Origin of the sequence: Bernardetia sp. MNP-M8 (assembly GCF_037126285.1) — a bacterium.
In the GTDB taxonomy this organism is placed as follows: Bacteria; Bacteroidota; Bacteroidia; order Cytophagales; family Bernardetiaceae; genus Bernardetia.
Map to the genome: position 1 here is coordinate 3,052,741 of NZ_CP147012.1, position 49,760 is coordinate 3,102,500.

Consider the following 49,760-nt stretch of genomic DNA (forward strand, 5'->3'; position numbering starts at 1 on the left):
ACTTCTATCTTTTCAATTTTATCTAATCTAGAAATAATTTGTTTATTTTTAGAAGAGCAAGAAAACAGAAAAAAGGACAGAAGTACGACAATAATGGATTTCATAGTTTTTTTAGAAAATGAATATGTTTTTGATTGGATATTTTGTGGATGTGCATTTTTTACCAATTAAATCAAGTAGAAATAGTTAGGATAGGCTATTATTGATACTATAAACAACCAGTTTATGCTGTGTTTTAGTGTAGTTTATTTTTCTATAAAGTAGGATTTATAAAACCCTACTTTATAAAAAAAAGGTCTTTATTGGTGCTTTAACATGCCAGTAAACAATTATATCAATTACTTACTACTTAAAAAGACTTAGCAATCTCTACAAAATCTCTTGATGCTAGTGCAGCACCTCCAATAAGTCCACCATCTACATCAGGACAAGCAAAAAGTTCTTTTGCATTACTTGGTTTGCAACTTCCACCATATAAAATTGGGGTTTTGTCAGCAATTTCTTTTCCGTATTTTGTCGAAATATGTTTTCTTATTTCTGCGTGAATTTCTTGTGCTTGTTCACTAGAAGCAGTCTTGCCTGTTCCGATTGCCCAAATAGGCTCATAAGCAACTACTACCTTTTCAAAATCAGAAGACGATAAATGGAAAAGACTTTCTGAAATTTGTTTTTTTATAAAATCAATATGATTTCCTTCTTCTCTAAGTTCTAGTGTTTCACCACAACAAAAAATTGGAAGCATTTTATTAGAAAAAATTAAATCAATTTTTTGAGCAATTTCTTGATTTGTTTCTTTAAAATATTGTCTTCTTTCGCTATGTCCGATAATTACATATTCCACTTGATAGGAAGAAAGCATAGTAGCCGAAACTTCTCCTGTATAAGCTCCATTTTCTTGAGAAGCTACATTTTGCGCTCCCAAATGGATGTTTTTTGAGTTTTTGAAAAGAGACTTTATAGTAGAAATATGGATAAAAGGAGGACAAAGAATAAGTTTTACATCTTTTTGATTTGTTCCTAGCTCGTCATTACTCATCCCTACAATTTCAGAAGTAAGACTTTGTGCCTCTTCTTTAGTAAGATTCATTTTCCAGTTTCCTGCCACAATTTTTTGACGCATAATAATTTGAATTAAGTTTGGTGTATGTTTTGAATATAAAATTATTTTCTGCTTTTTTGTTAAAAAAGGTCAATAAATACTAATTAAATAATCTGATTTTTTGTGTCAAACACATTACAGTTTAGAAATTATGTATTTTTGCAAAAATAAGAAAACTAAATTTCCCTTCTTACTACTCACAAAATAAATACGTATGATTGTTATACTTTCGCCTTCCAAAACACAAGAATTTGAAAATGAAAATCGGACTGATATGCAGACTCAGCCTGAGTTTATGTTAGATACCAAGGAACTTTTAGATGCGATTAAACAAAAGGAAATTGATGAATTACAGGAGGTAATGCAAGTCAGTGAAAGACTAGCTTTTTTAAACTATAATCGTTTTCAAGATATACAATTTCCATTTGATCCAAAGTATGATAGGCAGGCAATTGTGGCATTTCGTGGAGATGTCTATTCAGGCTTAGATTCGGATACACTTACAGATGAAGAGTTGCATTTTGCACAAGATAATTTGCGTATCCTTTCAGGTTTCTATGGGATTTTGCGTCCTTTTGATTTGATTCAACCTTACCGTTTGGAAATGAAAACGCCTTTGAAGACACCAAGAGGAAAAAACTTATATGAGTTTTGGGGAAAATTTTTGACAGATTATTTCAATACTCGTTATCCAGATGAGGTTATGATTAATTTGGCTTCTCAAGAATACGCTAAAGCAATTATCAATAGACATTTTAAACTAAAAACTATAACACCTATTTTTAAAGAAGAAAAGGATGGAGAGTTAAAAACAGTGGCTATCTATGCCAAGAAAGCAAGAGGAACAATGGCTCGTTATATTATTCAAAACAAAATCAAACAACCTAGCAAATTAAAATTATATAATGAAGACGGGTATAAATTTGATGCAGAAATATCTACGGATAAAGAATGGGTTTTTACTAGACCAAAACCAAAAAAAATAGTAGAAACAGAAACTAAAGTAGCAAAAAAAAGAGGTAGAAAACCAAAAAATACAGCTTCTGAAACAGAAGAAGAATAAGTACAAGTAGAGCAAATTATACAAACCAAGATTTGAGTAATAAAAAAGTGTTCAGAATTTAACCTATTAAATTTCTTTGTTTTAGATTTCTTTTTTGAAAACAAACATAAAATTGCTATTTTGGTATCTTAGATTACATCTTACTTTGTTTCATTATATTTAGTAATAAGAATATAATTATTTGTTTTTTATTTTGTACTAATACAAGTCTTTTTAAATATCTCTGCTATGATTCATCACGTAAATAACGAATTTGGTTCTGTTTGTCTAACCGTAGAATATGACGAAAAATCACAATGGGTTTTTTATCAATGGAAAGGTTTTATTCGTATGCAAGACATCAAGCTAGGATATAATAAAATTATTGAACAAGTAGCAGAAAATAATGCCATTGCTGTGTTGGCAGATCATAGTCAGATTGTAGGACCTTGGAATGAAGCAAATGACTGGCTTACTAATGACTGGACTCCTCGTGCAATAGAAGCAGGAGTGTTTTACTGGGCAATCAATACAGGAAATGACCTTTTTTCAAATATTTCTCTAGAAATGTTTTTGAATAAAAATAGCCAAGGGCAATATAAAGTACAAGTTTTTGAACAATTATCAGATGCAAGTAAATGGTTGGCAAATAGAGTAATGTTAGACCCAACTCCTAAAAAGGTCTCTCAAATGCAGAATTCTGTAAAAAAAGAATTGCCTAATCTAGCAAAACAAATAGAAGCTAAAAAAGAAAAAGCAGTTATGGATACAAAAACCAGTGGAAAAAGATTATAAAATAAATACAATTAAAAAACCTTCTCAAAATCACTTATCAAAAAATGAAATTAGGAAGGTTTATTTTTTATAAAATTTGAAGCAATCAAAATCTCTTTTGTATAGCTGTTTTTCATAGAATTTTAGAGAAATGGTTTAGGCATGTTGTAAAAATGGTTTCCAATTTTCATCTCCCATTCTAGAAAACTCACGTAAGAACATCACAAACGTAGGTCTGAAAGGCTTATAAGGCAATGTCATACCTACATCTTCAAGACTAAAATCGCTTTTCTTTGAATTACAATGCTGACAAGCACTTACTAGATTTGTCCAAGATGTTTTACCTCCTTGTGAGCGTGGAACAACGTGGTCTAAAGTAAGGTTTTTTGTGCTTTTGCAATACACACATTGATTTGCGTCTCGTTTGAAGATATTTTGGCGTGTAAGCATCACTCCTCTGTAAGGAATATTAACGTAAGAATTCAGACGAATAACAGAAGGAGCTGCAAAAGATTTGTTTACTGTTTGGATAAAACCATCAGGGACAGAGTTTACCATTTCAGCTTTTTGTAGATAAACAAGCAAAAATGCTTTGGCTACACTACAAACAGAAATTGCACGATAATCTGCATTCAATATTAATACTTTCCGACCAATCATGATTTTAGAGTTTTGGATTAATGGACAATAAATAAAAGAAAAATCTAATACTACAACTTAAATTGTGTTTATTAAATTTTGTATATGCCAAAATTATGCAAATTAAGTTTGCTATAATATTAATTTCACGTAAAATTAATATTAATAATTCGTATTATGCATAATTTTTATTATATACTTACCCAAAACCAAAAACTCAATAATAAAGTTCAAAATTCAATTACAAATTACGCAATGAATATTCAGCGCAGCTAATTAAAAATTATTTAAGCAATTCAATTCGTAATTTGTAATTGAAAATTCGTAATTACTCAACTACTTCTCCATTAAAACGAAGTACAACAGGCTCATTATCTCCAGCCATTGTAACGGTTACCGTTTTGCTGAAAGCTCCAATTTTGGCAGCATTGAAAGTTGCCTTTATGTTGCTTGATTGTCCTGCTGGAATAGCTTCTTTCGAAAATTCTACGCCTGTACAACCACAAGAACCTTTTGCAGATTGAATGACAATTGGCGTTTTACCTGTATTGACAAACTCATAGGTTGCTGTTACAGGCTTGTTATGTTGAATTTTTCCAAACTCAATACTGGTTTGTTTCCAATTGATAGAATTGTAAGGAGGAGAAAAAGCGAATAAAAAAGAAAGTGTAACTAATGTAAAAAGAAAACCAAAAAATTGCTTTTGCATAATTTTTAAAAATTTAAAGTGTAAATAACGATTTGATAAAATTAAGTCGTCGTTGCAACAAGAACTTATACAAATGTACGTCAAAACACCTTTGCTCGCTGTTAATGACTTTCAAAGGTTTGTTAATGGGATGTTAATGGAATAAATTTAGATTTTAGAAGTCAGAATTTAGAAGTAAATTCAAAATAAAAAGGAACTAAAAATGTGTTTTATTTTCTCTTTTATCTCTTTATTTCTCTGTGCTTAAAATGTATTCTCTATGAACAAACGAACAATTACCCTCCTTCTAGTTTTTGCTTTACTTTCTATTTTTGGAATTATCTCTATTCAAATATATTGGGTACGACGAGCATTTGATGCAAATAGAAAACAAAACGAACAAAAAATACAGGTTGCTTTACAAAATATAGCCGAAAAAATTGCTGATTATAGCAAAACTACTTTGCCTTCTCAAAGTCCTATCAATCAGCTTTCTAGTGATTACTATACAGTTAGTGTAAACTGTGAAATTGATGCAGCAATTTTAGAGTATTTTCTCAAAAGTGAGTTTTCAAAGCGAAATATTCAAACAGATTTTGAATATGGTATTTATGATTGTGATAGCGAAAAAATGGTATATGGAAGTTATATTTCATTAAATCAAAAAAATAATGCCTCTAAAAATATCAAAAAAGAACTTCCAAAATGGGAAGGACAGAATTATTATTTTGGGGTTCGTTTTCCTTCTGTTTCCTCTCAGCTTGTTTCAGAAATGGATATTTGGATATTTTTATCTATCATTTTGCTATTAGTAATTTTCTTTTTAGTCTATGGAATGTTTTTTATTATTACACAAAGACAGTTTTCACAAGCTCAAAAACAGTTTATCAATAATATTACTCATGAGTTGAAAACTCCCATTTCTATTTTGGGAATTGCTGCAAAGGTTTTGATAAATAATGAATTAGAAAATAACAAGTTAGAAAAAAAACAAAACCAAGAAAGAAAAAATCAATATGCCATTATTGTAAAAGAACAAACAGAAAGATTGAATTCTCAAGTAGAAAAACTTGTTGAGCTTTTGATGTTAGAACGAAGTAGTTATGTTCCTCTATCTTTAGAAAAAATCAATCTTCAAAAAACTATTCAAGAAACAATACAGAGTTTTGAATTAGAAATTTTGGCAAAACAGGATTTTCAACATCCAACATTCAAAATTCAATTTGAAGATATAGAAAATGAAATTTTTATAAAAGCCGATAAGGTTCATTTTCAGAACATGATACATAACCTTTTAGAAAATGCTTTTAAATACAATCAAAAACAACCTTTTATAAATATTTCTATTTTAAAACTATCAAAAAACAAACTCATTCTTTCCATAAAAGATAACGGAGTAGGAATTGATAAAAAATTCCAAAAACGTGTTTTTGATAAGTTTTTTAGAATCCAAAGTAATGATATTCATACAACAAAAGGGTTTGGATTAGGACTCAGTTATATTGAGCAAGTAATAAAAGCGCATAATTGGAAGATAAATCTGGAAAGCAAAGTAAATGAAGGTTCAACTTTTTCTATTCATATCCTCTATTCTTAAAATTTTGTTTTAAGAACACTAAAAAAAGCCTAAGTTAAAATTGAATATTTCAATCTTACTTAGGCTTTATCTTTCTTTATTTTATTCTAAAAAATTAGCTTCTTAAACGAAATCTTCTTGAATAATGTCAGCGTGATCTACTTTTTTACGGTCAGACATAGGAACAAAAGCTCTTTCGTTTTCGCCAATATAAATCTGACGAGGACGACCAATAGGATGTTTCATTTCTAACATTTCTTTCCATTGAGCAATCCAACCTGGTAAACGTCCCATAGCAAACATCACCGTAAACATATCTGTCGGTAAGTTCATGGCACGATAAATAATTCCAGAATAAAAATCTACATTAGGATACAATTTTCTTTCAATAAAGAACTCATCTTCTAATGCAATTTTTTCTAATTGTTTAGCAATATCTAACAATGGATCTTCAATACCCATTTTAGATAAAATATCATCACATGCTTTTTTCAAGATTTTAGCTCGTGGATCAAAGTTTTTATATACACGGTGTCCGAATCCCATCAAACGCATTTCACGATTTTTTACTTTGGTCATAAACTCTTCAATCGTTGCTCCACTGCTATGGATAGCTTCTAACATTTCGATAACTTCTTGATTTGCTCCACCATGAAGAGGACCACTCAAAGCATTTGTTGCAGAAGCAACAGAAGCGTAAATATTAGCTAATGAAGAACCTACAATACGAATTGTTGATGTAGAACAGTTTTGCTCATGGTCTGCATGAAGAATCAAAATCTTGTTCAATGCACTTACCATTACAGGGTCAATTTCATATTCTTGTGTAGGCAAAGCAAACATCATTTTCAAGAAACGTGCTCCATAATTCAAGCTATTGTCTGGATAATTAACAGGGTGTCCCATTTCGTTTTTGTAAGACCAAGCTGCAATAGTTGGAACTTTAGCAATCAAACGAACGATAGACATATATACTTCTTCTGGAGAACGATTAGATTTCATCGACTCAGGATAGAATGTACTCAAAACCGAGATAAGTGAAGACAACACAACCATCGGGTGCGAAGTAGTTGGGAAGCCATCAAATATTTTACGCATATCTTCATGGATAAGCGTATGATTAGTAACATCATTTTGAAATTTTGTAAGCGAAGCTTGGTCTGGAAGCTCTCCAAAGATAATAAGATAAGCTACTTCCAAAAAACTTGCTTTCTCTGCTAGTTCTTCTATATTATAACCACGATAACGCAAAATTCCTTTTTCGCCATCTAAAAATGTAATTGCGCTCGTTGTTGAACCTGTATTTTTATAACCAGGGTCAAGTGTAACAAGTCCTGTTGTAGCTCTTAATGTTCCGATATCTATACCTACTTCTCCTTCTGTTCCTTCCACAAGAGGGAGTTCATATTCTTTTCCTTCGTAGTTAATTGTAATTGTCTTTCCGTTCTGTGACATACGTAATATAGGGTTTGTTCTGAAAGTTGTGTTCTAAAATATTCTTACTTATTAGAAGGTGTATTATAATAAAATGCCTTTACTAATATAAGATGAAATAAGTTGTTTTTACAGTTCTGTGAATAAGTTCACAATTTAACCAAAAAAAAGGCACAAAAACAAGTTTGAATGGTTTTTGTAGCTAAAAAATAATAACTAATTAGACAATAAAAATAAATCATGGTAGGTGATAGAGCAGTAAAACAACTTTTTAATTAAAAATGTTTTCTTTTTTTATAAATAGATTATACAATAAATGAAACAGATTTTTACTGAAAATAAATTGGGTTTTAAGCCAAAAAACATCTTCTTATCTTTGGAGTTCTGAATAAAAAGTGATAAGTTTGCACTCTATTTGTAATTTAAACAAAGTTTATCTCATGTACGCAATCGTAGAAATAGCCGGACAACAGTTCAAGGTTGAAAAAGATCGTTTTATCTATACACACCGTCTTCAAGGAAATGAAGGTGACGAAGTAACTTTTGACAAAGTTCTTTTGGTAGAAGATAACGGCACTGTTAGTATTGGCGAGCCTCAATTATCTGGGGCTTCAGTGAGTGGAGAAGTTCTTGCTCAAGTAAAAGGCGACAAAGTAATCGTTTTTAAGAAAAAACGTCGTAAAGGCTATAAAACAAAAAACGGACACCGTCAGCAATTCACTAAAGTCTTGATTAAAGACATTCTAATTTAGTTTTAATTTATTTATTTACAATTTTTTTATTTTATCTAGTTCGTTTTTTAGAATAAGCGTATAAAAGAAAAAATAAAATCCAAACTTTAAAACAATACAGATATGGCTCACAAGAAAGGTGTCGGTAGTTCACGAAATGGACGAGATTCGGAAAGTAAACGTCTAGGTGTAAAAATTTGGGGAGGGCAAGTAGCCAAACCAGGTAGCATCATCGTACGTCAACGTGGAACAAAATTTCATGTAGGTGAAAATGTAGGAATTGGTAAAGACCATACTATTTTTTCTCTTATTGATGGCGAAGTAACGTTTCACAAAGGATACAAAAAACGTTCTTTCGTTTCAGTAGTTGCTAAATCAGAAACTGCCGAAGCATAAATTTATTTTGTGTTATCTTGTTGGTAAGAATACCAACAACAAGAAGATTAACATACAAAAAAACCTATACTAGAAATGGTATAGGTTTTTTTAGCTGTTATAATTTGTAAAACTACTGAAAATCTTTTTCCAATTAGTCTTTCAAAATTTTGATTGTTCCTTGGTAATTTTGTCCTTCTACTTTTATGATATACATCCCTTTAGGCACAAGAGGAAAGCCAATTTCTTTTTTGCTTGTAGTTAAGACATCAGTCAAAATCAATTTTCCTTGTAGATTATATATTTGAAGATTTAATGTTTGATTAGAGACAAATAATGTTTCATCTACTTCTATATTCAAACTATTTGCTACTGGGTTAGGAAAAACACGAATTTGAGATTCTTTACTCGTTAAATCTTCATTTTCTTCTCCTAGAATAATTTCAATTTGACTTAATCTTTGAAAGTTAGGAATACCATAACCATATTCTTCGGTTGGATTAGAGTAACTATCCCCAGCTCGGCGAATAGCAAACATGATTTGTTTTTGAGTAAAATTAGGATTTTTCTGCATAAAACCTGCTACTAGACCTGCTAATAATGGAGCTGCATAAGAAGTTCCATTACCAGAAGTAAGTTCATCATTGGTATTCCAAAGTACAGTTCCTTGTCCCATTGCCATTACATCAGGTTTTATTCTTCCATCTGCAGAATTTCCTAATGCTGAAAAATTAGCTCTTTCTTCATTTCTATCTACTGCACCAACAGCTAATACAGAAGGTGCGTCAGAAGGAAAAGATATTTTTTGCCAAGGGGCATTTCCTGTGTTGCCTGCACTTGTGACAACTACAATTCCTTTTTGAGTTGCTATTTCTGCAGCTCTAGAAATAAGAGCTGTTTGTCCGTCTAAGTCTTCATGGGTATAATTATAACCTGCATCATCAAAATCATAATATCCTAGAGAAGATTGAATGATATCTACCCCCAAACTATCTGCTTTTTCTGCACCAACAGCCCAAAATGCTTCTTCAATAGGTCTTTCAGGAATTAATTCTTCTGTTAGAAATAGATAATAAGTAGCCTCTGGAGCAGTTCCTATAATTTGACCTTCTTTTTTTGAGAGCATTGTAGAAAGAACTTTAGTTCCGTGATCAGAAGTACGATATACATTTCTGCCATTTCCAACTACATCATAAACAAAAGGAATATCAGCATGAGAGAAAGCAGAAAGTGTATTTGCATTAATAAAGCCACCATCTAAGACAGCGATATGAATTCCTTGCCCCAAATATCCTTGTTCGTGCATCTTATCTACACCTAACATCTGAATTTGAGCTAAAGAATTACCGTAATCAAAATTTTCTTCTGTGTCTTTTATTTCTGCTATTTTATTTACTTCAAATTCTTGACAAATCTCTTCTTCTGTGGCTTGTACTTCACAAGTTGCCGAAATTCTAACTCTTCGATTTGGGTCATTATGAAGAACTATCTTATTTACTTTTTCTACAAAAGCTAAGTTTTCTATTTCTGTGAAGGTATCTTCATCTGCCGTTACGATAGCTGCATTAAACCATTTTATGCCATGACTTACAGTTGCCCCCAAATTATTTATCTGATTGATATAATCAATATTGACAGGTAAATCTTGCTCTGTGATAGAAATTCCTTGTTTAGTTCTTCTATCAATTGCCTTTTGAGTAAGAAATTCTAAAGGACGGCTAATTGAAAAAGATGTTCCATTTTTATCTTTAAAATAAACTAATCTTTCTTCACTGGTTTGAGAAAAAACGGTATGAAAAAATCCTGTACCAAAGAAAATAACAGTGATTAATTGTACAAATAGTAATTGTTTTAGTTTCATATATAATATGTCGTTAGTTTGAGCTACTTTTTTTAAGTATAAATAATATTCGGAAGAATATAGTATTTACCAAAGGCTAAATTGCATAATTACAAATATAGCATTTATTTATTTTTAAATAACTCAAATCCCTTCTAACATCTTCTTTATTGCCGTCTTTGTCTGATTTATTTTAGACTATTTAACCTTTATTTGGGGAAAAGATAATTTTTTAGGTTCTTAATAGATTTTGGACTGCTTACAATGAAATTGTTTAAGAATAGGTTTTGTGCATGTATTTGTTGGTGTCGCTACGCTAAAACACCAATAAAGGCTGTAATAATGAGTTTTTGTCGAAACTTTAAAGAAAGCTATAAACACAAAACAGCTAACCTTTCCTAGAAAAATTAGCTGCTTGTTATTAGATTTTAATTTCTAAATTATTGTACAGGAGTGAGTGTATAACCAGCATCTTTCAGAAGTTGAATGACACCTTTTTTGCCTCCTAAGTGTCCTGCTCCAACAGCAAAAAATGTAGATTTTTCTTCTGCCATTTCCTTCATTACAGGTATCCAATTTTCGTTTCTTGTAATCAAAAGATCTTGCTCAAAATTTTTGTATTCTTCTGAACCCTCTTTTATCATTGCGTATGTATCATCTACACTTTGTGATTTATAAGCAGCCATAAGTTTGTTAAATACTTCCTTTCCTTCATCAAATTTGGCAATGCCATCATAAAGCATTTTTGCCTGCTCTTTGAAAGAGGTTTTGTCAAAGGCATCAAATTGGTCTTTAATAGTTTCTACTCCCACCACTTCTTTTTTCATCTCAGTAGCTTTTGTTACTATTTCTGTTTCATACGTTTTAGTTGTAGAACAAGTAATAACTTTTTGGATAGTCATAGAAGAAAGTATCATAGGTTTTATTACTCCCATCATTTCAAACTGCTGCTTAGGAATACCTAAAGAATCTATAAAAAATTGAGCTACTGTATTGTATTCTTCTTCTGTCAAAAGTTGCTTTAGGTGCATTCCAGTTGGCATTACAGAAAGTTGTTGCATACTTGTCATTAGATTAGGGTCATCCATGTCTATTTCTAAAGCAATTTGTTGTGCTTCTTGCAGTGCTTCCTCAAATCCTTTTGGGATAAAATAGTCCTCTTCACAGATTATATGAATAGTACCAAATAAATAAGATGACTTTTGTAGCCCATTACCCGATATTTTCCAAAGTAAAGTATTAGGTTCTTTTTTTACATTTTCAACAGAATTAGTAAAGCTAGAAAGTGCAAAAATAAGTACTAGGAAAGTAAAAGTGATTGCACTAAAAATGACTTTGAAACTGCTTTTTTGAGCGATTGAAATTGTTGAATTTTGATTTTTCATTTTTTTGATTGAGTTAATTGATAAATAAATTGAATTTGTAAAATTGATTGAGAACAGTTGTTTGTAGAGGAAATGTTTATTCTGAAAGTTGAGCTTTCAGGACATTTAACTTTTCTAGATACTTTCCGTAATTTTCTTTGACATACCAAAGAATTGCCTTTTTGATAAAAAAAGTTATACAAACAGCTAAAACTATTGCTACACTGATATAAATAGAAAGTTTGGTATAATTTTCATTCTGAATTAATTCTTCAAAATAAAGAAGTAAATTTTTGTCTTTTGTGAATTGAATTCCTGCCAAAAATCCAATAAGCGTACAAGGAGCAGCTAGGATGATATTTGATTTGATATAAATTTTAATAAACTTTTTAGCTATTTTAATTTGTTCTTCTAATGAATTATCTAAACTAGATTCTATCTTCTTCGGAGTAGGAAATTTGTATAATACATTGACAAGCCATATTGAATTTACTATATAAATTAGAAGCATGATAGCCCATAGAAGTGGTGAACTATTTTGGGTTGTAAGCACCAAAACTCCAAAGAAAATAGTGAATGCTATAGATAAAATAGCTTCTTTCCAAAGCAATTTTCTGAAACGCTGACTAATTTGGTTTGAATCTTTCTTTAGTATTTCTTCTAGCTGACTTTTAGTATGTGTTTCATCATTTTCAGAAATATTCTTAAAAGCACTCCAACCTTTTTTTAAATTATCTAAATCTGAATTCATGAGGGTATAGGGTTTAGACGTTTACGAAGCAAATTACGAACTCGGCTGAGTTTAGCACCTACATTAGAAACACTAATTCCCAATATTTCACTAATCTCTTCATAACTTTTGTCTTCTAAATAAAGAATGACTAGGGCTTTTTCGATTTTATTGAGTTGAGCAATCGCCTTATAAAGACTTTCTATTTGTTCTTTTTCTTCTTCATTCTCTTCTGATTTTATTTGTAATATCATAGAAATTGAAAGAGAGTTTTTCTCTACCCTTCGTTTGTCTTTTTTAAGATAAGTAATTGCTGTATTGAGAGCCACTCTATACAACCATGTTGAGAACTTAGAATCTCCCCGAAAACGTCCGAATGCTTTCCACGCCTGCAAAACTATTTCTTGAAAGAGGTCTTCCTGAAATACAACATCATCTTCATACAGTTTACAGATTCTGTAAATGATGCCACGATTGGATTCTATACTTTCTAAAAAGATTTGTTGTTTCTGGACTGCCATAGTATTATTTAACTAATTTTGACCCATAGGTACGAAGGCAGAATATTTCCTTACAGTCTTAACGATTATTAACTTTTGATAGATTAGACTCTCTTTCTATTGTATTTCCTCATAAAGCTCCAAAATCTTTTTCGCTAGATTTTCCCACGAATATTTTTCTTTAAAATCTCTTAGATTTTCTCCGTAATCAATATCTTTTTTATTTTTAAAAAGCTCTTCTATGGCATTTTGGATAGCCTTTGGAGTGGCGTTTTCGGCTATTGTTCCTGCATTATAAGGCTCTATCAAATCACGAAGTCCACCCACATCAGTAACCACAGAAGGGACTTCAAAATGAAAGGCAATTGCTGAAACTCCACTTTGAGTAGCGTGTCTATATGGCAAAACATTGGCATCAGCAGCCGAAAAAAGTAGATTTACTTCACTATCTGAAACATAACGCAAACGAGTATCGATATTTTGTTTTTTAGGATGATTATCTAAAATAGTTTGAAGTTCTTTATTTTCACTATCTGATAAGTAGGATTCTCCTGCAATAATCAAAAAGTAACTATCATCAAGATTTTCAAAGGCTTCTAAAAGCAAATCTAATCCTTTATATTTTCTTACAAATCCAAAGTAAAGCAGTATTTTCTTGTTCTCAATTCCTTCAATTTTTGAGAGTTCTAATTTTTGTAGAGCTTCTTTTCTAGCTATTTTTTCTCCAAAATGCTCATAAATTGGATGTGGGTGGAAAATATATTTTGCATTTGGTTTTCGTTCTAAAAGGTCTTTTTCAACAGACTTACTCATGACGATATAGGCATCAGTATTTTTTAAAAAATACTTTGTAAAGGCTTCATCAAAAAAACGCTTTTCGTGAGGAATCATATTATCTACAATGACAATAGATTTTGTTCCTTGTTTCTTTAATTTTTTTGCAACTGTTCCTAAAGCAGGCGCAAAAAAAGGCAACCAGTAGCGCATCAAAAGTAGAGTAGGCTCTTCTTTTGACATTTTGGAAGCCGTTTGCAGATATGAAATAGGATTTATGCTACTAATTGTTCGCTGTGTCGGAATTTGGTCTGCATTGTCTTCCGAAGTAGAATATTGAGTCTGACCTGGAAAAAGAAATTCAGGATATTGTGTAGTAAAATTATAGGCAGAAACAGGAATATCAAGTTTTTCGAAACTACGATATAAAAGAGCATTGAACTGTGCAATTCCACCACGGAACGGATAAAAAGTAGATAAATAAGCTATTTTCATTGTACATTATTTTGTTGGTCTCGCTTCGCCAAAATACCAAACAAGGCATTTTTTTTAGTTTGCGAAATGTAATAAAAACAAAAACCATCAACTAGAAAATGCTAATTGATGGTTCAAAGGACGGTATTTTTTATTTTAAAGTAAAGTTTTATTCGTATTATTTGTTCTCTTTATTTTTCTATGATTATATTATAGGGCAGGTAAAAAATGAGGTACTTCTGTGCGATTAGATGGAGTTAATTTAGCCTTGCTTGTTGTAGCATTTGGATATTTTGAGCTTTGTTTGTCTGTGTTATATTGCAAACGCATCATTACAAAAGCCATAACTATCAGTAACATTAATGCCCCAATCGTGACATTCTCTTTTTGCTGTAGAAAGATGTATTTTTTCATTAGGCTGTAAGTTGTTTAAAATAAAGTAGTTAATAGTGATATTAGATTGTTAGTTTTTTTTCAAGTTTATAACTATAAAAATTTTACTGTAGCACTTTGTTGTACGAAAATAAAAAATAGTTGTTGCTGCAATTGTCTGTTTTTTTAAAATTTATCTTTAAAAAAATATAAAACAATCTTATTTATCTTTATTCTTCTACAAAATAACATCCTAATGATTACTCATAAGTTACATTACTTAGGCAGATTGATTAAGTTATTGATTTACTAGTCTATGAGTGGAAATTTCACCATTTTTCTAACTCAAACCTTCTACATATCCATCTTTTATATCTATTTGTAATGCTTGTGGCTCTTTTGGTAACCCTGGCATTCTCATAATTGTACCCGAAACAGCTACGATAAAACCAGCTCCACTGTTGATAACTAAATCTTCAATATTTAAGGTAAAATCCTTAGCAACTCCTAACTTATGAGCATCATCAGAGAATGAATATTGAGTTTTGGCAATACAAACAGGAAAGTTTGAGAAACCTAGATTATTTATCTTAGAAATCATTTTTTGAGCTTTATCAGAAAGTGAAATGCCATTTGCACCATAAGTTTTTTGAGCCACTTTTTTGATTTTAATTTCTATATTGTCTTCATTTTCATAGGTAAACTCTAAGGGTTTTGATGGATTATTCTGACACACTTCTACCACCGTTTTAGCTAACTCTTCTGCTCCTTTTCCTCCTTCTAAAAACCCATTATTGATAGCAAATTTTACATTTTTAGAATTACAAAATTCTTTTAGGAACTCAATTTCTTCATCAGTATCAAAATCATATTTATTAAAAGCAACTACTACAGACTGACCAAAAGACTGCATATTTTCGATATGTTTTTCTAAGTTTTTTGTTCCTGCTTTAATTCCTTCTAAGTTTGGCTTCTTGATTTCTGATTCTGCAACATTACCATGAAGTTTTAAAGCCTGAGAAGTAGCTACAATAACTGTAATCTTTGGAGATAATCCAGATTTACGACACTTAATATTCATAAATTTTTCTGCTCCCAAATCTGCCCCAAACCCTGCTTCTGTAACTACATAATCAGCAAAATGAAGAGCCATTTTTGTAGCCAAAACAGAATTACAACCATGAGCAATATTTGCAAAAGGACCTCCATGAATAATGGAAGCTGTATTTTCAGTTGTCTGAACCAAGTTGGGTTGAATAGCATCCTTCAAAAGCACTGTAATTGCACCTTCAAAACCCAAATCTTTTACAAAAACAGGTTCTTGACCTACTCTATATCCTAAAAGAATGTTTCCTATTCTCGTTTTCAAATCTTCTAAATCATTTGCCAAACACAAAATAGCCATAATTTCGGAAGCAGGTGTAATGTCAAAACCCGTTTCGGTTGGAATTCCATTGCTAATGCTTCCCAATCCTGTAACTACATTTCTAAGTGAACGATCATTGACATCCAAAACTCGTTTCCAAAGAATTTGACGAAGCTGATTTTCAGAACCTCTATTTTGAAATTGATAATTATCTAATAAGGCTGCAATCATGTTATTTGCTGAAGTAATCGCATGAAAATCGCCAGTAAAATGCAAATTGATATTTTCCATCGGCAAAACCTGTGCATAACCACCTCCTGCTGCACCTCCTTTCATGCCAAAACAAGGACCTAAAGAAGGCTCACGAAGTGCTACAATAGCTTTTTTTCCAATCTGTGCTAATCCTAGTCCCAAACCTACTGAAGTTGTGGTTTTTCCTACTCCTGCTTTTGTAGGTGTAATGGCTGTCACTAAAATTAAGTTTGATTCTTTTTTATCAGAGTTATTTTTGAAATCAAGTAAATCTAAAGGCAACTTGGCAATGTATTTTCCGTAGGGAATTAATTCTTCTGTCGGAATATCTACCTTTTTAGCTATTTCAGAAATAGGTAAAAGATTGCTTTGACGAGAGATTTCGATATCTGATTTCATAGAAGGTATTTTTTTGTGTTATGTAAAATCTAAAGAGAAGTCAAGGAATAAAAAATATATTTAATTGGAAACTTTTAAATCATTTTTGAGTAATTTTGAAACAAAAATATTAAAAAAAATGTCAAACTCTCCTTTTTCTACTCAAAACGAAGAATTAAAAAATAGTATTCAAACATTGATTCTTTTACATGTTTCTCAAAGCAAAATTTCTGATTTGATAGCAGAAGCCTATAAAAATACACCCAAAAAATGGCAGGAAGAAATATTTTATTTACTCAATAATAAGCTACAAGACGAAGAAAATAGAAAAGAATATTTAGTAGAAGAATTAAATCTTGATTTTTTAGAAAGCATATATGATAGTCAGATTTGGCAAAAAATAAATCAACTTTCTTTTGAAGACAAACTACCTTATTTATTGCATCATATTTTGGGTTGGAACAATGAAAAAATAGCTCTTTTACTTGATATTTCTATTTCAGAAGTAGAAATTTTATTAGTCAGTGTTTTGAAAAAACTAAGTGAGTGAGATATTTCTTAATACTGGTCATTTCTTATACTAAAAGAAGTATTTAAAATTGCTGTAAACTGAGTTTGTTCAGTAACAGGCAAAATAACAAACTCTAAAGTAGGTTCTTTCCCATATTTTTGCTGAGTCTGTCCTGCTAATATAGAAACAGAATATAAACCATTAGAAATTTCAATTTGTGCTTTTCTAAAGACTAATAACCTTTCAATAGTTTCTAAATTAAATTTATGTAAATAAGGAATAGTGAAAAGACAAATTTTTCCTTGTGTTACTTCTAATAAATATCCGTCTTGACGTATTTGTATATTGTTTTCAGCCTTTTCTAATTCAATATTTTTACCTGTTAAATTGAAACAAATCGTATAAGGATAATTTTGGATTCTAGCAAGCGCAATCATTTTACCTTTTTCAACTACTTTATCTCCAAAATCTGTAGTCGTAAAATTAGAAATTAAATTATCAGGCAAATTATTTTCTTTTTTATAATCTAAGAGTGTAAACGGATCAGCTAAAATAAAATAATCTCGTAAATCATTTAATTCTTCGACAAATTTATATGTATTCATAATTTTTAGTTACTTCATTTTAGCTCGTTTTATCAGATAAGGTAAAAGGATTCTATCCATTGGCTGACGAATATCTACTTCTACAAAATCAATTTTATATTGTCCACTTTTGAGTTTTAGAGCTTGTTCTTTGGCTTTGGTTTGTTCACGATAATATTCTCTAACTTGAGCAGGTTGAAGTTTTATTTTTTCGCCTGTTTCTACATCTGTAAAAATATAAGGACGGTCTTCAAAATCAAATTCAGTTTCTGTTTTTGAATCTTTTACATGAAATAATAAAACTTCATGGTGACGGTGTTTTAAGTGTTGAAGAGCTGCAAAAAGCTCATCAGTATCGTTCATATTGTCTAGCATATCACTAAAAATAATGACTAACGAACGTTTGTGTAATCGCTCTGCTATTTCGTGCAACACTTTTGCTGTCGATGTTTTTTTATTGTTGGGAGCTGGAGCATCTAAAAGTCGCTGAAACTCCAAAAAAAGTGTGTGAATATGTTTTGAAGTCGCTTTTATAGGCGTTTGAAGCTCTAATTTATCCGAAAAAGTGGTCGCACCGATAGCATCACGCTGTTTTTGAAGCATATAAGCGATAGAGGCAGCAGCCATAATTGAAAAAGTGATTTTGCCATTTTCGTACTTGCCTTCTCGTGGATAATACATAGAAGGCGAAACATCAATCAAAAGCTGTGCTCTCAAATTGGTTTCTTCTTCATAGCGTTTTACAAAAAGTTTGTCGGTTCGTGCATAGACTTTCCAATCAATATGACGAGTGCTTTCTCCAGTATTATAAAGACGGTGTTCGGCAAACTCTACTGAAAAACCGTGATAAGGTGATTTATGAAGTCCTGAAATAAATCCTTCTACTACTTGGCGAGCCAAAAACTCTATATTTCCGAACTGACGAATGGCTTGTATATCTAATTCTTGCATAATTTTTTTTGTGTTTCATCAAAAATACAAACAAGTTGCTAACTTTATTCAACTTACTCAAAAAATGACTTATAAAAAATCTCAAAAAACATTCTTTTTAGGATAATCTTCTACTAATGAAATCTACTTTTTACAGAAATTACGAAACGTACAAAAATCTATACTTCCTACTTTCTATTCTTTTAATCAGCTTACTAAGTTCATTTTTAAGAGGTTATGCGCTTTTTCAAACCGATTTTGCAAACGGTTGGGATGGTTATTTTTATTTGGTACAAATGCAGTCTTTAGCCGAAACAGGAAATGCACATACAAATGATCCTTCTATTATTTATTGGTATTTGACAGGATTTTATTTTTTATTTCAAGATTATGTGGTGGCTTATAAAGTTGGAATTTCTGTGTTGGTAGGAGTTTTTACATTTTTAGTTATTGTTTTGATTCAAAAATATTCTACTAAAAAAATGGCTCTTTTTGTAGGAATTATGATTTTATGTAGTCCTCATCTGACCTATTTTGTATCTCAATATCCTAAAAATCTGTTGGGAATTATTAGTTTGATTTTGTTTTGGCTAGTTTTTCCTAAAGAATTTTCATCAAAACACAGAAATCTAATTTATCAAATTATACTTTTAGTATTTGTTCTGATTCTCAATTATTTCTCTCACAAACTCACTTTCTTTATTACTTTTCTTTGGTTTGGAGTCTTTTTTTTAGCTAAAATCAATCAAATCAAACTCATTTTTATAGGAATTTTGATTTTAATTGTAATAAGTTTTTTAAAAATAGATTTGACAGAATATTGGTCGCAATGGCGAAGAATACACGATGCTTTGGGTGGATTTTCATTTGTGCCATATAAGTTTTGGGAGAGTTTTGGAAATGAACGAATTTCTGTTTTTTGGAGAATAGAAATTATAATTTCAATTTTTGTAGTGCTTTTTTGTTTAGTTACACTTCTTTTTGATAGAAATAAAATAACTCTATTTCACAAAGTAACTGCAATTATACTTTCATTACTTCTTTTGCCTGTCTTGAAATGGGATTTGGAAGGAGTTAGTTTTAGATTGTTTATGCTTTTTGGTGTTTTGTGGGTGGTTTTGATTCCTGTTTTGGTAGAACAGGCATCTTGCCTGTTCAGTAAATTAAACTACAATATTATTTTTTTACACAGACTGGAAGTCTGTGCTACTTTATTTTTAATTATCCTCTCTTTTTTCTCTTCACAATCTTACAAACCAACTCTTCACGAACCAACAAATCAAACCTATAAAGTTATAACAGATAATTTTGAAAAACAAAGTTATGGATTAGAGTCAAAAGTCAAATTGTTGATTTTACACAAATCGTTTGCTGAATATTTTACTTTCAGAACTAAAATTGATGCATTACCTTGGCTTCCAGAGCCTACATTAAAAGAGGAGATTTCAGAAGGAAGTCTGTATCGTTTGGCTACGCACATCAGAAAAGAAGAATTTGAGTATTATCTAAAGGATACTGAAAAAGTAAAACGTTTGGGTTTGAATTATTTTTTGCTCAAAGAAATAGATTATCAAAGAATGCTTTTATCTGTCAAAAATGAAAATGATACAGTATTGATAGAACGAATGACCAATCATAATTATAATCCTTCTCGTGTTCGTCCTTTGTTTTTATTGGAACAAAAAGAAAAATAAAATCTCAAACCTTCCTCAAATTTCTAAATCAAAAATGGTTTTTGTTTCTTTGTAAAAAATTAGAATAAACTACACATTCAAAACCAATAGAGAAACACTATGGCAACAATGACAGAAACATCTTCGATACAAAATGTATTGAACGAATTAGGAATAAAAGAACACAATGCTTGTTATTCAACAGGCTTAAATTGGGCTTCTACTGGCTCAAGAGAAACTAGAAAAATATATTCTCCTGCTGACGGAAAACTTATCGCTTCAGTTGATATGGCAACAAAAGAAGATTATGATACAGTAATCAAAACGGCACAAGAAGGATTCAAAAAATGGCGTACACTTCCAGCTCCTGCTCGTGGTGAAATTGTTCGTCAAATAGGAGAGGCTCTTCGTAAGCACAAAGATAATTTAGGCAAATTGGTAAGTTATGAAATGGGTAAAATCTATCAAGAAGGCTTGGGCGAAGTTCAAGAAATGATTGATATTTGTGATTTTGCTGTCGGGCTTTCTCGCCAACTTCACGGCTTTACAATGCACTCTGAACGTCCGAAACACCGTATGTATGACCAATATCACCCACTTGGTGTAGTTGGAATTATTTCAGCATTCAATTTTCCTGTTGCTGTTTGGGCTTGGAATTCGATGTTGGCAGCTACTTGTGGCGATGCTTCAGTTTGGAAACCATCTGAAAAAACTCCATTTACAGCTCTTGCTTGTCAGAATATCATTACAGATGTTTTGAAAGCGAATGATGTTCCAGAAGGAATTTTCTCTGTAATTATTGGTGATGCAACTATCGGAAAAGCAATGGCAGAAGATGAGCGTGTACCTTTGGTTTCGGCAACAGGTTCTACTCGTATGGGTAAATCAGTTGGCGCAGCAGTAGGACAGCGTTTGGGTCGTTCTTTATTGGAATTAGGTGGAAACAATGCAATTATTGTTACTCCAGAAGCTGATTTGGAAATGGCAATTCGTGCTATTATTTTTGGTTCTGTTGGAACGTGTGGACAGCGTTGTACATCTACTCGTCGTTTGATTTTGCATGATTCTGTTTATGATACAATCAAAGAACGTTTAGTTAATGCGTATGCAAAACTTCCTATCGGAAATCCATTAGAACAAGGAACTTTAGTAGGACCACTTATCGACAAAGATGCCGTTAAAGGTTTTGAAAATGCTCTTAAAGAAGTTCAAGCAGAAGGTGGAAAACTTATCTGTGGTGGTGAAGTTTTAGAAGGCGAAAAATATTCTTCTGGAACGTATGTAACTCCTGCCATCGTAGAAGCCAAAAATGAATACAAAATGGTACAAGAAGAAACGTTTGCACCAATTTTATATTTATTGAAATATTCAGGCGATGTAGAAAATGCAGTTGCTATGCAAAATGATGTTCGTCAAGGACTTTCTTCTTCTATCTTTACTAAAAATATGTTAGAAGCAGAAGGATTTTTAGCGCATTGGGGTTCTGATTGTGGAATTGCAAACGTAAATATCGGAACATCAGGTGCAGAAATTGGTGGTGCTTTCGGTGGTGAAAAAGATACTGGTGGAGGACGTGAGTCAGGTTCTGATGCTTGGAAAGTATATATGCGTCGCCAAACAAATACAATCAATTATGGAACAGAACTTCCTTTAGCTCAAGGAATTAAATTTGATATATAAAGTATAAATAATGTCGTCGGTGGGGACACCAGCAAAGTTTTTTCCAAACCTATAAGGATTTCAGAATCCTTATAGGTTTTTTGTTTTGAGGTTAAATAGGAAGCAAACATTAAAAAAGCGATATTTTAATGTTTGCTCATTTAAGCGCATCATTTTTAATGTCATAATACTAACCATACCTTAAAAAAACAATTTTTTGATGTATACTCTCTCAATTACATCAACTTTGACGTAAAATACTGACCAAACATTAAAATATTGCTTTTTTAATGTTTACTTCAAAAAAAAACGTACCTTTGAGGTAAATATTTTACCAAACATTAAAAATCAGTTATTTTAATGCCAGAATTACTTTATTCTATAAACCCAGATAGAAATATACCTTGGAATGATTTACCACCATTACCAATTAAAGAGGAATTGTACAAAACTATCGAAATTCTTGAAAAGTTAGGAAATGCTAAAGCTGCTCTAGCAAGACTTCACGGAAGAAGTGCTGTTATACCTAATCAGGGCTTGCTTATCAATACGATAAGTTTGCAAGAGGCAAAAACTTCTACTGCTATTGAAAATATTTTTACTACTGATGATGAATTATATAAAGCATATAGTGAAAAAAATAGCGAATCAAATACCAAATCAGCACCTAAAGAAGTATTGAGATATAGAGAAGCTCTATGGTCTGGATATAATTATTTACAAAAAGAAAATTTATTTACACGAAAGTATTTTATTCAAGTGTATCAACAAATAAAACAGACTACAGATGAAATAAGATTACCTTTTTCAAATACAGTAATCAAACAAGGAGGAACTGGTGCAAATGCTGGTAAGGTAGTTTACACTCCTCCTCGTGGAAAAGGAGTAATTGAGAGTAAATTAGACAATTTGATTGATTTTGTTAATGATGATGAAAAATATAAAATAGACCACTTATTAAAAATGGCTATAGCTCATTTTCAGTTTGAAGCAATTCATCCATTTACTGATGGAAATGGTAGAACAGGACGAATTTTTAATATTCACTACTTAACTAATAAGGGTTTACTTGACTTCCCTATATTATATTTAAGTAAATATATTCTTGCACACAAAGACGATTATTATGAAAATATAATGGGTGTTTCACAGCGAGGGAATTGGAAAAACTGGCTACTTTTTATGTTGAAGGCAATAGAAGTAACTTCAAATAATACTTTTGATATGATAAATGATATTGTACTATCTAAAAATTCGATTTTAGAGTATATAAGTAGCGAGGGCAAGTTTAAAGATGTAGAAAAACTTTCAGAATTTCTATTTATGCAACCCTTTATTAAGGTATCACATTTGGTAGGTGGGGGACTCTATGCTGAAGGTACTGCAAGAAAATACCTAAATACCTTATCAGATTTACGAGTATTAGAAAAGAAAAACATAGGAGGTAAACAGTATTATCTAAACAATGAATTATATAGAATTTTGTCTAAATAGATTTGACGCTTGCTAAGATCGGATTACTGACTGTTATCAACGTCTTTTTGAAATCGCATTTTTAAACCTATAAGGATTAGCTTTGCTCTTGTCAGTTCTGAAATCCTTATAGGTTTTTTGTTTAGAGCATTTTACACTTTCTGACTTTATATTTTGAGGTCAAATAGCAGGCAAACATTAAAATATCTATATTTTAATGTTTGGGCTGTTTTTTACATCAATTTTAAGGTTGAAATAATTTACATTCCTTTAAATCCTTTCTCTTTAAGAAAATTTTTTACTTTGTCTAATAGTTCGCCTTGAATTATTATTTCTCCATCTTTTGCAGAACCACCCACGCCACAATGATTTTTGAGTTGTTTGGCTAATTCTTTTAAATCTTCTTCTTTTCCTTCAAAATTTTCTATCAAAACAACCGTTTTACCTTTTCGTCTTTTACGGTCTAGACTTACTTTTAGTCTTTGCTCTTCGTTTGGAAGTGTTTCTATTTCCTCTTGTTCTTGAAATTCAAAATCTGGATTTGTGGAAAATACCATTCCACCACCACTTCCATCTGTTGAAATTCTTTTTTTCTTTTTATCTCTTGCCATAATTATTGATTTTGAATTTATGTTTTATCTAGCAAAAATTACAGTACTGGACATGAGTTAAATTTTTGACAAAGAAAGGACAGAAAGAGTTAATTTAGAAGTGTGAAAACCAAAAAGCTCTATTCCGTCCTGTTGAACAAATATACAAAGGAATTTTCAGATATTCCTATTCATCATGTTCATACTACTTTGTTGCTTATTAGCTGTATTCTGATAAAAGAAACAGTTAATTTAAACAAGTTAAAAAACCAAGTAGGTATTTTTTTAAATTCTCCTACTGTTCAAATTAATTCTCATTATAAGCGTCTTACTCGCTATTTTTTGGATGTTTATGTCCAAAAAACACTTTGGAAGTTGATTTTAGTTTTTAGTATAGGTTCTTTTTTAAATAGGAAGAAGGTAAAAAAAGAAATTTTCTATCTAGCTATGGATGGTAGTGTTTGGCAGTTAGGCGAATATACGTATCACGTTTTGGTATTAAGTGTTATTTATAGAAAAATGGCTATTCCTATTTTTTGGATAAATTTAGAACGAAAAGGCAGTTCTACTTTGGCTCATCGTAAAAGTTTATTAGCATCAGCTTTACTGTTATATCCTTTTTTGAAAAGATTTACAATTTTAGCTGATAGAGAATACAAAGGTAGAGTTTGGTTTAGGTATTTAGAAGAACAAGGATATACTTATATTATTCGGCTTTGTAAAGGAGATTATCAATTAGAGGTTAAAAAGTACCACAGTTTGCTTAAAAAAGCTAAATTAGGCAAATTAGTAAGTCAAGAATTTGAAACTGACTTTGCAAAAAAACTAAAAATAGTTATTTCTTATAATGGGCAAGCAGCAAAAGAAAGTGAAAAATTTGTCATTTTATTAACCAACAAATATCGTTTAACAAAAGAAAAGATTAGTGCTATCTATTATTTAAGATGGAAAATAGAGTGTTTATTTAAACATTTGAAAACAAATGGATTTCATTTAGAGGAGGTAGGAATGGTAAATCCAAGAAAAATTCGTGTTTTAATGGCATTAGTAATTGCATCTTTTTTACTCTGTATCTTAGAAGGAGTAAAAACAAAACAGAGAGTAAAAAAAGACAATGAATCTTTTTATGAATCTGTATTTAGAATGGGGTACGGAAAAGTAGTATTTTACGCTACTTCCATAGACCAAATAATAAAAAAAATAGTTCAATTATCGAAAAACTACAAAATTCAAAATACAACCTAAATTAAACCATGTCCAGTACTGTAAGCAAAAATAGTAGATTTAAAGTTACTAAGACCAATTTATCATTTTTATTAAAAAAAGCCAATTTTACAACTTTAAAAAGATAATTCATAGTAACTAGCGTTACTTAACGATTAAACAAGAAAGTATAAATAAAGACATAAGATATATCTCAATCTTTGTGGTTTCTCAGAGTTTTGAACGATTATATAAATTTGATTGGCAAGTGATTTTTATTAAAACAAAACTATCTTTTAAGAGTTTTTGTAAAAAAATAAAGTCAAAATTGTGTTTTTAGGTACAGTAATGGTAAATTACTTTATCAGACAATAATAAAAGGGGAAAATCAAAAGCATATAAATTTTGTTTTTGAGTATAATTAGATAATTCAAAACAATACTTTTAATCATTTTTTTTTAGCTTAATTCAGTTTACATTATGAAAAATAATATTTTATTTCTTCCTCTTATCCTCCTTTTTATGTTCGGATTTACATTTTCAAACTCTTCTACTATTGAAGAAACTATCAATACTACAAATAAAGTAAATCAGACAATTGTTTCCTCTATTACTTTCAAAATCAAAAATGCAGGAATTGGCGTTGATGGAAGTTTTAAAGGTTTTCAAGGAACAGTTGACTTTAACCCTGACAATCTTGAAGCGAGTAAATTTGATGTGAGTGTTGATGCAAAAACCATTGATACAGATAATGGAACACGAGATAACCACTTGAGAGAAGAAGAATATTTTGGTGTAGAAAAACATCCGAAAATTTCGATGAAATCAACAAAAGTAGAAAAAATAAGTGATGGAAAATACAAAGCAACATTTAATCTTACTTTAAAAGGAACAACAAAAGCAGTTTCATTTCCTTTTTCGTATAGCAAAACAAGTACAGGCTATAAACTAAATGGTTCTTTTGAAATAGATAGAAGAGATTTCAAAGTAGGAGGTTCTAGCTGGATTCTATCTGATGATGTAAAAGTATTTATTGATTTGGAAGTAAAAAACTAATTCCAATAATTAAAAACGATTACAGTATTTTGAAGTAATACTATTCGTTTTGCATACTTTTTAGTTAGATTAGTTTCTAAAATGTTATTAATTCTTATACTTTCTGTATTTTTACAGAAATATAATTACCCTTTTTAACTGATTTGATTGTAAGAATCAATTTTAAAAAGGGTTTTTCATAGTTTATAAGATGTTTAATAATTACCAAGCATTGGGGAAATAATAAAAATGACACTTTTATCTCAAAAAAATCTTTTATGAATCATTCGAATATAGCTGTTTTGAAGCAGCTCAAAGATCTTCTCAATCAACTTTCAGATAAAGAATATGCTCAACCTTTACCTATAATTTCTCAAAATACAATAGGAAAACATGTCAGACATATTTTAGAATTTTATACATGTCTGTTTACAGGAATAGAAAATAAGTCAATAGACTATGATGCACGAAAACGTAATCTTGAATTAGAAAACTATACAGAGAAGGCATTAGAAACTTCAAATCTTATTGCTGAAACACTACTAAACTTAGACAAAGATGTAGAATTAGAACTTTTTGCAACACTTCCACATCAAAGAGTAAAACTGACTTCTACTGTCGAAAGAGAACTTTTATATGTATTAGAACATACCATTCATCATTTTGCAATTATCAAAATTGCTGTCAAAAATGAATTTCCTCATGTGAAAGTGGCTGACGATTTTGGCGTGGCGTATGCAACACTTCAACATCAAGAAGTAATTAAGAATTAAAAATTACGACTTGCCAAAGAGGCGAAGCCAATTACGAATTAAATTAAAATTATTTCTACTTTTTAGTAACTAGCCGTTGTCGGTGTCTCCACTGATGACATCATTATAACATGAAAAAACCTTTATGGTGGATAAAACTGACTAATTTTGAATATTGGTCATTTTGGTTTTTCTATTTGCCTACAGTACCTTACGGTTTGTACTTGGCTTTGCGTTCGGGTTCGTTGGCATATTTTACCTCTGTCAATCCTGCTGTTCCTTTGAGTGGAATGCAAGGACAACCCAAACAAGATATTCTCAAACTTTTAGATAATAAATATCTTCCCAAGTCGCTTTATTTTAAGCATAATTCGGAATTTGAAATTGTTAAATCTGAAATAGAAAAAAAACAAATTGAACTTCCTTTTATCATAAAACCTGAAGTAGGAGAGCGTGGAAAAGGTGTAGAAAAAATAGAATCCTTTGAAGAATTAAGAGATTATTTGAAGGAATACATGCAGGAAAATGAAGCTGATTTTATTATTCAAGAATTTTTGAAAGAACCAATAGAATTAGGAGTTTTGTATTATAGATTGCCAAATAATTTGAAATGCAAAGTAAATGAGCTAAATAATAATAATCAAAATAAAGGACGTTTAAAGAAATTCAAAAATTCTGCAATTACTTCTATTGTACAAAAAGAATTTTTGACCGTAACAGGTAATGGGAAAAAAACTTTGGAAGCACTTATTGAAGACTCTGATAGAGCAAGATTTCAAAAGAAAAGATTAGAAAAAGAGTTTGCCCAAGAATGGAATATGATATTGCCAAAAGATGAAAAAATCGTTTTAGAACCTATTGGAAACCATTGCAGAGGAACAAAATTTTTGGACGGAAATAAATACATTACAGAAAAAAATTTAACTACTTTTGATGAAATAATGAAGCCATTAGAAAATTACTATTATGGAAGATTCGATATAAAAGTTTCTTCGCTAGAAGATTTTAAACAAGGAAAAGGAATTAAAATAATGGAAGTAAATGGTGTAGCTTCCGAACCAGCTCATATTTACGATCCAAAAATGCCAATTTTAAAGGCTTACAAGGATATTTTTTGGCACATGAAAATTATTCAAGTAATTAGTTGTCAGAATAAAAAAGATGGAACTCCGTATGCTTCTTTTAAGCAAATTTGGAAAATAGTGAGTGATGAGTTTAAGAAAACCTTTTTTTAATTCAATTTTATAGGTGAATTAGTCAATTATTTCACTTGTTTGCCAAAATATAATAATTAAACCTTTTTTCTTTCTTGATTTTGTGATTAATTTGCTTTGATAATTATTAGAAAAACGGAAACTTTATAAATTATTACGCTGAAAAATATACCAAATGAACTTAGTTTTAAAAATAGTTCTTTATAAAAGATGTCTAATTCTTTTTTTCATTTTGTCATTTATATTTCAAAATTCTAGTTTTGCCCAAACTACTACTCAAGATAGTTTACAAAATTTACTTTATAAATTTTCTTTAGACGAACTCACTCGTTTAGATAATCAAAATCTAGTCACAACAGCTTCTAAGAAATCTGAACGTATAGAAGATGCTCCTTCTGTAGTATCAGTAATTTATAAAAAAGATATTGAGAACTATGGAGCTACCAATATTTTGGATTTACTCAGAAGGGTTACAGGGATTTATGTGGCTGGTTCTGGATTTATTCCTGATAATATGATTGCCTTACGTGGCGATGCAACAGTACATTATAGTAGCCGAGTTTTGATTTTGCTTGATGGAAGACCAATTAGAGACAACAGTAGTGGAGGTCTGCGCATGGCTTTTAATTTAATGTATCCGATTGAGCGCATCGAACGTATTGAAATTATACATGGAGCAGGTTCGGTTTTATATGGAACAGGAGCATATTTAGGAGTAATAAACGTAATCACGAAATCAACAGGTGAAGAACCTCTAAGTGTAAATATACAAGGAGGAGGCTTTGGTAGATTGCAGACAAGTATTACAAAAGGATTTAAAAAAGAAAATTTTAAACTGTCTTTATCAGGACAAGTTATTCAAGAAAAAGGCTGGGATTTTACAGCAACAGATGGAATTCCTCAAGTCACTCGCACTATTAAAATGCAAGAAAATGGATATGGACTTAATGCACAATTAGAATACAAAAAATTCAAGATTCAAGCCTACAATGGACAAGTTACACAAAGAGCTATGTATTTTGCTGGTGCTTGGTCAGCGTTTGATATTATAAATGGAAATGATACCACTTTTAGTTATAAAGATTATAATGGAATTCATAACCTAACTTTTGCAGACGCAGGATATAAAATTGATATTTTGGAGGGGTGGTCTTTGAATGCAAACGTTACATTGAATCACAATATTTTTAGAGAAACAGCAGAAGATGCCCTTGATGATATTGCAGTTACGAGTGCTACAGACGTTTTGGGCGAAATTTTCTCTTCTGTAGATTTAGGCAAGAAAGGAAATTTTGTAGTAGGTGGACTGATTAATCAGGCTTCTGGAGAGCAAACTTTTCCTGTTAGTTTGAAGCAAGAAAAAACAGCAGAACAACCTTTTGAAGCTGTCGGTTTTGGTTCTTTTAATATCTATAATTCAAATATTGGTAAAAATCCAAATCCTCCTTTTATTATTGAACCCTACAATGAAATTTATTACTCTTTGTATGCTCAAGCTGATTATAGAATTATTCCTCAACTTAAGTTAGTAGCTGGAGGACAGTTTAATAAAGCTCCTAATGTAGATATTGATTTTGTTCCTCGCTTAGGTGTCATTGCTAATCTTTCAGAAGAGTTTACAGCAAAATTTTTATATAGTGAAGCATTTAGAAATGGTTCTGCAATAGAGCGTCTTATTCGTGTAAACTTTGTTTTTGGAAACGAAAATCTAGAACCTGAAAAAATTCGTACAACTGAACTAAATCTTTCTTTTAAAGATTTAAACAAACGTTTTTCTACTTCGCTTACTTATTATTACAATAATCAACAAAATTTGATTGTTCGTTCTCAACAAGCAGCACAAGATGAAGACCTGCCTACTTTTGAATATTATATAAATAGTGGTTCACGAAAATCACAAGGAATAGAACTTGAAATAGGTTATTCTCCTATTGAAAGACTAGAATTGACAGCATCAATAAATGTAAATGATAGTTTTGATGAGCTAAATATAAGAAGTCCGTTTTCAAATCAAGATACAGTTTATGTGGCGCAAAATATACAAGCTGTTCCACAATCAAATGCCAAAATTGGTTTTGATTATAAGTTTAGAAATGGAATTTCTATTGGTGTTTTTGATTGTTTTTGGTCAGGTGTTACTCGTGTTTCACAAAGCCCATATAGAAACACGTTATCAAAAGAACTAAATCCTCCAATACATTCTTATCATCGTTTGACAGCAAACTTGAATGTAAATGTAGGCGAACTTTTTGATGTTATTTCACTTAATAAACTCAGATTTTCTGTTTATGGAGATAATTTACTTAATCAACAAATTATGATGGTTGAACCACAAAATAATGTAAATACACTTCCTGCCTATGGTGGAAGAGCTATTTATGGAACTGTAAAGTATGTTTTTAAGTGATTTTTAGTAATTGTCTGACACTTTTAAGTGTCTGACAATTATATACTAAGACATTTCTTTCTCCAATTCTTTCAGTTTTGCTTCTACTTGCACTTTTATAACAGGAATAGCTTGTAAGACAAACTCTAGTTTATCTTTAATTTGTGCGATTGTCCAGCCGTTTTCTTGACTTGATTCTATTTCTGAAAGTGTTGTATTAAATTTTGTTAGACCTGTATAAGCTGTACATGATTTGAATTTATGAACAGTTTGACGGAGTGTGTCTAGTTCTCCATCATTAAATTCTTGTTGCAACTGTGCTGGATATTCTCTTAAATTTTTATCCAAAATTTGTAACATACTTTGAACAAGCATTGGCTCATTATCTACAATTTCATAGATTTGAGAAAGATCAATTTTTTCGTGGTAACTCATAGTATTAGTGTTGGTAAAGGATAGTAGTTGTTGCCAAATCTGAAAAGGATATAAAGGATAAATCAATAAATTTGTTTCATTGTTTATCAAATGCTGCTCTTTTTCTAAAAAAGTTGGTTCGACAAGAAGGCAGGCTGAAAATGAATCTTTTTTTGTATTATTTTTAATAAAACTCTGCTCTATAAAGATAAAATCTATTTTAGAAAAATCAAATTCCGAGTTTTGGTTTATCTCAATTTCTACAAATTTTCCTCCAGCGAGTTCTACTATATTTTTAATTAGTTTTTGATGTATAGAATTTTTTCCTAGATAAGAAATTGTTTTTTGAGCAGATAAGAAAGTCTTTATTTTTTTAGGAAAAAGACAAATACCACTTATCTTTTCGAAAGAATCAGATAGAGAAACTAGATTTTCAAAATGATTTTTATATTCCTTCTCAGAATTAGACTCAGAATTAGATTGAATAAAGTTTTGTGTAGCCGTTTTTTTGAGATTATCAGCCAACAAGTTTGTCCAATCTACTCGTAACTGTTCATTGAGTGCAGTTAATTCTTTTTGATGGTTGATTTCTAAGAGTTCAGTATCTTTGGTCAGTTGCCATTTTTCATTTAAAAACTCCACCTCTTGCAGCTTTTTATTTTCCTCTGCATTTTTCAATGATGTATAATAATCAGTTTTATCTTCTAGCAAACATTCTAAATAAGGAGTTGCATCTTTGTCTGTTTTTTTTTTGATGGTAAATAAAGCATCTACAAAAAAAGTTTCTTCTTCAAAAAGAAGTTCTAGGTTATTTATAGAAAGGCTTTTTTCTTCCTTGTTTGTGTTCTTAAATAGAAAATCAATAGCTTCTTTATGCACTCTGAATAGTGTGAAGCGTTCAAAAAAATCAATATCTTCCTTTTGATTGATTTGCCAAATGGCTTGACAGGTATTTTGAATAATTCCTTTTTTGTCTAAATAGAAAATTTGAATGCGATTCGCAACAAAAGAGAGTTTGCGAGCATTAAATTCAGAAACCAAAGATATATTTTTTGATAGGATTTCTTTAGGCACTTTTAAAAATGAAAGAGAAAAGGAATACAATAAAAAGCTAAATTCTACTTAAAGTTACAAAAAAAATCTATTCTTTTGGCAAAACATTCGAAAACTCAAATGGAGAAATCACTTCTCCTACAGTTGCTTTGTAAGTTTGCCCTTCTAGTTGTTCAATACGCATAAAAAAGGTCATTGTTTCATCAAAGTATTCCCAAATGGTGATCTTGTTTGCACTTGTTTTGGCTGTTAGTTCGTGTCGCCAACCTGTTTTTGTATTTTCTCTAAAATAATCTATCTCTTGATGATTTAGAACTGATGGAGGACGTAAATTTGTCTGAATTTCCTCTTCTAATTCCCTATCAATAGAATGAATATTTACTTTTCTAGCTAAAATAGTATGCAATTGAGTACCTTCATTTCGTATGTACAAATGCAGTGTTTCTTTTTCATTTACTAAGCGAAACTCTTTTCCACTATTTCCATTATCCCAATCGTATTGCCATTCCTGTACAGTTTCCCATGTCGTCAAATCAAAATCTACTAAGTATCCTGCTTTTATATTTATGATACTTAATCGCATTGGGTCAGCTTCTGGAGAATCTAAAATACGAGGCGCAATTGGACGTATTTTGCTAATACTGCGTTTTTCTAAGTTTATAGAATTATCTTTTCCAGTATCTTTTTTCTGTAAATCATAAGGTGTGCGAAGCATAAAACGTGAACCTTTCGCAGAAGAATAAGAAGAGGAAGAAATAGAGTCTGCTGTTGTAGGATTTTTGAGACCATAACGATACTTTACAAGCACATGACGAAGTGTTTGGTCTGCTATTTTGTTGTTATGAGCTTCTATCATAGAGGGAATCCTGAATAAATCAATAAACCACCAAATACCAAAACCACCTGCCGTAAACCAATATAAAAATTGTAAAATCCATTGATTGAGATAAGCATAATGTGTCCCAAAGACAAGCAAGTGCAAAATGTATCCTATGGAAGTCGTACGTGCATTTCGGTTATATTCTTCAAAAAATTCTCGTTGAGCTTCCTGTGGGAGTTCTGAAAGTTGAGCAGTAACAGCATAAGGAAGTTCACGAGTGAGTGAAGGTGGTAATATTAGATTTCCCATTTATTAACTTAATCTTTTTTACTTGTGATGTAATTTATATTCCTAATTTTTTAAGTTTGTTTTCATCTATCTACAACTTACGTAAAAAAAAATTAAAGGATTATAGAAAAAACCTGATTTAGGAATATTTAGTGATTAAAACTAGAAAATCTATTTTCATTGCTTAATTTTTCAATTCCTAATTAAATTTACTCTTTTCTACAATGTTTTGTTTTAATTTTAATTCTAGTTTTAGAGCTTTGGGTAGTAAAATTCTATTTTCTATATCTGCATGTATTTTCAATTCTTCTTCAAAATCTTTTAATTCTGCATATAAAACTTTTATTAAAAGAGGTGTTTTTGCTGTAATTTTATAGTTACAGGTAAGTTCTCTAATTCCTTTCATTTCATCGTCATCTTGTTGATGCTGACGTAAAAAACGTGAAATAGAATGTTCTTTCATTGGGTAAAATACTTTTGTTATTTGTATTTTTCCATAAAAAGCATTGTCTAAAAGACTAATATAATCGAAGAGCGAATCTTCTTCTTCAAAAATATGATGAATAAAATCTTCTGCAAATAAAGGAAAAGCAATTTTTAAATCTCCTATAATGGATTTATATTGATTTTCAAATCCACTACTATCACAATCACAAACCAGTTTTGACATATAAGGCAAACTACGACGCATAAAAATACGATGAGAATGCTTCAAATAATCAATAACAAGTTGTACAGGATAATGAGAGATACTTTGATATATTGCTTTTGATGAATTAGTGTTTTTACTAACTGCTAACTCTAATTGTTTTATTAAAAGTGCAGCATCAATTCCTTTTTCAGCACAACTTTGTGCTAATGTTTGATGAGCATGATTATAAAAATCTATTCCAAAATAATGAAGCACAGCAGCATACACATAGTTTTTAGAAACTAAATGGGTTATGTTTTCAGTAGGTTGGAGAGTAGTATTATTTTCTCTATTATTTTCTTTCTTACTATTATCTCTATTTTCCATAGGCTTCTTGTTATTTGAAAGAACAATTTACTAATCTACAAAAATATAGATTTTTGAGCAAACCTAAATACTTTTTTAATAGGAAGAAAAATCAAGTTGTCATGATTTAAATTTATTTTGAGAGTCTTAAAAAATTAAAATCGTAGAATAAAAAGTAGTTTATTCCTATTATAAAACAGATAAGTACAATAAAATAATTAAATGAATAAGAATATTTGGTAGTGTTTATAAAATAGTTGTAAATTGCGCATTCATTTATAAGGTAGCTAATCAAAAAATAGTTCCCTTAATAAATAAAAAATATTGAAAAGGTCTTGTTTAGAAATTTAATTTCTATTTATAGCTTTTTACGTTAGATACTATCTACTCACAAAAAAATATTCTCAAGGACTTATTAAATTGATTTTTAGACTATATAACTCAATAAATAAGTGGTATGATTACTCATAAAAAAATAGATAAGTTTTGTAGCCAAACAATAGGTTTTTCTATAAAATTTATGAAAATAGAATTTCCCTTTTAATGTATACTATTTCTATTTGATAAACTATTGATTTTTATGCCTTAAATCCCAATTATCTTCCCAAATGGACTCGAATAATTACTCAAAAAAAATATTTTATTATGCTTTACATTATAATAAAGCAATAAAATTTGTTAGTTTCTTTTTTATTCTATTCACTTTTTTAGCTCAAAAAAATAACGCTACAGCTCAAAATAACACACAAAAAGATAAAAATAATCAAAGCGATTTTCAAACTATCATTATTCCCAACTTATTAATTCTTCCTACAAACACAGAAATAGATAAAGAGAAAACGGAAAAAATAGCTTCAAAAGACAATACAAAAGATGAAAAAATAGATTCTCTAAAATTAAATGTAGCTATTTCAAAGACCGATTCTATAGATGCTTTTGGTAATTTAAAAAATAATGTAGATTCTGCATTATTTATGTCAGCTTCTGAAAATGGAAAAATCAAAAGTGATTCTGTAAAAGGAATGACTTCAAAAAAAGTAGAAAACTCAGATGTAATCAATACAACTGCACCTTCTATTGGTGGAGATAGCTATGATGATGAAAACTTTCGTCCTGCAAATGCCACACTTCTAAATCTCTCAGATACAACCATGTTACGACTCAGTACGCTTGGTGGAAGTTGGGGATACTCGCTTTTTTTAGATACACTTGCTATCAGTATGAATGCTAGAAAAAGTTTGTTCAGAGAAGACACAAGTAATTATGATAATGTCAAGATGAGTAATATTGTCATGATTTCAGAAGAGATTGCAATTGACTGTGTTTGGATTACGATGCGCCAGTATTACAAAGTTTGGGATTCAAATTCAGTAAATCCTTACGGAATTGATGCTTCTAAATTTAGAGATACTGTTCAGATAGCTCTTTATGATTCAGCAAAAAATCAGTATTGGTCTGCACCAATGGCAAGCAATAGAATAAATTCAAACTTTGGTTATCGTCGTTATCGTTGGCATCATGGAACAGATTTAGACTTGGATACAGGAGACCCTATTTATGCTGTTTTTGATGGAATAATTCGGGTAAAAAAATACGGTAGAGGATTTGGAAATCATATTGTCATACGGCACAGCAATGGACTAGAAACTGTTTACGGACACCTCAGCGCAACAGATGTAGAAGTTGGAGATTATGTAAAAGCAGGTCAGATGATTGGAAAAGGTGGAAGCACAGGACGAAGTACAGGACCTCACTTGCACTTTGAAATGCGTTATGAAGGAAATTCAATAGACCCAGCCACTATTTTTGATTTTGAAAAAAATGAAATCAAATTAAAAGATTTTGAACTAACGGCTGCCAATTTCAAACACTTAGGCGCACGTGTAAACAGCACACACACACACGAAGACGATGGAGAAGATGATGCTGACGAAACGCACAGCGTAAGAAGAGTAGTTTATCACAAAATAAAAAGTGGAGATTCGCTTTGGAAAATAAGTCGTCAGTATGGCGTTACTATTTCATCTATCTGTAAGCTTAACGGAATCAGCACACGTACAAATTTGAGATTGGGAAGACGTTTGAGAGTACGATAAAAAGTTGTAAGTGATTAGTTATAAGTGGTAAGAAATAACAAAAAAATAACCTTTCAAAAACATAGTTTTTGAAAGGTTATTTTTTTGTTTGCTGCCGTTGTTGGTGTCTCCACCATAGTCGTAAGGCTATAAATGAAATAGAGTTATTTACTCCTTTAGGAGTTGTATATTGGTAGAAAAAAGAGAAAGCTACAACCTCATTTACTCCGTAGGAGTTTCATAATGGTAACATTTCGTCTTTAAATGTCATAAATTCTACCAATATAGTTCCTACGGAACAAGGAACAATTATTTATTCTCATTTTTTCTAACAATATGAAATTCCTACGGAACAGAGTTACAATAAAAATTTTAACCTTACGGCTATGGTGACTCCACCAACGACATCATAATGATTTTTATACTACAAATTTCTCAATCAACTCATCAATAGACATCAATTCTTGCGAACCTTCAATCATATTTTTGACAGCTAGTTTTCCTGTCTTCATTTCATTTTCACCTACAATTACACAAAAAGGAATATTTCTTTTATTGGCATAATCAAATTGCTTTTTGATATTTTTATTTTCTGTATAAACTTCAGTAGCGATATTTCTATCTCTAAGTCTTCTGACAAGTGGCAAACTCCAAATTCTTGCAGATTCATCAAAGGCTAAGAAAATGACTTTTGTAGATTCTGAAATTTCTTTCGGAAACAAATCCAAGTCTTCTAAAACATCATAAATTCGCTCAATTCCAAAAGAAATTCCTACACCTGAATAGCCTTTTAGACCAAAAATTCCTGTAAGGTCATCGTAGCGACCACCTCCACCGATACTTCCCATTTCGGCTTCGTCTGCTTTTATTTCATAAATACAGCCTGTATAATAGCCTAAACCTCTTGCAAGTGTTGGGTCAATTTGCAAGTTATTGACAAACGGAATTCCTTGTAAAAATTGTTGTACTTGTTCTAATTCTATAATTCCAGCTTCTCCTGCTGCATTTCCACTAAAGAATGATTTCAAGTAATCTAATTTTTCTTGATTGAAACTGGTATTTTTGTGAGTCATAAACTCTACAAATTCGTTTATTTTGGAAATAGCTTCTTCTGAAAGTTCTCTTTCTTTGAGTTCTTTAGAAACTCCTTCCCAACCGATTTTATCAAGTTTATCAATCGCAACAGTAATGTCTGTCATTTTTTCTGGAAAACCAACAACTTCTGAAAGACCTTGCAAAATTTTTCTACTGTTGAGTTTGATAGTAACTTTTAGATTTAATTTTTCAAAAACCTCATCAGCCATTTGTAATAATTCGGCTTCATTAATCAACGAATCTGAACCTACCACATCGGCATCACATTGATAAAACTCACGATAACGCCCCTTTTGTGGACGGTCGGCACGCCAAACAGGTTGAATCTGAAATCTACGAAAAGGAAAAGTAATTTCGCTTTGGTGCTGAACTACATAACGAGCAAAAGGAACTGTCAAATCATAGCGCAGACCTCGCTTACTTACTTTTGTTGTAATTTCTTTGTAATCTAATTCTTCTACTTTTTTCTGACTCTCTTTTTTGCGTACATCTTTCAAAAAATCGCCTGAATTAAGCACTCTAAAAAGAAGTTGATCACCTTCATCACCATATTTTCCTGTCAGAGAATCTAGGTTTTCCATGGTAGGTGTTTCTAAAGGCAAGAAACCATATTTTATAAATACTTTTTTTATAGAATCAAAAAGCCATTGGCGTTTGAGCATTTGTTCGGGCGAAAAATCACGCATTCCCTGTGGAACAGAAGGTTTTTTCATAACTTATTCTTGATATTTTCTCGTAAAATTTTCTTTTGAATGTTTTAGTATGACAAATATACCAAAAAAAGTAGGTTGAAAGTTCCAAATTTGAATTTACTCTACCAAAATCTCTTTCAAATTTATGTACAAGGCTTTCAAAATGCCAATTTCAAAATGAGCTTTTAGATTGGTAATTTGCTTTTTCTATGGCTGTTTAGTTTTGTATTCTTTTAAACATTTTTCATCACATTTTTATTTAAATAGTGTGATATTTCATTTTTTAACCTAAAAAACATTTTTATTTTATGTCAAATTCCATTTTACCTATTATTGAAGAGCGTTGGAGTCCAAGAGCTTTTTCATCAAAATCTATTTCCAAAGAAGATTTGAATCTACTTTTCAAAGCAGCAGGAAAAGCAGCATCTTGTTTTAATGAGCAGCCTTGGCGATTTGTCTATGCAGGCAAAGAAGATACAGAAAATTTCGATAGATTAGTAAGTTGTCTGACAGAATTCAATCAAGTTTGGGCAAAAAATGCTGCTGTTCTGGTTGCTACTTTAGCTAAAAAAAACTTTGAGCAAACAGGCGAACCAAACAAACATTCTTGGCATGATGTAGGACTTGCTATGGGAAATATGAGTTTGCAAGCGATGTCAATGGATATTTATTTGCATCACATGGCAGGTTATGAGAGCGAAAAAGCAATAGAAAAACTAGATATTCCCACTGATTTTGAACCTGTTAGTTTTGTAGCAATAGGTCATTTGGGAGATAAAGAACAACTTCCTAATGACTTAAAAGAAAAAGAGTCTCCAAAATCTCCTAGAAAAGATTTAGATGAAATTACTTTTGTTGGAAAGATGGGGAAATAAAAAGAGCTTTTATAGGCTAGAACTAATTATTCTAGCCTATATTTTTTAAGAATTTTCAAAATTCTAATTTATAATGAAACAGAGTTCCTTTCGTCAAAATCAATTTCTAAATCTTTATTTTCTAGTTCATTATCAAACCATTTTTTTATCCAGTCAAAAGCAATTTTTGAGGAGTTTCTGCTAAGTTCCAAAGAAATAACTAACTCAGGTGTTTCTTCTTTTGGATAGAATCCTTTTTGTATCCAAGCACTTATTTCAATCGCATCTTCTAAAGTATCGGTTTCGACTTCTTCTTGAATGATACGAACTAATTTTTGTTTTGATTTAGAAAAGACTGTAAAAATAGGATTTCCATCTTTCAATTCTTTTTTATTATTAAAATCATCATTGTGCCAATTAAAAATCCATTCTGAATCTATCTGTTTTTCAAATTTTGAATCCTTGCCTATTATTTTCTTATAAAATTCTCTCTTCCACCAATTTTTTGTTAGGGAATAAATGCGATTATCTTTAAGAAAGTTTTGATATAAAATTTTATTCTTCATGGTCTATAATATTTATTCTAAGAAATGCAGTACCTTTAATAACCTCAATATCAACTCTAATATCACGAGTTCCCTTTACTTTAAAAGTTTTGGAAACTTGAGCATCTATCCCTCCATTTTCGCCTGCTTGTTCGATAAAATCCTTTGCTTTATCAAAAGCTGTTTGTCGCAATAAAAGTTCTTTATTAGGTAATTTTTCTTTTAGTTTTTCTAGTAAAATTAATCCTTCTTCTAAAGTTAAAGGTTTATCTTGCGACCAAGACTCTGACTCTTCCAAATTTCCACCTTGTGCCTGTATTCTTCCCCTGTGTTGAGGTTCATTATCTTCTTGCTTTTTTGCCATAATTTTTTACTCAAATATATCATTTTTTTAATCAAATCACTTACTAATTCACTTTCAACATATGAGAAGATATTGGAATAACATACAAATAATTTTAAATAAGAATTTATGCTAAAATTAAGCTGGATTAGTTCCTCTACGAGTATGAAAAATTGAAATGAATAAATTTCTTTCTACTGGGTCATCCGAGCGTAAAAGGTTTATTCCATTTATAAAGAAGGAGTTAGAATCAGCCCCATGAGCTATACCACCTTTATCAGCTGCAAAACCACTCAACTCGTCTTTTCCATTGGAGTATTGCAAATCTGTACCTTCTTCTAATATGATTACAGCTAAATTTTTGATTTTTTCATTGCAATATATATCCAATTGTTCTATACAACTCATTAGTGTATTTCCACTTCTAAGTTTCATCTCTGCTAAAAATATACATTCTCCATTAGGCATATGAATTGCTACATCGCTTTTTCCTCCTACTTGCAATGATTCTGCTTGTACTAATCCACCATTATCAATATATAGAGTTCTTAAATGAGCTAATAAAAAGTTTCTGTAAACAGCTTCTATACTTCCTGCATATTGTATTATTTTTGTGTCTATTTCTTTCTGCAAAAAGAAAGGAGGAACTTTTGCTAGTTGAGAAAAATATGTATGAACTTCTTTACAGATTTTTTTATGGTCTTCTTTATTAAAAGTCTTAGCTTCTTTTTCACTAAAACTAACGTCAGTTATTGAATATTCAAAATCATTAACTCTAGTAGGATGTATAGTCTGTAATGCTTTTAATATTCTTTCTTTTTGTTCTTCAGCTACATCGCCTAAAATAGATAGATCATCTAAGTATATATAATAATGGACAGGTTCAATACGATCTAAATCATGGGCAACATACCTAATAGAAACCACATCAGATATTTTTCCCTCTCCATTTCTTAATTTATCTGCTAACTCTTTATCCGTTGTTTCTAGTATTCTTATTAAAGATTGATATTTTGCGTCCATATTATTTTTTGAAAGTAAATTAGATAAAAATTAATTATATCCAAAAATAAATAAAATATTTATTATTTCTATATCAATTTTCTAAAAATTTTACTCCACCAAAATCCCCTTCAAATCCACAGGCAAGACTTTCGAAACACCAATTTCAGGCATTGTAACGCCATAAACAACATCTGTACTTACCATTGTTCGCTTGTTGTGAGTAACGATAATAAACTGTACTTCTTCTGAAAACTTCTTGATAATTCTATTGAATTTATCAATGTTTGCATCATCTAAAGGTGCATCTACTTCATCAAAAATACAGAAAGGCGCAGGACGCAACAGATAAAGCGCAAACAAAAGTGCAACGGCTGTCAGCGTTTTTTCTCCTCCTGAAAGTTGTTTGATAGTAAGAGGTCGCTTTCCTTTTGGTTGTGCAATAATTTCAATTTTTGAAGAAAGTGGGTCATCAGGATTTGTCAAAGTCAAATCACAATTATCTTCCTCTGAAAAAAGAGAACGGAAAACACGAATAAAATTCTCTCTAATTTGATTAAAAGCATCTAAAAAGGCTGTCTTGGCTGCATCATCAAGCTCTGCAATTGTATCTTCTAAGAGTTTTTGAGCGTCGAAAAGGTCGCTTCTTTGTTCTGTAATAAAATCATGTCGTCCTTTTATTTCATCATAAGCCTCTTTTGCTGTGGCATTTATTGTCCCTATGCGTTGCAAACGACGTTTTGCTGCTTCTATTTCATCGATTAATGTTTCGTCTGGGAGTTCGTCTTCTTCTGTTTTGGCTTCCAAAAGTTCGTCTGTAAGTTCTATTTCAAATTCTGCTGAAAGTCGTTCTCTTGTTGCTGTTAGTTTTAGTTTTGTTTCATTGAGTTTGTTTTGAAAAGACATCGTTCTGGTATCGCAGTTTTCACGCTGTCTTTGCAATTCCTTTATAACTTTTTCTACTCTCGTTATTTCTTCACGCAACTTATAAAACTGACTTTCAATTTCGGATAAATCGCCTTGTAAATCGGCTTTAATTTCCTCTAAAGAAGTTATTTCTTCAATCTGTAACGTAATTTTTTGTTTAAGCTGATTTACTTCTTCTGCAATTTCTTGAAGCTGTTGCTGACTTTGGGTAATTCGTTCTTTTCCTGTAAGTAAAGAAGTTTGTTTGAATTTTATTTCTTGTTTGAGGTTTTCTAATTTACTTTCAAACTGAATAAAAGACATGTTTTTTTCCTGCAATTCTTCTGCAATCTCTTGAAAACGCTCATTTTGAGTAGAATATTTATCATTTAAGTCATAATAGGCTCTTTCGGCTTCGATTACTTCTTCTTTTTTCTGACTGACTTTTGGTTTTAGCTTTTCAATTTGTTCTGCCAAAACACTTAAACGCTCTTGCGCTGCTTGTTTTCGCTCTTCGCTTCGCCTAACGTTTTCCTGCATTTGTTCGGCTTTAGCTTGAAGTGATATTTTTTGCTGCGAAATAGTATTCGTTTCTTTTTGAAGGTTTCGAAGCTCATCAAATTGAGATTGTTCTTTTAAGTCTTCAATCTGAGCTAAAAATTCATTTCTTTGATTTTCTAAAACAGAAATTTCTTCTTCTAAAGTTAGAATTTCCTTATTCAATTCTTCCAAACGTTGTTTTCTACCAAGTTGAGAATTCTGATTTGCATTTTCTTTTCCTTTTCCACCTGTCCAATTTCCACCATTACGAGCTACAAACTGTCCATTTTTGAGTGCAATCGTAAATCCTTCAACATTATTCGAATTATCATTCTCACTAAAGTAAACATTATGAAAAAGTGAATAGGCTAATTTTTTATACGATTCATCAAACTGAATAACTGCCAAAGCTGCAACAGCATTATCAATTGGAGGAAGATTTGGAATAACATTTTCTAATTTATCCAAAACAAAAAAGTTTGCTTTTCCTTTTTCGTTTTCTGTCAATAATGAAATGGCGTTTCGTGCTTCTTCTTCTGTTTGGACAACATAAAAATTAAGATACGGCTCTAAAATTGCAAAAAGGGCATCGTTATATTCTTCTTGTGCTGTGAAAATATCAGCTAATAAAACGGCTTTTTCAGACCAACTTTCGTTTTTATTCAAGAATTTAAGAGCGTTTGAAAAACCTTCCATATTCTCTACTAGAGATTTGGTAAGATTTTGTTCAGCTTTCAAACTGCTTTCTTTTCGCTGTTTTGTTCCTATTTGCTCTTTTAAAGACTCAATTTGAGTAGTAAGCGAGTTTATTTTTTGTGTTCTTTCAGCTTCAATTTTTTCTAGTTCTGAAATTTCATTATTTCTATTCTTTAATTCGTTTTCAATTTCCTGTACTTTCTTTAATGTAATTTGCAATTCATCAGCTTGTCCAGAAAAATCTAGTGCAATTTGGTCATTTTCTTGTTTTGAGCCACTTTGTTGATTTTCCTTTAATTCAATTTCTTTTTGAAGAATGAGAATATCATTTTGAAGTGTTTTGAATTTTTCTTGTGCTGCTTGCATGGCAGAGCGCAAATTTTCAGTTCTTACTTTTTCTTCTGAATGAGACTTTTTGAAGTTTTCTAAAATACTTTGAGTTTCTAGAAATTGCTTTTCTTGACTTTCAAGATTTTGTTGCAAAGTCTCCAAACTGCTTCCTGCTTGTTTCGTTCCAGTTTCATCTTCCAGTAATTGCTCTTCAATTTGATTGCGATTACGACTTAAAAACTGAGTTCGGTCTTCATTTCTAACTTTTTCGTTTTGAAGATGATTTATTTTTTCTATCTGAGAAGACAAATAACGTTTCTTTTCAGAAATAATTTTTTCTTGTTCTTGTGCTGTATTTTTTTGCTCTTCAATAGACTGCTCTAAACTTTCTTGTTCGGCTGTGAGTGTTTCTTTTTGTGCTAGAATCTCATTAATTTGAGTATTCAAATCGACAAAATCATCAGAATTACTTTTTACTTGACGTTTTGCAAGGGCAATACTAAACTTCTCGTAGGCTTCTTTAGTAGAAAAATATTTTTCGGCTTGCCGAGCTTGGCGTTCCAAACCTTTCATATTTTTATCAATTTCGTGCATCAAATCCTCTACACGTTCCAAATCTGATAAAGTTGCTTCTAGTTTTGCTAGTGTTTCTTTTTTACGCTGTTTGAACTGAGCCACACCAGCAGCTTCTTCAAACATCACTTTTCGTGCATCTTCTCTATCGGTCAGAATATCATCGACCATTTTTAGCTCAATGATGGCGTAACTATTAGAAGTTGCACCTGTATTCATGAGCAAATTTGTGATGTCTTTTCGACGGCAAGATGTACCATTCAAAAAATATTCACTAGAACCCGAACGAGTATAACGTCTTGTAATACAAACTTCTTTATACTCTGGTGGCAAAAGTTGTCTATTATTCTCAAAATATAATGAAACTTCGGCAGCATCAGCAGCCTTTCTTTTTGCTGTTCCATTAAAGATAATATTTGACATTTTATCGGAGCGCAAATGACGAGTACGGTGTTCGCCCAAAACCCAACGCATGGCATCAATAATATTTGATTTTCCACAGCCATTTGGTCCTACGACACCTGTAATTCCTTCGTCAAAACGAACGACTACTTTATCTCCAAAACTTTTAAATCCTTTTATTTCTAATCGAAGAAGTTGCATATATTATTTTCCTGTAGCCAATATTTTCAGATATATTAAACTGGAAAAGGTTTGTCTTTTCCCTATAAGCACAAAATACGATTGTAAAATTACGAAAAAATAATAGGCTTATCATAAATTATATTCTCTTATAAAAAAGCTACTCATAGAAATAATAGTAGGCTTCTGTTGAATAAATTAATCATTTTAATCAATTAATTTTAAATTTATTCAAACAAAAGCAAGTTCAAATTTGTATATATAGCAAGAATTTCATAAAGATGGCAATTACTTTTTTTTGCTCTCTTAATTATTTTTTCAAAATTCTTATTTTTTTATCTTAATTAATTATGCCTACCTACTCAACAAATGAAAAACAGGATAAGTCAGAAAAAGACTTATCTATTTCTTCACTAAATTTAAAAGAAAAATTAGATGCTGCTCAGGCTTACGAAGGACGCAAGAAGCAGAATACTAATGTGAAGGATTTGAATATTACTATATTTGAAGAGGGAGAGGAAATTGTTATTCCTGTCTTAGAAGAAGAACTTCATATAGACAAGGAAGTAATCGAATCGGGTAAGATTCGCATTATTAAAAAAGTAAATGAAGAAAAAAGCACAGTAGAAGTTCCTATCAAGCATACAGAGGTAAGTGTAGAACGCAAACCGAAAAATGAGTATGTAGATGTGAATCATCAAGCTATTCGCTATGAGGGAGATACTATGATTGTATCTGTTTTGAAAGAAGTAGTTGTGGTTCAAAAAAAGATTCTTCTTGTGGAAGAGTTGCACATTAACAAAACGCAACATAAAGAAATTCATACAGAAGAGGTAACGTTGAAATCCGAACAAGTTTCGGTAGAACGTTCAGAATAATTAAATTATCAATCAAGAAAACAATCAGAAAAAACATTAGAATGAGGTATTTTATGCTCTTGTGGCTCTACCTCTTTGTCTAATTTTTATTTATATATTTTTTAAACTTAATTTTTTAAACGTAATTTATTATGAGTAACACAGTAATCGGAATTTTCAGAACAGGAGAAGAAGCACAATATGCAGCCAATCAATTGATGAAAAATGGCATTGAAGCAAACGACATAGATTTATCAGCACGTCCAGCAGGTAAAGATTATACCTATGATGACGACTATCACAATGAAAATGCAATTACACGTTTTTTTGAAAATCTTTTTGGAGATGATGAAGATGAAAAACGTAAAGCAATGTATTGTGATGTAGCAGCACGTAATTCACTTTTGACAGTACACGCAGATTCGAAAGAAGAAGCTGCACAAGCACTTACAGTATTGAATAACTGTGGAGCTATTGATATCGAAAGTGATTATGAGTATTATCAAAAAGCAATTTCAGATGACTATACAGATTATTCTTTAGAACATTATAATAAGTATAGAGACAATGGATATGCTAATGTAGAAGGCGAACAATCAGCTAAAGTAATCAAGGAAGAAATGCATGTTGGTAAACGTGATACTGAAACAGGTCGTGGCGCAAGATTGCGTAGTTATTTGGTAGAAAAACCAGTAGAAGAAACAGTACGTTTGCGTGTAGAACATGTTTATGTAGAACGTGAACCAGTAAATCGTCCTGCTACAGAAGCAGATTTTGCCAACTTTAAAGAAAGCGAAATCGAAGTAACAGAGCATGCTGAAAAAGCAGTTGTTTCAAAAGACGCTCGTGTAGTAGAAGAGGTAAGACTTGGAAAAACTGCCGAAGAACGTCAAGAAACTATTAAAGATACTGTTCGTGAAACAAAAGTAGAAGTAGAAGAAGTAACAGCAGATGGGGAAACTCGTAGAGTATAAACTATCTAAAGTCTAGCTTTCTTTCTATTAAGTGCAGAAAGTAATATAAAAAGACCTCTTATTCTAAAATAGGAGGTCTTTTTTGTGTTTCAATACATTTTTGAAAACAGATATTAAATTTTATCAATCGCTTCTGCTAATTTTTTATCTTTTGCTGTAACTGTGTTTCCTTCATCATGGGTAGTGAGTTCAATTTCTACTTTATTATAGACATTGCTCCAGTTTGGATGATGACCTTGTTGTTCTGCTAAAAAGGCAACACGAGTCATGAAAGCAAAGGCTTCTTGAAAATCCTTGAATTCGAATGTTTTGGTTAGTTTATTGTCTTTTTCTGTCCACATATTTTTTTTATTAAGGAATGAGAATTAAATAAACTACTATTTTTTATTTATTAACTGATAATCAATAAATTAAATTCGTAATTTTTAATTCATAATTCGTAATTATTTTCTTTATTTTGTCAAAGAAGCTACAATCATTTTCAGAATACTTCTAGTTCTTGGCGACCACCATTGTTTGAGCATTGGTTCTAGTATTTCGTCCAAATTATCCATATTCATTCCTGCTAACATTCCTCCACGCAAATTCGACTTACTTAAAGACCATGTTTTTCCATCAAAATTAGCGTAATCTTCCATTTTTTCTTCTGCGTGTGCAAGCACTTTATCAGCAGCTACTACTTCATCTACTAACCCAACTTCTTTTGCTTCACTTGGACTGATTAACTTTCCTTCTAAAAGATATTGATAAGCTGTTTTGTTTCCTATCCAAAAAGCGTATAAGTCAAAAATTACTTTTGGTACAACAATTCCAACAGGGATTTCATTGAGTCCAATAATATAATTTCCTTCTGCCATCACACGATAATCTGCACAAACTGCCAATACACAACCACCAGCAGGGCTATGACCAGTAATAGCTGCAATGAGTGGCTTAGGAAAAGAAGCAATTACTTTTGTCATTTTCATGAAAGCTACCCAAAATTCTTTTACATCTTCCTCATTCATATCATAGAGTTGTTTCAAATCTAATCCTGAAGAGAAAAAATGCTGTTTTCCTGTCATGATTACACCATTTACATCCTCATCATTTGTTGCCTGTTCGAAAAAGGTATGTAAGTCATTAATCATTTGACGATTAATCGGATTTGCTTTTCCTCTATTTAATTGTAATGTTACAATATTATCTTTACTTGAAACGGCTAAAGTTTCAAAGTTGGTTTGTAGGGTTTCGTTTGTCATATTTTTATAGTGTATTTCAGACTTTCTAGTCTGTGCAAGAATTGTATTGAATATTTTATATTTATTAAAGGCTAGAAAGCCAGTGTTATTTTTAAAGTATAATACTACTAAAAAAAAATCAGAAACAGAAATTAGGCTTGCATACTATTTTGTTCGTTGAGTTTTTCAATAAAGTTATATAAACGCAAAAAATCCGAATACACTTATTCCTATAGACAAAATTAGAACTATAATTAGTGTAATCACTTTTATAAATATCTTTTTAGATTCAGAAAAATGATGTCCAGCAAAGCCAATCAACATTCCAAAACCTCCCAATATAATGGTAAAAAGTGGAATCATTTCTTTATATTCATCTATTTTCAAACCTACGTTTGCTAGTATGGCAAAAGGTAAAATGATTGTGAGCAGTTTGAATAATTTGTTCATATATTATCTTTTTAAAATTTCTTTTGCCCAAATTACAATTTTTTCAAATGCTTCTATAGTAAATCCGTGTCCTTCATCTTCTATTATTTTTGGAATGATTTCTTTTCCCTCTCGTTTGTCTTTTTCCATAAACAAAAGAGTTCTTTTATAATCAATTTCTTTGTCTTGATTTCCTACAGCCACCATACAAAGTGAACTTTCAAGTTTTGTAATTTTCGGTTTGGTTTTTTCTTTTCCTCTCAAAGAAACAGCAGGATTTAATAATAAACAAGGAATAGCCAATTCTTCACTTAGCCAAAAAGCTAAAAAACCACCATAGGAAGAACCAACCAAAAACTGGATTTCATTTTTCAAACAATACTCCTTCAAAATTTCAAAACGTTTTGGTTCTTTACCATAATCCAAATGTAAAGCATGCATTTCAAATCCATAATTTCTCAACAAATCTATTTTTTCTTGATTTGGACTTCCTCCCATTCCATGTAGCCAAAGTGTTTTCATCTTTTGTAGTATTCTAATTTTTTAGTAAATCATTTTTTTTAGGTTCTTGTAAAAATCATTTTTATCAGCATTGTCAGGCAATCCAGAAACTTGTCCATCTCCAAGTTCCATAATTATCCATTCTCCATCTGTTTTTTGAGCAATATCCATTGTGAAAAAATTACTATCTATTTCTTGTGCAATTTGAGTAAATTTTTTCAAATCAGGTTTTGTGTCTCCATATTCTCCTTCATCCCAATAATTGAAAATATTTACAATTTTCTTATTCAGAAAGAAAATTCTAAATTCTTTCGTCAAAGGCAAACTACTTTTAGAATGCTGTGTCAAAAACTCAAGCTCTTCAAACTTACGAAAAACTAAACCTTCATTCAATTGCTTCCCTCTAAGCTGAATAAATTTTTGTACACTATTTTTTATTTTGTCTTTATCTGATGCTTTGGGAATAAAACAGGCTTCTTTCCAATGATATTTTTCAGACTTTACATAATCCTTTATAATGATAGAATTTTCTCCAAACTGATTTGTTAGTTTATAAATTTCTTCAAAATCAATTACATCATTTAGCTTCATCCAATTAGAAATAGGAGTGTGATTTTCTATCTTAGAATAAGAGTTAGGTAAATAATGACAGTGTTCATATTCCTTTGGTGAATTAATCAACTGAATGTTTTTCTGTAAAAGAGCATTATAAAGCAATTCGTAAGTTTTAGACTGCACCATCCAACCACGATAAAGAGCCATTTCTTTTTCTTCTTTTTTTGAAATAAAATGTATTGCAGAATTAATATTGCCCTCTTCTAATTTCTCAAAACTCAAAAGGTGAGTTTCAAAACCTGCATTTTTGGCAGCTTTCTGTTCTGTTTCATAATCAGCATCTATAACTTGGGGGTTAATTATGCTATCACAATATATTATTTTCATTTAAGATAGATTGTATTAGTAAATAAACATGTATGAACGAGGGGATACACCTTGTATGAGAATCTTATCTAAAGTAATAAGAGATGACTACATGTTAAAGAATATATAGTTTTGTCAAACTCTCTAAACAGATTTCTAAAACTCTTGTCTCTGTATAATAAGTAACAATTGGCTTATATTATCTATATCATTAATCAGAATACGTATCATTTAAAAGAAAATAATGATTTAGTCTTAAGTAAATATTTAATCAATAATTTTTTATTAAAATCACAACTCCTTTGTAATCAATAGTTTGGTTTCTTTAAAAATTTGAGGTAACAAACTAAAGCCTAAAAAAGTTTCAAAAAGTCTTATTTTTTTATAGAAATAGTTTGCAGAATTAAAAAAGGTTCTTACCTTTGCACTCCCAAACGAGGGAAAAGAGACAAGTGTAGTAAAGGATTTAAAGCGAAAAAAAAACTTTAAAGATTTTAGAAATAAAATTTGGTAGTTTAAAAAATAAGTTTTACTTTTGCATTCCCTTTCAGAAACGCTGAAAGAAAAAGTAAGTAAAAAGATAAAGAGTGAAATAAAAAGAATAAATAAAATATAAATTTTAGTTTGTTTTTAAA

Annotated in this window: 45 protein-coding genes and 1 pseudogene (1 of these 46 running past the window's edge); 18 read left to right on the forward strand and 28 right to left on the reverse strand. The window is 30.8% G+C overall.

The window, feature by feature from the left end; all coding sequences use genetic code 11:
- Both V9L04_RS12465 and tpiA read right to left on the reverse strand, forming a co-directional pair.
- Positions 1-104 carry the beginning of a hypothetical protein gene (locus V9L04_RS12465; RefSeq protein ID WP_338790142.1) on the reverse strand. It extends 247 nt beyond the left edge of the window, so only the first 104 of its 351 coding nucleotides appear in the window; its start codon is at positions 102-104; its stop codon lies off the left edge, out of view.
- A 245-nt stretch (positions 105-349) separates the two neighbouring features.
- Positions 350-1,120, reverse strand: a complete 771-nt coding sequence (gene tpiA, locus V9L04_RS12470; protein ID WP_338790143.1) for a triose-phosphate isomerase — start codon at positions 1,118-1,120, stop codon at positions 350-352.
- A 193-nt stretch (positions 1,121-1,313) separates the two neighbouring features.
- On the opposite strand from tpiA, the gene yaaA reads away from it, so the two are divergent.
- Both yaaA and V9L04_RS12480 read left to right on the forward strand, forming a co-directional pair.
- Positions 1,314-2,162 (forward strand): peroxide stress protein YaaA, encoded by an 849-nt coding sequence (gene yaaA / locus V9L04_RS12475; protein ID WP_338790144.1) that lies wholly within the window; start codon positions 1,314-1,316, stop codon positions 2,160-2,162.
- A gap of 228 nt (positions 2,163-2,390) precedes the next feature.
- Positions 2,391-2,936 (forward strand): hypothetical protein, encoded by a 546-nt coding sequence (locus tag V9L04_RS12480; RefSeq protein WP_338790145.1) that lies wholly within the window; start codon positions 2,391-2,393, stop codon positions 2,934-2,936.
- Positions 2,937-3,071: 135 nt separating this feature from the next.
- On the opposite strand, the gene V9L04_RS12485 is transcribed toward V9L04_RS12480, so the two are convergent.
- Both V9L04_RS12485 and V9L04_RS12490 read right to left on the reverse strand, forming a co-directional pair.
- A complete protein-coding gene (locus V9L04_RS12485) occupies positions 3,072-3,572 on the reverse strand; it encodes an HNH endonuclease (protein WP_338794200.1) in 501 nt (166 codons plus the stop codon).
- 310 nt (positions 3,573-3,882) lie between these two features.
- Positions 3,883-4,263, reverse strand: coding sequence for a DUF1573 domain-containing protein (locus tag V9L04_RS12490; RefSeq protein ID WP_338790146.1), 381 nt, complete (start codon positions 4,261-4,263; stop codon positions 3,883-3,885).
- A gap of 259 nt (positions 4,264-4,522) precedes the next feature.
- On the opposite strand from V9L04_RS12490, the gene V9L04_RS12495 reads away from it, so the two are divergent.
- Entirely contained in the window at positions 4,523-5,839 is a 1,317-nt protein-coding gene (locus V9L04_RS12495; RefSeq protein WP_338790147.1) for a HAMP domain-containing sensor histidine kinase, read from the forward strand.
- Between the two features lie 102 nt (positions 5,840-5,941).
- Here the strand turns inward: V9L04_RS12495 and V9L04_RS12500 are convergent, their stop codons facing one another.
- Positions 5,942-7,273 carry a citrate synthase gene (locus tag V9L04_RS12500; protein WP_338790148.1) on the reverse strand — a complete coding sequence of 444 codons (1,332 nt, stop codon included), beginning with the start codon at positions 7,271-7,273 and terminating at the stop codon, positions 5,942-5,944.
- Between the two features lie 419 nt (positions 7,274-7,692).
- Between V9L04_RS12500 and rplU the strand changes: the two genes are divergently transcribed.
- The gene (gene rplU, locus V9L04_RS12505) at positions 7,693-8,004 is read left to right on the forward strand and encodes a 50S ribosomal protein L21 (protein ID WP_338763361.1); all 312 of its coding nucleotides are present in this window, start codon (positions 7,693-7,695) and stop codon (positions 8,002-8,004) included.
- Between the two features lie 102 nt (positions 8,005-8,106).
- The gene (rpmA, locus tag V9L04_RS12510) at positions 8,107-8,379 is read left to right on the forward strand and encodes a 50S ribosomal protein L27 (RefSeq protein WP_338790149.1); all 273 of its coding nucleotides are present in this window, start codon (positions 8,107-8,109) and stop codon (positions 8,377-8,379) included.
- Between the two features lie 133 nt (positions 8,380-8,512).
- On the opposite strand, the gene V9L04_RS12515 is transcribed toward rpmA, so the two are convergent.
- The 7 genes from V9L04_RS12515 to V9L04_RS12545 form a co-directional block, all read right to left on the reverse strand.
- On the reverse strand, positions 8,513-10,219 hold the full coding sequence (locus tag V9L04_RS12515) for a S8 family peptidase (protein WP_338790150.1): 1,707 nt from the start codon (positions 10,217-10,219) through the stop codon (positions 8,513-8,515).
- Between the two features lie 419 nt (positions 10,220-10,638).
- Positions 10,639-11,583: a TraB/GumN family protein gene (locus tag V9L04_RS12520; protein ID WP_338790151.1), complete on the reverse strand. Its 945-nt coding sequence runs from the start codon at positions 11,581-11,583 to the stop codon at positions 10,639-10,641.
- A gap of 76 nt (positions 11,584-11,659) precedes the next feature.
- A complete protein-coding gene (locus tag V9L04_RS12525) occupies positions 11,660-12,313 on the reverse strand; it encodes a hypothetical protein (RefSeq protein WP_338790152.1) in 654 nt (217 codons plus the stop codon).
- The gene (locus tag V9L04_RS12530; RefSeq protein WP_338790153.1) at positions 12,310-12,813 is read right to left on the reverse strand and encodes an RNA polymerase sigma factor; all 504 of its coding nucleotides are present in this window, start codon (positions 12,811-12,813) and stop codon (positions 12,310-12,312) included. Before V9L04_RS12530 ends, V9L04_RS12525 begins: the two co-directional genes overlap by 4 nt.
- 96 nt (positions 12,814-12,909) lie before the next feature.
- A complete protein-coding gene (locus V9L04_RS12535; RefSeq protein WP_338790154.1) occupies positions 12,910-14,061 on the reverse strand; it encodes a glycosyltransferase in 1,152 nt (383 codons plus the stop codon).
- A gap of 189 nt (positions 14,062-14,250) precedes the next feature.
- Positions 14,251-14,400 carry a hypothetical protein gene (locus tag V9L04_RS12540; protein WP_338790155.1) on the reverse strand — a complete coding sequence of 50 codons (150 nt, stop codon included), beginning with the start codon at positions 14,398-14,400 and terminating at the stop codon, positions 14,251-14,253.
- 352 nt (positions 14,401-14,752) lie between these two features.
- A complete protein-coding gene (locus V9L04_RS12545; RefSeq protein ID WP_338790156.1) occupies positions 14,753-16,429 on the reverse strand; it encodes a formate--tetrahydrofolate ligase in 1,677 nt (558 codons plus the stop codon).
- Between the two features lie 118 nt (positions 16,430-16,547).
- On the opposite strand from V9L04_RS12545, the gene V9L04_RS12550 reads away from it, so the two are divergent.
- Positions 16,548-16,958: a sigma factor-like helix-turn-helix DNA-binding protein gene (locus V9L04_RS12550; protein ID WP_338790157.1), complete on the forward strand. Its 411-nt coding sequence runs from the start codon at positions 16,548-16,550 to the stop codon at positions 16,956-16,958.
- 8 nt (positions 16,959-16,966) lie between these two features.
- Here the strand turns inward: V9L04_RS12550 and V9L04_RS12555 are convergent, their stop codons facing one another.
- Both V9L04_RS12555 and V9L04_RS12560 read right to left on the reverse strand, forming a co-directional pair.
- Positions 16,967-17,524, reverse strand: coding sequence for a hypothetical protein (locus V9L04_RS12555; protein ID WP_338790158.1), 558 nt, complete (start codon positions 17,522-17,524; stop codon positions 16,967-16,969).
- A gap of 9 nt (positions 17,525-17,533) precedes the next feature.
- Positions 17,534-18,457, reverse strand: a complete 924-nt coding sequence (locus V9L04_RS12560) for a DUF58 domain-containing protein (protein WP_338794201.1) — start codon at positions 18,455-18,457, stop codon at positions 17,534-17,536.
- A 113-nt stretch (positions 18,458-18,570) separates the two neighbouring features.
- On the opposite strand from V9L04_RS12560, the gene V9L04_RS12565 reads away from it, so the two are divergent.
- From V9L04_RS12565 to V9L04_RS12575, 3 genes are all read left to right on the forward strand, one after another.
- Positions 18,571-20,127, forward strand: a complete 1,557-nt coding sequence (locus V9L04_RS12565; protein ID WP_338790159.1) for a hypothetical protein — start codon at positions 18,571-18,573, stop codon at positions 20,125-20,127.
- A gap of 99 nt (positions 20,128-20,226) precedes the next feature.
- Positions 20,227-21,786 (forward strand): aldehyde dehydrogenase family protein, encoded by a 1,560-nt coding sequence (locus tag V9L04_RS12570; RefSeq protein WP_338790160.1) that lies wholly within the window; start codon positions 20,227-20,229, stop codon positions 21,784-21,786.
- A gap of 339 nt (positions 21,787-22,125) precedes the next feature.
- Positions 22,126-23,259 (forward strand): Fic/DOC family N-terminal domain-containing protein, encoded by a 1,134-nt coding sequence (locus V9L04_RS12575; RefSeq protein ID WP_338790161.1) that lies wholly within the window; start codon positions 22,126-22,128, stop codon positions 23,257-23,259.
- 239 nt (positions 23,260-23,498) lie between these two features.
- Here V9L04_RS12575 and V9L04_RS12580 read toward each other — a convergent pair whose 3' ends face one another.
- Positions 23,499-23,849 (reverse strand): translation initiation factor, encoded by a 351-nt coding sequence (locus tag V9L04_RS12580; protein WP_338790162.1) that lies wholly within the window; start codon positions 23,847-23,849, stop codon positions 23,499-23,501.
- A 132-nt stretch (positions 23,850-23,981) separates the two neighbouring features.
- Here V9L04_RS12580 and V9L04_RS12585 point away from each other — a divergent pair, with 132 nt between their 5' ends.
- The 5 genes from V9L04_RS12585 to V9L04_RS12605 all read left to right on the forward strand — a co-directional run bounded on the left by V9L04_RS12585 (position 23,982) and on the right by V9L04_RS12605 (position 30,439).
- The gene (locus V9L04_RS12585; protein WP_338790163.1) at positions 23,982-25,073 is read left to right on the forward strand and encodes a transposase; all 1,092 of its coding nucleotides are present in this window, start codon (positions 23,982-23,984) and stop codon (positions 25,071-25,073) included.
- Between the two features lie 438 nt (positions 25,074-25,511).
- Entirely contained in the window at positions 25,512-26,087 is a 576-nt protein-coding gene (locus tag V9L04_RS12590; RefSeq protein ID WP_338790164.1) for a YceI family protein, read from the forward strand.
- 257 nt (positions 26,088-26,344) lie between these two features.
- Complete coding sequence (locus tag V9L04_RS12595; RefSeq protein WP_338790165.1) at positions 26,345-26,839, forward strand: DinB family protein; 495 nt, start codon at positions 26,345-26,347, stop codon at positions 26,837-26,839.
- A gap of 110 nt (positions 26,840-26,949) precedes the next feature.
- Positions 26,950-28,053, forward strand: a complete 1,104-nt coding sequence (locus tag V9L04_RS12600; RefSeq protein WP_338790166.1) for a hypothetical protein — start codon at positions 26,950-26,952, stop codon at positions 28,051-28,053.
- Positions 28,054-28,264: 211 nt separating this feature from the next.
- Positions 28,265-30,439, forward strand: coding sequence for a TonB-dependent receptor (locus V9L04_RS12605; protein WP_338790167.1), 2,175 nt, complete (start codon positions 28,265-28,267; stop codon positions 30,437-30,439).
- A 45-nt stretch (positions 30,440-30,484) separates the two neighbouring features.
- On the opposite strand, the gene V9L04_RS12610 is transcribed toward V9L04_RS12605, so the two are convergent.
- The 3 genes from V9L04_RS12610 to V9L04_RS12620 all read right to left on the reverse strand — a co-directional run bounded on the left by V9L04_RS12610 (position 30,485) and on the right by V9L04_RS12620 (position 34,011).
- Positions 30,485-31,906, reverse strand: coding sequence for an Hpt domain-containing protein (locus tag V9L04_RS12610; RefSeq protein ID WP_338790168.1), 1,422 nt, complete (start codon positions 31,904-31,906; stop codon positions 30,485-30,487).
- Between the two features lie 67 nt (positions 31,907-31,973).
- Positions 31,974-33,014 (reverse strand): DUF4178 domain-containing protein, encoded by a 1,041-nt coding sequence (locus V9L04_RS12615; RefSeq protein ID WP_338790169.1) that lies wholly within the window; start codon positions 33,012-33,014, stop codon positions 31,974-31,976.
- A gap of 178 nt (positions 33,015-33,192) precedes the next feature.
- Positions 33,193-34,011 (reverse strand): iron-sulfur cluster repair di-iron protein, encoded by an 819-nt coding sequence (locus V9L04_RS12620; protein WP_338790170.1) that lies wholly within the window; start codon positions 34,009-34,011, stop codon positions 33,193-33,195.
- A gap of 587 nt (positions 34,012-34,598) precedes the next feature.
- On the opposite strand from V9L04_RS12620, the gene V9L04_RS12625 reads away from it, so the two are divergent.
- A complete protein-coding gene (locus V9L04_RS12625; protein ID WP_338790171.1) occupies positions 34,599-36,086 on the forward strand; it encodes a M23 family metallopeptidase in 1,488 nt (495 codons plus the stop codon).
- Positions 36,087-36,484: 398 nt separating this feature from the next.
- On the opposite strand, the gene hisS is transcribed toward V9L04_RS12625, so the two are convergent.
- Positions 36,485-37,873 carry a histidine--tRNA ligase gene (hisS, locus tag V9L04_RS12630; protein ID WP_338790172.1) on the reverse strand — a complete coding sequence of 463 codons (1,389 nt, stop codon included), beginning with the start codon at positions 37,871-37,873 and terminating at the stop codon, positions 36,485-36,487.
- A 287-nt stretch (positions 37,874-38,160) separates the two neighbouring features.
- Between hisS and V9L04_RS12635 the strand changes: the two genes are divergently transcribed.
- Complete coding sequence (locus tag V9L04_RS12635) at positions 38,161-38,727, forward strand: nitroreductase family protein (protein ID WP_338790173.1); 567 nt, start codon at positions 38,161-38,163, stop codon at positions 38,725-38,727.
- 68 nt (positions 38,728-38,795) lie between these two features.
- Here V9L04_RS12635 and V9L04_RS12640 read toward each other — a convergent pair whose 3' ends face one another.
- From V9L04_RS12640 to smc, 4 genes are all read right to left on the reverse strand, one after another.
- Entirely contained in the window at positions 38,796-39,272 is a 477-nt protein-coding gene (locus tag V9L04_RS12640; RefSeq protein WP_338790174.1) for a hypothetical protein, read from the reverse strand.
- Positions 39,262-39,615, reverse strand: coding sequence for a hypothetical protein (locus tag V9L04_RS12645; protein WP_338790175.1), 354 nt, complete (start codon positions 39,613-39,615; stop codon positions 39,262-39,264). The genes V9L04_RS12640 and V9L04_RS12645 overlap by 11 nt, the downstream gene beginning before the upstream one ends.
- A 117-nt stretch (positions 39,616-39,732) precedes the next feature.
- Complete coding sequence (locus tag V9L04_RS12650; RefSeq protein WP_338790176.1) at positions 39,733-40,617, reverse strand: hypothetical protein; 885 nt, start codon at positions 40,615-40,617, stop codon at positions 39,733-39,735.
- Positions 40,618-40,707: 90 nt separating this feature from the next.
- Positions 40,708-44,244, reverse strand: a complete 3,537-nt coding sequence (gene smc, locus V9L04_RS12655; RefSeq protein ID WP_338790177.1) for a chromosome segregation protein SMC — start codon at positions 44,242-44,244, stop codon at positions 40,708-40,710.
- 329 nt (positions 44,245-44,573) lie between these two features.
- Between smc and V9L04_RS12660 the strand changes: the two genes are divergently transcribed.
- Together V9L04_RS12660 and V9L04_RS12665 are read left to right on the forward strand one after the other, a co-directional pair.
- The gene (locus V9L04_RS12660) at positions 44,574-45,101 is read left to right on the forward strand and encodes a YsnF/AvaK domain-containing protein (RefSeq protein ID WP_338790178.1); all 528 of its coding nucleotides are present in this window, start codon (positions 44,574-44,576) and stop codon (positions 45,099-45,101) included.
- A 131-nt stretch (positions 45,102-45,232) separates the two neighbouring features.
- On the forward strand, positions 45,233-46,054 hold the full coding sequence (locus V9L04_RS12665; RefSeq protein ID WP_338790179.1) for a YsnF/AvaK domain-containing protein: 822 nt from the start codon (positions 45,233-45,235) through the stop codon (positions 46,052-46,054).
- A 113-nt stretch (positions 46,055-46,167) separates the two neighbouring features.
- Here V9L04_RS12665 and V9L04_RS12670 read toward each other — a convergent pair.
- The 5 genes and pseudogenes from V9L04_RS12670 to V9L04_RS12690 form a co-directional block, all read right to left on the reverse strand.
- A pseudogene (locus V9L04_RS12670) lies at positions 46,168-46,398 on the reverse strand (4a-hydroxytetrahydrobiopterin dehydratase); the annotation flags it as partial.
- 108 nt (positions 46,399-46,506) lie between these two features.
- Positions 46,507-47,295 carry an enoyl-CoA hydratase/isomerase family protein gene (locus tag V9L04_RS12675; protein ID WP_338790180.1) on the reverse strand — a complete coding sequence of 263 codons (789 nt, stop codon included), beginning with the start codon at positions 47,293-47,295 and terminating at the stop codon, positions 46,507-46,509.
- Between the two features lie 174 nt (positions 47,296-47,469).
- Complete coding sequence (locus V9L04_RS12680) at positions 47,470-47,724, reverse strand: hypothetical protein (protein WP_338790181.1); 255 nt, start codon at positions 47,722-47,724, stop codon at positions 47,470-47,472.
- 3 nt (positions 47,725-47,727) lie between these two features.
- Positions 47,728-48,225, reverse strand: a complete 498-nt coding sequence (locus V9L04_RS12685) for a YqiA/YcfP family alpha/beta fold hydrolase (protein ID WP_338790182.1) — start codon at positions 48,223-48,225, stop codon at positions 47,728-47,730.
- 21 nt (positions 48,226-48,246) lie between these two features.
- Complete coding sequence (locus V9L04_RS12690; RefSeq protein WP_338790183.1) at positions 48,247-49,146, reverse strand: ATP-grasp domain-containing protein; 900 nt, start codon at positions 49,144-49,146, stop codon at positions 48,247-48,249.
- Positions 49,147-49,760: the final 614 nt, after the last annotated feature.

Coding starts and splice junctions, on each gene's coding strand:
- V9L04_RS12535 (WP_338790154.1), bottom strand. CDS start 14,061: ATGAAAATAGCTTATTTATCTACTTTTTATCCGTTCCGTGGTGGAATT.
- V9L04_RS12680 (WP_338790181.1), bottom strand. CDS start 47,724: ATGAACAAATTATTCAAACTGCTCACAATCATTTTACCTTTTGCCATA.
- V9L04_RS12555 (WP_338790158.1), bottom strand. CDS start 17,524: ATGAATACATATAAATTTGTCGAAGAATTAAATGATTTACGAGATTAT.
- V9L04_RS12600 (WP_338790166.1), top strand. CDS start 26,950: ATGAAAAAACCTTTATGGTGGATAAAACTGACTAATTTTGAATATTGG.
- V9L04_RS12660 (WP_338790178.1), top strand. CDS start 44,574: ATGCCTACCTACTCAACAAATGAAAAACAGGATAAGTCAGAAAAAGAC.
- V9L04_RS12615 (WP_338790169.1), bottom strand. CDS start 33,014: ATGGGAAATCTAATATTACCACCTTCACTCACTCGTGAACTTCCTTAT.
- V9L04_RS12580 (WP_338790162.1), bottom strand. CDS start 23,849: ATGGCAAGAGATAAAAAGAAAAAAAGAATTTCAACAGATGGAAGTGGT.
- V9L04_RS12635 (WP_338790173.1), top strand. CDS start 38,161: ATGTCAAATTCCATTTTACCTATTATTGAAGAGCGTTGGAGTCCAAGA.
- V9L04_RS12675 (WP_338790180.1), bottom strand. CDS start 47,295: ATGACAAACGAAACCCTACAAACCAACTTTGAAACTTTAGCCGTTTCA.
- V9L04_RS12525 (WP_338790152.1), bottom strand. CDS start 12,313: ATGAATTCAGATTTAGATAATTTAAAAAAAGGTTGGAGTGCTTTTAAG.
- V9L04_RS12575 (WP_338790161.1), top strand. CDS start 22,126: ATGCCAGAATTACTTTATTCTATAAACCCAGATAGAAATATACCTTGG.
- V9L04_RS12565 (WP_338790159.1), top strand. CDS start 18,571: ATGAAATCTACTTTTTACAGAAATTACGAAACGTACAAAAATCTATAC.
- V9L04_RS12540 (WP_338790155.1), bottom strand. CDS start 14,400: ATGTTACTGATAGTTATGGCTTTTGTAATGATGCGTTTGCAATATAAC.
- V9L04_RS12665 (WP_338790179.1), top strand. CDS start 45,233: ATGAGTAACACAGTAATCGGAATTTTCAGAACAGGAGAAGAAGCACAA.
- V9L04_RS12480 (WP_338790145.1), top strand. CDS start 2,391: ATGATTCATCACGTAAATAACGAATTTGGTTCTGTTTGTCTAACCGTA.
- V9L04_RS12640 (WP_338790174.1), bottom strand. CDS start 39,272: ATGAAGAATAAAATTTTATATCAAAACTTTCTTAAAGATAATCGCATT.
- V9L04_RS12590 (WP_338790164.1), top strand. CDS start 25,512: ATGAAAAATAATATTTTATTTCTTCCTCTTATCCTCCTTTTTATGTTC.
- V9L04_RS12685 (WP_338790182.1), bottom strand. CDS start 48,225: ATGAAAACACTTTGGCTACATGGAATGGGAGGAAGTCCAAATCAAGAA.
- V9L04_RS12690 (WP_338790183.1), bottom strand. CDS start 49,146: ATGAAAATAATATATTGTGATAGCATAATTAACCCCCAAGTTATAGAT.
- V9L04_RS12500 (WP_338790148.1), bottom strand. CDS start 7,273: ATGTCACAGAACGGAAAGACAATTACAATTAACTACGAAGGAAAAGAA.
- V9L04_RS12625 (WP_338790171.1), top strand. CDS start 34,599: ATGGACTCGAATAATTACTCAAAAAAAATATTTTATTATGCTTTACAT.
- V9L04_RS12550 (WP_338790157.1), top strand. CDS start 16,548: ATGTCAAACTCTCCTTTTTCTACTCAAAACGAAGAATTAAAAAATAGT.
- V9L04_RS12620 (WP_338790170.1), bottom strand. CDS start 34,011: ATGGAAAATAGAGATAATAGTAAGAAAGAAAATAATAGAGAAAATAAT.
- smc (WP_338790177.1), bottom strand. CDS start 44,244: ATGCAACTTCTTCGATTAGAAATAAAAGGATTTAAAAGTTTTGGAGAT.
- V9L04_RS12530 (WP_338790153.1), bottom strand. CDS start 12,813: ATGGCAGTCCAGAAACAACAAATCTTTTTAGAAAGTATAGAATCCAAT.
- V9L04_RS12515 (WP_338790150.1), bottom strand. CDS start 10,219: ATGAAACTAAAACAATTACTATTTGTACAATTAATCACTGTTATTTTC.
- hisS (WP_338790172.1), bottom strand. CDS start 37,873: ATGAAAAAACCTTCTGTTCCACAGGGAATGCGTGATTTTTCGCCCGAA.
- V9L04_RS12595 (WP_338790165.1), top strand. CDS start 26,345: ATGAATCATTCGAATATAGCTGTTTTGAAGCAGCTCAAAGATCTTCTC.
- V9L04_RS12490 (WP_338790146.1), bottom strand. CDS start 4,263: ATGCAAAAGCAATTTTTTGGTTTTCTTTTTACATTAGTTACACTTTCT.
- V9L04_RS12570 (WP_338790160.1), top strand. CDS start 20,227: ATGGCAACAATGACAGAAACATCTTCGATACAAAATGTATTGAACGAA.
- V9L04_RS12545 (WP_338790156.1), bottom strand. CDS start 16,429: ATGAAATCAGATATCGAAATCTCTCGTCAAAGCAATCTTTTACCTATT.
- V9L04_RS12520 (WP_338790151.1), bottom strand. CDS start 11,583: ATGAAAAATCAAAATTCAACAATTTCAATCGCTCAAAAAAGCAGTTTC.
- rplU (WP_338763361.1), top strand. CDS start 7,693: ATGTACGCAATCGTAGAAATAGCCGGACAACAGTTCAAGGTTGAAAAA.
- V9L04_RS12645 (WP_338790175.1), bottom strand. CDS start 39,615: ATGGCAAAAAAGCAAGAAGATAATGAACCTCAACACAGGGGAAGAATA.
- rpmA (WP_338790149.1), top strand. CDS start 8,107: ATGGCTCACAAGAAAGGTGTCGGTAGTTCACGAAATGGACGAGATTCG.
- V9L04_RS12495 (WP_338790147.1), top strand. CDS start 4,523: ATGAACAAACGAACAATTACCCTCCTTCTAGTTTTTGCTTTACTTTCT.
- yaaA (WP_338790144.1), top strand. CDS start 1,314: ATGATTGTTATACTTTCGCCTTCCAAAACACAAGAATTTGAAAATGAA.
- tpiA (WP_338790143.1), bottom strand. CDS start 1,120: ATGCGTCAAAAAATTGTGGCAGGAAACTGGAAAATGAATCTTACTAAA.
- V9L04_RS12650 (WP_338790176.1), bottom strand. CDS start 40,617: ATGGACGCAAAATATCAATCTTTAATAAGAATACTAGAAACAACGGAT.